Annotated in this window: 51 protein-coding genes and 1 pseudogene (1 of these 52 running past the window's edge); 32 read left to right on the forward strand and 20 right to left on the reverse strand. The window is 73.6% G+C overall.

Going from position 1 to position 56,511, the window contains the following annotated elements; translation table 11 throughout:
* Positions 1 to 141: 141 nt before the first annotated feature.
* The 6 genes from ABD671_RS14090 to ABD671_RS14115 form a co-directional block, all read right to left on the reverse strand.
* Entirely contained in the window at positions 142 to 504 is a 363-nt protein-coding gene (locus tag ABD671_RS14090; RefSeq protein ID WP_344734052.1) for a DUF485 domain-containing protein, read from the reverse strand.
* Between the two features lie 331 nt (positions 505 to 835).
* Positions 836 to 2,386, reverse strand: a complete 1,551-nt coding sequence (locus tag ABD671_RS14095; protein WP_344734053.1) for a sodium/solute symporter — start codon at positions 2,384 to 2,386, stop codon at positions 836 to 838.
* Complete coding sequence (locus ABD671_RS14100) at positions 2,383 to 2,760, reverse strand: hypothetical protein (protein WP_344734054.1); 378 nt, start codon at positions 2,758 to 2,760, stop codon at positions 2,383 to 2,385. The genes ABD671_RS14095 and ABD671_RS14100 overlap by 4 nt, the downstream gene beginning before the upstream one ends.
* Positions 2,757 to 3,530 carry a LytR/AlgR family response regulator transcription factor gene (locus tag ABD671_RS14105; RefSeq protein ID WP_344734055.1) on the reverse strand — a complete coding sequence of 258 codons (774 nt, stop codon included), beginning with the start codon at positions 3,528 to 3,530 and terminating at the stop codon, positions 2,757 to 2,759. Before ABD671_RS14105 ends, ABD671_RS14100 begins: the two co-directional genes overlap by 4 nt.
* A complete protein-coding gene (locus tag ABD671_RS14110; protein WP_344734056.1) occupies positions 3,527 to 4,669 on the reverse strand; it encodes a sensor histidine kinase in 1,143 nt (380 codons plus the stop codon). Before ABD671_RS14110 ends, ABD671_RS14105 begins: the two co-directional genes overlap by 4 nt.
* Positions 4,670 to 4,715: 46 nt before the next feature.
* Positions 4,716 to 5,615, reverse strand: coding sequence for a class I SAM-dependent methyltransferase (locus ABD671_RS14115; RefSeq protein WP_344734057.1), 900 nt, complete (start codon positions 5,613 to 5,615; stop codon positions 4,716 to 4,718).
* Between the two features lie 93 nt (positions 5,616 to 5,708).
* Between ABD671_RS14115 and ABD671_RS14120 the strand changes: the two genes are divergently transcribed.
* Positions 5,709 to 6,437: a Fic family protein gene (locus ABD671_RS14120; RefSeq protein WP_344734058.1), complete on the forward strand. Its 729-nt coding sequence runs from the start codon at positions 5,709 to 5,711 to the stop codon at positions 6,435 to 6,437.
* Between the two features lie 291 nt (positions 6,438 to 6,728).
* Here the strand turns inward: ABD671_RS14120 and ABD671_RS14125 are convergent, their stop codons facing one another.
* Entirely contained in the window at positions 6,729 to 7,517 is a 789-nt protein-coding gene (locus ABD671_RS14125) for an HAD family hydrolase (RefSeq protein WP_344734059.1), read from the reverse strand.
* 172 nt (positions 7,518 to 7,689) lie between these two features.
* On the opposite strand from ABD671_RS14125, the gene ssd reads away from it, so the two are divergent.
* The 7 genes from ssd (at position 7,690) to ABD671_RS14160 (ending at position 12,886) form a co-directional block, all read left to right on the forward strand.
* On the forward strand, positions 7,690 to 8,835 hold the full coding sequence (gene ssd, locus ABD671_RS14130; RefSeq protein ID WP_344734060.1) for a septum site-determining protein Ssd: 1,146 nt from the start codon (positions 7,690 to 7,692) through the stop codon (positions 8,833 to 8,835).
* Positions 8,832 to 10,049, forward strand: coding sequence for a TadA family conjugal transfer-associated ATPase (locus ABD671_RS14135; protein WP_344734061.1), 1,218 nt, complete (start codon positions 8,832 to 8,834; stop codon positions 10,047 to 10,049). The genes ssd and ABD671_RS14135 overlap by 4 nt, the downstream gene beginning before the upstream one ends.
* Complete coding sequence (locus ABD671_RS14140; protein ID WP_344734062.1) at positions 10,046 to 10,873, forward strand: type II secretion system F family protein; 828 nt, start codon at positions 10,046 to 10,048, stop codon at positions 10,871 to 10,873. Before ABD671_RS14135 ends, ABD671_RS14140 begins: the two co-directional genes overlap by 4 nt.
* The gene (locus ABD671_RS14145) at positions 10,870 to 11,589 is read left to right on the forward strand and encodes a type II secretion system F family protein (RefSeq protein WP_344734063.1); all 720 of its coding nucleotides are present in this window, start codon (positions 10,870 to 10,872) and stop codon (positions 11,587 to 11,589) included. The genes ABD671_RS14140 and ABD671_RS14145 overlap by 4 nt, the downstream gene beginning before the upstream one ends.
* A 69-nt stretch (positions 11,590 to 11,658) precedes the next feature.
* On the forward strand, positions 11,659 to 12,045 hold the full coding sequence (locus ABD671_RS14150) for a DUF4244 domain-containing protein (RefSeq protein ID WP_344734064.1): 387 nt from the start codon (positions 11,659 to 11,661) through the stop codon (positions 12,043 to 12,045).
* Between the two features lie 92 nt (positions 12,046 to 12,137).
* Positions 12,138 to 12,470, forward strand: a complete 333-nt coding sequence (locus ABD671_RS14155; protein WP_344734065.1) for a TadE family type IV pilus minor pilin — start codon at positions 12,138 to 12,140, stop codon at positions 12,468 to 12,470.
* Complete coding sequence (locus ABD671_RS14160; RefSeq protein ID WP_344734066.1) at positions 12,467 to 12,886, forward strand: Rv3654c family TadE-like protein; 420 nt, start codon at positions 12,467 to 12,469, stop codon at positions 12,884 to 12,886. The genes ABD671_RS14155 and ABD671_RS14160 overlap by 4 nt, the downstream gene beginning before the upstream one ends.
* Here ABD671_RS14160 and ABD671_RS14165 read toward each other — a convergent pair.
* On the reverse strand, positions 12,815 to 15,205 hold the full coding sequence (locus ABD671_RS14165; protein WP_344734067.1) for a DEAD/DEAH box helicase: 2,391 nt from the start codon (positions 15,203 to 15,205) through the stop codon (positions 12,815 to 12,817). The two genes, ABD671_RS14160 and ABD671_RS14165, sit on opposite strands and share 72 nt — an antisense overlap.
* A 195-nt stretch (positions 15,206 to 15,400) precedes the next feature.
* On the opposite strand from ABD671_RS14165, the gene ABD671_RS14170 reads away from it, so the two are divergent.
* Both ABD671_RS14170 and ABD671_RS14175 read left to right on the forward strand, forming a co-directional pair.
* The gene (locus ABD671_RS14170; protein WP_344734068.1) at positions 15,401 to 15,736 is read left to right on the forward strand and encodes an anti-sigma factor antagonist; all 336 of its coding nucleotides are present in this window, start codon (positions 15,401 to 15,403) and stop codon (positions 15,734 to 15,736) included.
* Positions 15,737 to 15,955: 219 nt separating this feature from the next.
* Positions 15,956 to 18,232, forward strand: coding sequence for a sodium-translocating pyrophosphatase (locus tag ABD671_RS14175; protein WP_344734069.1), 2,277 nt, complete (start codon positions 15,956 to 15,958; stop codon positions 18,230 to 18,232).
* Between the two features lie 103 nt (positions 18,233 to 18,335).
* Here ABD671_RS14175 and ABD671_RS14180 read toward each other — a convergent pair whose 3' ends face one another.
* Positions 18,336 to 19,901 carry an Ig-like domain repeat protein gene (locus ABD671_RS14180; protein WP_344734070.1) on the reverse strand — a complete coding sequence of 522 codons (1,566 nt, stop codon included), beginning with the start codon at positions 19,899 to 19,901 and terminating at the stop codon, positions 18,336 to 18,338.
* 239 nt (positions 19,902 to 20,140) lie between these two features.
* On the opposite strand from ABD671_RS14180, the gene ABD671_RS14185 reads away from it, so the two are divergent.
* Together ABD671_RS14185 and topA are read left to right on the forward strand one after the other, a co-directional pair.
* Positions 20,141 to 21,622 (forward strand): DUF7059 domain-containing protein, encoded by a 1,482-nt coding sequence (locus tag ABD671_RS14185; RefSeq protein WP_344734071.1) that lies wholly within the window; start codon positions 20,141 to 20,143, stop codon positions 21,620 to 21,622.
* Between the two features lie 122 nt (positions 21,623 to 21,744).
* Positions 21,745 to 24,474, forward strand: a complete 2,730-nt coding sequence (gene topA, locus ABD671_RS14190) for a type I DNA topoisomerase (protein ID WP_344734072.1) — start codon at positions 21,745 to 21,747, stop codon at positions 24,472 to 24,474.
* A 106-nt stretch (positions 24,475 to 24,580) separates the two neighbouring features.
* Here topA and ABD671_RS14195 read toward each other — a convergent pair whose 3' ends face one another.
* Positions 24,581 to 25,195 carry a hypothetical protein gene (locus tag ABD671_RS14195; protein WP_344734073.1) on the reverse strand — a complete coding sequence of 205 codons (615 nt, stop codon included), beginning with the start codon at positions 25,193 to 25,195 and terminating at the stop codon, positions 24,581 to 24,583.
* A gap of 25 nt (positions 25,196 to 25,220) precedes the next feature.
* Here ABD671_RS14195 and ABD671_RS14200 point away from each other — a divergent pair, with 25 nt between their 5' ends.
* Genes ABD671_RS14200 through ABD671_RS14220 form a run of 5 tightly spaced genes read left to right on the forward strand, consistent with a single transcriptional unit; the run spans position 25,221 to position 29,378 of the window.
* Positions 25,221 to 25,820, forward strand: a complete 600-nt coding sequence (locus ABD671_RS14200) for an antibiotic biosynthesis monooxygenase (protein WP_344734074.1) — start codon at positions 25,221 to 25,223, stop codon at positions 25,818 to 25,820.
* Positions 25,817 to 26,449, forward strand: coding sequence for a GyrI-like domain-containing protein (locus ABD671_RS14205; protein WP_344734075.1), 633 nt, complete (start codon positions 25,817 to 25,819; stop codon positions 26,447 to 26,449). The genes ABD671_RS14200 and ABD671_RS14205 overlap by 4 nt, the downstream gene beginning before the upstream one ends.
* Before the next feature lie 18 nt (positions 26,450 to 26,467).
* Positions 26,468 to 27,355 carry a phosphoribosylaminoimidazolesuccinocarboxamide synthase gene (locus tag ABD671_RS14210; RefSeq protein ID WP_425574922.1) on the forward strand — a complete coding sequence of 296 codons (888 nt, stop codon included), beginning with the start codon at positions 26,468 to 26,470 and terminating at the stop codon, positions 27,353 to 27,355.
* Positions 27,356 to 27,362: 7 nt separating this feature from the next.
* A complete protein-coding gene (locus tag ABD671_RS14215) occupies positions 27,363 to 27,776 on the forward strand; it encodes an SRPBCC family protein (protein ID WP_344734077.1) in 414 nt (137 codons plus the stop codon).
* 36 nt (positions 27,777 to 27,812) lie between these two features.
* Entirely contained in the window at positions 27,813 to 29,378 is a 1,566-nt protein-coding gene (locus ABD671_RS14220; protein WP_344734078.1) for a long-chain-fatty-acid--CoA ligase, read from the forward strand.
* A 180-nt stretch (positions 29,379 to 29,558) separates the two neighbouring features.
* On the opposite strand, the gene ABD671_RS14225 is transcribed toward ABD671_RS14220, so the two are convergent.
* Complete coding sequence (locus ABD671_RS14225) at positions 29,559 to 30,065, reverse strand: YflT domain-containing protein (RefSeq protein WP_425574923.1); 507 nt, start codon at positions 30,063 to 30,065, stop codon at positions 29,559 to 29,561.
* 128 nt (positions 30,066 to 30,193) lie between these two features.
* On the opposite strand from ABD671_RS14225, the gene ABD671_RS14230 reads away from it, so the two are divergent.
* The 4 genes from ABD671_RS14230 (at position 30,194) to ABD671_RS14245 (ending at position 31,877) form a co-directional block, all read left to right on the forward strand.
* On the forward strand, positions 30,194 to 30,421 hold the full coding sequence (locus ABD671_RS14230; protein WP_344734080.1) for a hypothetical protein: 228 nt from the start codon (positions 30,194 to 30,196) through the stop codon (positions 30,419 to 30,421).
* A gap of 72 nt (positions 30,422 to 30,493) precedes the next feature.
* Entirely contained in the window at positions 30,494 to 30,739 is a 246-nt protein-coding gene (gene purS, locus ABD671_RS14235; protein WP_344734081.1) for a phosphoribosylformylglycinamidine synthase subunit PurS, read from the forward strand.
* Entirely contained in the window at positions 30,736 to 31,404 is a 669-nt protein-coding gene (gene purQ, locus ABD671_RS14240; RefSeq protein ID WP_344734082.1) for a phosphoribosylformylglycinamidine synthase subunit PurQ, read from the forward strand. The genes purS and purQ overlap by 4 nt, the downstream gene beginning before the upstream one ends.
* On the forward strand, positions 31,401 to 31,877 hold the full coding sequence (locus ABD671_RS14245) for a DUF3817 domain-containing protein (RefSeq protein ID WP_344734083.1): 477 nt from the start codon (positions 31,401 to 31,403) through the stop codon (positions 31,875 to 31,877). Before purQ ends, ABD671_RS14245 begins: the two co-directional genes overlap by 4 nt.
* Before the next feature lie 86 nt (positions 31,878 to 31,963).
* Here ABD671_RS14245 and ABD671_RS14250 read toward each other — a convergent pair whose 3' ends face one another.
* Positions 31,964 to 33,385, reverse strand: coding sequence for a glycoside hydrolase domain-containing protein (locus ABD671_RS14250; protein ID WP_344734084.1), 1,422 nt, complete (start codon positions 33,383 to 33,385; stop codon positions 31,964 to 31,966).
* A gap of 114 nt (positions 33,386 to 33,499) precedes the next feature.
* Positions 33,500 to 34,963, reverse strand: coding sequence for an MFS transporter (locus tag ABD671_RS14255; RefSeq protein ID WP_344734085.1), 1,464 nt, complete (start codon positions 34,961 to 34,963; stop codon positions 33,500 to 33,502).
* Between the two features lie 139 nt (positions 34,964 to 35,102).
* Here ABD671_RS14255 and ABD671_RS14260 point away from each other — a divergent pair, with 139 nt between their 5' ends.
* The 3 genes from ABD671_RS14260 to ABD671_RS14270 all read left to right on the forward strand — a co-directional run bounded on the left by ABD671_RS14260 (position 35,103) and on the right by ABD671_RS14270 (position 39,051).
* Positions 35,103 to 35,654 (forward strand): TetR/AcrR family transcriptional regulator, encoded by a 552-nt coding sequence (locus ABD671_RS14260; protein WP_344734086.1) that lies wholly within the window; start codon positions 35,103 to 35,105, stop codon positions 35,652 to 35,654.
* A gap of 59 nt (positions 35,655 to 35,713) precedes the next feature.
* Positions 35,714 to 37,981: a phosphoribosylformylglycinamidine synthase subunit PurL gene (gene purL, locus ABD671_RS14265; protein ID WP_344734087.1), complete on the forward strand. Its 2,268-nt coding sequence runs from the start codon at positions 35,714 to 35,716 to the stop codon at positions 37,979 to 37,981.
* Positions 37,982 to 38,241: 260 nt separating this feature from the next.
* Positions 38,242 to 39,051, forward strand: a complete 810-nt coding sequence (locus ABD671_RS14270) for an alpha/beta hydrolase family protein (protein WP_344734088.1) — start codon at positions 38,242 to 38,244, stop codon at positions 39,049 to 39,051.
* A 183-nt stretch (positions 39,052 to 39,234) separates the two neighbouring features.
* Here ABD671_RS14270 and ABD671_RS14275 read toward each other — a convergent pair.
* Positions 39,235 to 40,251, reverse strand: a pseudogene (locus ABD671_RS14275) (MFS transporter); the annotation flags it as partial.
* Between the two features lie 82 nt (positions 40,252 to 40,333).
* Between ABD671_RS14275 and ABD671_RS14280 the strand changes: the two are divergent.
* A complete protein-coding gene (locus ABD671_RS14280) occupies positions 40,334 to 40,966 on the forward strand; it encodes a helix-turn-helix domain-containing protein (protein WP_344734089.1) in 633 nt (210 codons plus the stop codon).
* Complete coding sequence (locus tag ABD671_RS14285) at positions 40,966 to 41,325, forward strand: sterol carrier family protein (protein WP_344734090.1); 360 nt, start codon at positions 40,966 to 40,968, stop codon at positions 41,323 to 41,325. The genes ABD671_RS14280 and ABD671_RS14285 overlap by 1 nt, the downstream gene beginning before the upstream one ends.
* A gap of 12 nt (positions 41,326 to 41,337) precedes the next feature.
* Here the strand turns inward: ABD671_RS14285 and ABD671_RS14290 are convergent, their stop codons facing one another.
* Entirely contained in the window at positions 41,338 to 42,405 is a 1,068-nt protein-coding gene (locus tag ABD671_RS14290; RefSeq protein WP_344734091.1) for a hypothetical protein, read from the reverse strand.
* A gap of 56 nt (positions 42,406 to 42,461) precedes the next feature.
* Here ABD671_RS14290 and soxR point away from each other — a divergent pair, with 56 nt between their 5' ends.
* Both soxR and ABD671_RS14300 read left to right on the forward strand, forming a co-directional pair.
* Positions 42,462 to 42,926, forward strand: a complete 465-nt coding sequence (soxR, locus tag ABD671_RS14295) for a redox-sensitive transcriptional activator SoxR (protein WP_344734092.1) — start codon at positions 42,462 to 42,464, stop codon at positions 42,924 to 42,926.
* Positions 42,923 to 44,272 (forward strand): dipeptidase, encoded by a 1,350-nt coding sequence (locus ABD671_RS14300; protein ID WP_344734093.1) that lies wholly within the window; start codon positions 42,923 to 42,925, stop codon positions 44,270 to 44,272. Before soxR ends, ABD671_RS14300 begins: the two co-directional genes overlap by 4 nt.
* Here ABD671_RS14300 and ABD671_RS14305 read toward each other — a convergent pair.
* The gene (locus ABD671_RS14305) at positions 44,250 to 46,058 is read right to left on the reverse strand and encodes an ATP-binding protein (RefSeq protein ID WP_344734094.1); all 1,809 of its coding nucleotides are present in this window, start codon (positions 46,056 to 46,058) and stop codon (positions 44,250 to 44,252) included. The genes ABD671_RS14300 and ABD671_RS14305 overlap by 23 nt on opposite strands.
* The gene (locus ABD671_RS14310) at positions 46,055 to 47,911 is read right to left on the reverse strand and encodes a sensor histidine kinase (RefSeq protein WP_344734095.1); all 1,857 of its coding nucleotides are present in this window, start codon (positions 47,909 to 47,911) and stop codon (positions 46,055 to 46,057) included. The genes ABD671_RS14305 and ABD671_RS14310 overlap by 4 nt, the downstream gene beginning before the upstream one ends.
* A 153-nt stretch (positions 47,912 to 48,064) precedes the next feature.
* On the opposite strand from ABD671_RS14310, the gene purF reads away from it, so the two are divergent.
* The 3 genes from purF to ABD671_RS14325 all read left to right on the forward strand — a co-directional run bounded on the left by purF (position 48,065) and on the right by ABD671_RS14325 (position 51,011).
* Positions 48,065 to 49,609, forward strand: a complete 1,545-nt coding sequence (gene purF, locus ABD671_RS14315) for an amidophosphoribosyltransferase (protein WP_344734096.1) — start codon at positions 48,065 to 48,067, stop codon at positions 49,607 to 49,609.
* 8 nt (positions 49,610 to 49,617) lie between these two features.
* Positions 49,618 to 50,679, forward strand: coding sequence for a phosphoribosylformylglycinamidine cyclo-ligase (gene purM / locus ABD671_RS14320; RefSeq protein ID WP_344734097.1), 1,062 nt, complete (start codon positions 49,618 to 49,620; stop codon positions 50,677 to 50,679).
* A 155-nt stretch (positions 50,680 to 50,834) separates the two neighbouring features.
* Positions 50,835 to 51,011 (forward strand): DUF3073 domain-containing protein, encoded by a 177-nt coding sequence (locus ABD671_RS14325; protein WP_344734098.1) that lies wholly within the window; start codon positions 50,835 to 50,837, stop codon positions 51,009 to 51,011.
* A 4-nt stretch (positions 51,012 to 51,015) separates the two neighbouring features.
* On the opposite strand, the gene ABD671_RS14330 is transcribed toward ABD671_RS14325, so the two are convergent.
* From ABD671_RS14330 to ABD671_RS14340, 3 genes are all read right to left on the reverse strand, one after another.
* Positions 51,016 to 52,446, reverse strand: a complete 1,431-nt coding sequence (locus ABD671_RS14330; protein ID WP_344734099.1) for a hypothetical protein — start codon at positions 52,444 to 52,446, stop codon at positions 51,016 to 51,018.
* 52 nt (positions 52,447 to 52,498) lie between these two features.
* A complete protein-coding gene (locus ABD671_RS14335; protein ID WP_344734100.1) occupies positions 52,499 to 53,722 on the reverse strand; it encodes an SGNH/GDSL hydrolase family protein in 1,224 nt (407 codons plus the stop codon).
* A gap of 125 nt (positions 53,723 to 53,847) precedes the next feature.
* Positions 53,848 to 54,198: a hypothetical protein gene (locus ABD671_RS14340; RefSeq protein WP_344734101.1), complete on the reverse strand. Its 351-nt coding sequence runs from the start codon at positions 54,196 to 54,198 to the stop codon at positions 53,848 to 53,850.
* Positions 54,199 to 54,299: 101 nt separating this feature from the next.
* On the opposite strand from ABD671_RS14340, the gene ABD671_RS14345 reads away from it, so the two are divergent.
* Positions 54,300 to 56,511 carry the 5' portion of a DUF6351 family protein gene (locus tag ABD671_RS14345; RefSeq protein ID WP_344734102.1) on the forward strand. 128 nt of this gene lie beyond the right edge of the window, so the window shows 2,212 of its 2,340 coding nt (coding positions 1-2,212); its start codon is at positions 54,300 to 54,302; the stop codon falls past the right edge of the window.

Raw genomic sequence — 56,511 nt, forward strand, 5'->3', positions numbered from 1 at the left:
TTCTGGAAGCCGGAGAAGGAGCGTCCGCCCGCGTAGAAGTCGGCCGCCCCGGAGGTGTTGCGGCTGGCCCGGACCGTGATCGCGACCGTCAGGCTGACGACGGCGAGGAACAGGACGGTGGTGAGCACCTGGTGGTCCATGTCAGTGCCCCCCCGCCTGACCGCCGCGCGCGGTGAACTGCGCGTCGAGCTCGCGCGCCAACGGATCGAGCCGGGCGGTGGAGTAGCGGCTGTAGAGCCAGGCGATGACGAACGTCGTCACGAACTGGAGCAGGCCGAAGAGGAGCGCCACGTTGATGTTCCCGAGCACCCGGTGGGTCATGAAGGTGCCGCCCCAGTTGGAGAGGACGACGTAGAGCAGGTACCAGGACAGGAAGCCGACGGTGGCCGGGAGGACGAAGCTGCGGTAGCGCCGCTTCAGCTCGGCGAACTCGGGACTGTCGTGCAGGTCGTCGTAGACGTCGCGGCCGGTGTCGGCCGCTCGGGTTCCGGTGGGTGGGGTCACGGGGGTCCTCCTTGCAGGATGTGAGCCCCGTCACCGTAGGAGTGACCCAGGTCACTGCGGCAGCACCTGGGAACCCCCCTTCGGCCAGCGTGGGCGGCCCGTCGCCGAACGGTCGTCGGCGTGCGACGAACGGTCGGACGGCGACCCGCACCCGAGGGCGTGCAGGTGCCCGGCCCTTCGAGGCTCGCTTCGCTCGCACCTCAGGGACCGGGAGGGCTCGCTTCGCTCGCACCTCAGGGACCGGGAGCTGCCGGTGGTCGAGGTGCGAGCGCCAGCGAGCCGCGAGACCCCCGCACCCGAGAGCGGACGGCGACGCGTCGCGGCCCGAGCCTCACCCCCGGTCGAGCTCGACGGCCTCCGGGGCGTGGAGTCGCACGAGGAACCGCGTGGTGTGGCGCGGCACGCGCCGCGGAGTCGCCCGGCTGATGCCCACCATCGTGGCCATCGCGAGCGGCACCGACCACGCGGCGGGCTGTTCGAGCAGCAGCCGCGCCCAGCCGCCCCAGGCGTCGTCGAGCCGGTCGCCGAGGTCGGTGGCGAGGGTGAGTCCCGCGGCGCCGGCCGAGCCGAGCCCGCCGACGACGAGCCCGGCCAGCGCGCCGACGTCCGTCAGCCGCGGCCACCAGATGCCGAGCAGCAGCAGCGGGCAGAACGTCGAGGCCGCCACCGCGAAGGCGAGGCCGACGGTGCGGGCCACGCCGACGTCGGCACCGGCCAACGCCGTCAGGCACGGGACGCCGACCGCGACGATCGCCGACAGCCGGAACGCCAGGACGCCGTCCAGGCGCCCTCGTTCGCGGTCGCGACCGACGAGGTCCTGGCTGAGCACGCCGGCCACCGCGACCGAGAGCCCGGAGGAGGTGGAGAGGAAGGCGGCGAACGCGCCGGCGACCACGAGCCCGGTGAGCAGGTCGGCGCCGAGGCCGTCGAGCATGAGGTGGGGGAGTTGCAGCACCAGGCCGTCGCTGCCGCCGGCGGCGAGGTCGGGGGCGTAGATGCGTCCGAGCGCGCCGTAGACCGGCGGCACGAGGTAGAACGCCGAGAGCAGACCGAGCACGGCGAGCGTCGTGCGCCGGGCGGCGCGGCCGTCGGGGTTGGTGTAGAAGCGCACGACCACGTGCGGCAGCCCCATCGTGCCGAGGAAGGTCGCCACGATCACCGAGTAGGTGACGTAGAGCCCCTGCCCGCCGCCCTCGGCCACGGGCCGCGACCACGACACGAGATCGGGGAAGGGGCCGCTGGTCTCCTGGGCGCCGGGGCGTCCGTCGCCCAGCCACACCAGGGCGAGGACGACGGCCGGCAGCAGCAGCGCGGTGAGCTTGAGCCAGTACTGGAAGGCCTGCACGAAGGTCACGCTGCGCATGCCGCCGGAGGTCACGTTGGCCAGCACGACGCCGCCGACGACGAGCGGCCCGACCCAGTACGGCGCCCCGACGGCGGCGCCGAGGGTGAGCCCCGCGCCCTGGAACTGCGGCAGCAGGTAGAGCCAGCCGATGACGACGACCAGCAGCGAGCACGCCGTCCGCACCGATCGCGAGCCGAGCCGGGCCTCGGCGAAGTCGGGCAGCGTGTAGGCGCCCGAGCGGCGCAGGGGCGCCGCGACCAACGCCAGGACGACGAGGAAGCCCGCCGTCCACCCGACGGGGTACCAGAGCATGTCGGCGCCGGAGACGAGCAGCAGCCCGGCGACGCCGAGGAAGGACGCCGCCGAGAGGTACTCCCCGCCGATCGCGGAGGCGTTGAGCCGCGGGTCGACGGTGCGGGAGGCGACGAAGAAGTCGCTGGTGGTGCGCGAGAGCCGCAGCCCCCATGTGCCGATGGCCAGGGTGGCGGCGGTGACGAGCACGATCGCCACCACGCCCGGCACGGGGCTTGCCGTCACCTCCCGACCTCGTCCATGAGTTCGGTGAAGGCGTCCTCGGTGCGTTCGGCGCGGCGCAGGTGCCGCCACCCGACGAGCAGGAGGTAGGGGTAGGCCAGGACGCCGAGCAGCCACCACGCCACCGGGACGCCGAGCACCACGTGGTCGGCGAGCGCGGGCCAGGCGAAGAACACCAGCGGCAGCAGGCCGAGGCCGCCGACGATCCACGCCAGCGTGCGCACGGCGATGGCGAGCTGGTCGCGCAGCAGCGATCCGAGGTAGAGCTCGCCCAGCGGCGTCTCCTGGTCGACCTCGCGGGCCCGGGCCAGCGGCGGACGACGGCGCGGCGGCCCGGTCACCCGGACCCGCTGGGGCGGCGTGCCGGCGCCGCTCACGTGCGCACCTTGAGCAGCAGGTCGCGCAGCTCGCGGGCGTGGCGCCGGCTGACGGCGAGCTCGACACCGGAGCCGGGCCCGCGCACCAGCACGCTGCACCGCCCGGCGTCGGTGCGCAGCTCCTCGACGTGGCCGAGCGAGACCAGGGTCGAGCGGTGGATGCGCACGAACCCGGCGGCCGCCCAGTCCTCGGCGAGCTGGGCGAGCGGGATGCGCACCAGGTAGGAGTCGCCGCCCACGTGCAGGCGCGCGTAGTCGCCCTGGGCCTCGACGTGGCTGATCGCCGAGCGGTCGACGAAGCGCATCACCCCGCCGCGTTCGACCGCGATCTGCGTGTCGCCGGCCAGTTCCGTGGCGGTGGCGGCCTCGGCAGGACGGCGGTCGGCGCCGCCCGCGGCGAGCGCACGGCGTACGGCTTGGGCCAGGCGCTCCTCGCGCACCGGCTTGAGCACGTAGTCGACGGCCTCGAGCTCGAAGGCCTCCACGGCATGCTGCTCGTGGGCGGTCACGAAGACGATCGGCGGCGGCTCCTTGAACCGTCCGAGCACGGCGGCGAGCTCCATGCCGTCCAGGCCGGGCATGGAGATGTCGAGGAACACCGCCGCGAACCGGCGGTCGTGCAGCAGGCGCAGCGCCTCGGTGGCCGAGTCGGCCGCGGTGGCCGAGGTGATGAGCTCGTCGCGCTCGAGCAGCCACACCATCTCGTCGCGGGCCGGTGCCTCGTCGTCGACGACGAGCACGTGGTGGCCCTCGGGCATCTGATCGGTCATGACACCCGCACCCCCGGAGCGAACTTCGGCACCCGCACGATCACCTTCGTGCCCGCGCCCGGTGCCGTCTCGACGACGAGCCCGTAGTCGTCGCCGTAGACCGCGCGCAGCCGGCCGTCGACGTTGGCCAGTCCGACGGATCGATGCGGCTCGGCGCCCTCGGCGTCCGTCGGATCGCCGGTCTCCCCGGCCAGCGCGCGGCGCACCCGGGCGGGGTCCTCGCCCGCGCCGTCGTCCTCGACCTCGATGAGGCAGTCGCGGCCCTGGTCGAGGGCGACGATGCGCACGTGGCCGCCGTCCTCGGCGGACTCCAGGCCGTGCCGGACGGCGTTCTCGACCAGCGGTTGCAGGCACAGGAACGGGACGGCGACCGGCAGCACCTCGGGCGCGACGTTGAGGGTGACGCGCAGCCGGTCGCCGAAGCGGGCCTGCTCGAGCAGCAGGTAGCGCTCCACCGAGCGCAGCTCCTCGGCCAGCGTCGTGAACTCGCCGTGCCGGCGGAAGGAGTAGCGGGTGAAGTCGGCGAACTCCAGCAGCAGCTCGCGCGCCCGGTCGGGGTCGGTGCGCACGAAGCTGGCGATCGCGCCGAGGGAGTTGTAGATGAAGTGCGGACTGATCTGCGCGCGCAACGCCCGCACCTCGGCCTCCATCAGGCGTGTGCGGCTGGCGTCGAGCTCGGCGAGGTCGAGCTGGCCCGACACCCAGCGCGCGACCTCCTCGGCGGCGCGCGCCTGCCCGGCGGTCGGGGAGGGCGCGAAGAGCTGGAGGGTGCCGACGATGCGCTCCTCGACCGTCAGCGGGACGGCGATCGCCGTGCGGACCGGGCAGCCCGCGACGTCGCAGTGCAGCAGGTCGCGGTCGGCGATGCGGGTGGTGCCGCGCTCGACGGTCTCCCGGGCCAGCCGTGCCGCCTGGTCGGCGTGATGGTGCCCGGCGCCGTCCCAGGCCAGCACCTCGGCGGTGTCGGTGAGCGCGAGTGCGGGGCCGGCGAGCAGCGCCCGCAGATGCCGGACGGCGCGCTCGGCGCTCTCGTGGCTGAGCCCGGCCCGCAGAGCCGGACTGGCGAGCGAGGCGGTGTGCAGCGTGCGGAAGGTGGCGCGGTCGGCCTCCGAGCCGAGCCGTGTGCGCCGCCATCCCATGACGCCCATCACACCAGAGACCGGGCGGTCGCCGCGGGAGATGCGGTCAGCGGAAGTCGATGAGCAGCATGCCGGTGTCGTCGTCGAGGGCGCGCGGAGCCTTGAAGAGCTCGTCGGCGATCGGCGGGTGCGAGCCGGTGTCGACGATCGGGTTCGCGCCGGCGTCGGGTGCGTGGTCGCCGACGGCGAGGGTCTCGGCCGGCTGGTCGACGACCTCGGCGCGGAAGCAGCGGGCGATGTAGGGCAGTTCCATGCCGTACATGCCGCGGCCGTAGTCGTCGTAGAACGCGACGACCTGCGCGAGCAGCGCGGCCCGGGTGTCGGGGTCGGCCAGGGCGACGTGCGAGCGGGAGACGACGAGGTCCTGCACGCTCTCGCGGTCGATGGTCTGCCAGAACCGGTGGGCGGAGGTCTCGACCTCGCCGTAGCGGCCGTTGGCCGTCAGCGGTGCCGACGGGTCGCGCAGCTGCTCGACCCGACCCAGCAGCCGGCCCAGCCGCTTGACCCACGGGATCCGCTCGTCGCGCTCGTACCAGACGACGGCGAGCCGTCCGCCCGGGCGCAGCACGCGGGCGATCTCCTCCAGCGCCGTCGGGTGGTCGAACCAGTGGAAGCTCTGCCCGCAGACGACGACGTCGACCGAGCGGTCGGCCACCGGCAGCCGCTCGGCGGCCGCGACGGTGGTGCGGACGCCGGGCAGCTCGGTCTCGAGCACCGCCAGCATGGCGGGATCGGGGTCGGTGGCGTGCACCTCGTGGCCCAGCTCGACCAGGCGAGCGGTCAGCTTGCCCGTGCCCGCGCCGAGCTCGAGGACCTGGGCCGGTCGATCGCCCACCAGCCACCGCACGGCGTCCTCGGGGTAGCCCGGGCGGCCGCGGTGGTACACCTCGGCGACCCGGCCGAAGGCGCGGGCGGGCTCGGGGTGGGAGGCGGCCTGAGGATCCATCGGGGTCACGCTAGTGGCTGCGCGGCGCTCAACCCGTGAGCGACGCCGGGACGCGCGGGAGGTGTCGCCGGCGCTCGCGTAGCCTTGCGCCGCGTGAGCGACGATCCGCTGTCCTGGCTGCTCCAGCTCGAGGGCGTGCCGAGCGCCTTCGCTGCCGCCCGCGACGGCATCGACGCCGTCCTGCGCGATCGGGGCCTGCGGCGCACCTCGCCGGAGACGACGGCCGAGTCGCTGCTGCGCGGCGCGCACGCCAGCGCCGTCCTGGAGGGGTCGGGGTCGACGCTGGCGCAGGTGCGCGAGGGTGAGGCGGACGCCGTCGCCGCCGACGCCGTCCGGCTCTCCACCGAACTGCTCGGCCTCGCGCCGCTGCTGGGGCGCGCGCCCCTGCAGGCGTTCGCGCGGCTGCACGCGGTGGCGGCCGCCGGCACCCTGCCCGCCGAGGAGCTCGGGCGTCCGCGCTCGGCCGATGCCGCCACCCGGCTGCGCGACCTCGCCGGTCTGCTGACCCGGCCCACCGCGGTGCCCGCGATGATGGTGGCCGCGGTGGTGCACGCCGAGCTGATGATCGTGGCTCCCTTCCCCTCCCACAACGGCGTCATCGCGCGCGCGGCCGAGCGCCTGGTGCTGGTGCAGCGCGGCGTCGACGAGAAGTCGCTGACCGTGCCCGAGGCCGGGCACCTGGCGCTGCGCGCGCAGTACGAGTCGAACCTGCGCGGCTTCCGCGAGGGCGGCGACGCCGGCGTGCACTCCTGGCTGCTCTACGCGGCCGAGGCGTTCGCGGCGGGCGCCGAGGCCTCGCCGCTGCGACGCGACGCGGTCTGACCTCCGGCGGTGCCGCTCCTGGGGCGGCCCCGGACATGCAGGTGGCGCCCCGATCGGACCGACCCGGGCGCCACCGCTGACACGTGACCGCCGGCTACCAGGCGTGCAACTCTCAACTGCTGCCCCGGGAGTGTCCCGGCTTCGATCAGCGCCCAGACATTGGGTGGAATGCCGCGTGGGTACCCCGGTCGCGTGTACGTCTGTGGAGTTGTGTGACCACCGTTGTACGCCTGTCGGAGGCCGGCGCACAAGGGGTCGTCGGCGTGTCGTCGCCGTCCTGTTCGCGGCGCGTCAGGACGCCGCGGAGCGCCGTCGGGCGTTGGCCCACACGATGCCGCCGACCGCCACGACCCCGCCGACCGCGAGCACCGCGAGGGTGGGGCGGGTGGCCGGCATGATGCGGCCGCGCAGCTCGACCGGCTTGTCGAAGACCAGCACCGGCCAGCCCTTCGCCGCCGCGACCCGACGCAGCTCGCGGTCGGGGTTGACGGCGTGCGGATGGCCGACGGCCTCGAGCAGCGGCACGTCGGTGATGGAGTCGGAGTAGGCGTAGCTGGCGGCGAGGTCGTAGCCGCGTTCGGCCGCCAGGCGCCGGGCCGCGTTGGCCTTCTCCTCGGCGTAGGCGTAGTAGGCGATGCCGCCGGTGTAGCGGCCGTCCTCCTCCTCCAGCCGGGTCGCCACCACCAGGTCGGCGCCGAGCAGGCGGCCGATCGGCTCGACCACCTCGGTGCCCGAGGTGGAGACGATGACGACGTCGCGACCTGCGGCGTGGTGCTCCTCGATGAGGCTCACCGCCTCGTCGTAGACGAGCGGATCGACCACGGTGTGGAGGGTCTCGGCCACGATCTCGCGCACGGTCGCGACGTCCCATCCGGCGACCAACTGCGACATGAAGTGCCGCATCTTCTCCATCTGGTCGTGGTCGGCGCCGCCCACGAGATAGACGAACTGGGCGTACGCCGAGCGCAGCACCGCACGACGCGAGATGAGGCCGCCGGCCTGGAAGGGCTTGCTGAACGCCAGGGCGCTGGACTTCGCGATGATCGTCTTGTCCAGATCGAAGAAGGCCGCGGCGGGCATGCCTCCATCGTAGGGGGACGACGGCGTCCGGGGGTTCGGCCCAGGGGTCGGCAGGGGTCGGCAGGGGTTGGCAGGGGCCGCGAATCGTCCACAGGCGGCCCGGTCGGCGTGGTCGTCCCCAGATCCGCCGGAGCCCCTGCCGCTGCCGGCTCCGCGGGGCGAGCGTGGGGGCATGACCGATCTCCTCCCTGCCAGCGCCCGCACCGCCGCCGACACCGCTGCCGGATCCGCTGCCGGCTCCGCCGCCGGGTCCGCCGCCTCGCTGCTCGTCATCACCCGGGAGCCCGCCCTCGTCGAGGAGGTCGCGCGTCGGGCGGCGGCGGCCGACGTCGACCCCGTCGTCACCGGCGACCTCGCGGTCGCGATGCGGTTGTGGAACGGCGCCGGGGCCGTCGTGGTCGGCGCCGATCTCGCCGCCGAACTGGTGCCGCTCGGGCTGCGGCGGCGCGCCGGTGTCCACCTGCTCGCCTGGGGCGGCGTCGCCGACCACCTCTTCCGCACCGCGGTCGCCCTCGGTGCCGAGGACGTCTCCGACCTCCCGCGCGCCGGCGGCTGGCTGGCCGACCTGCTCGCCGACCTGCACGATCTCGACGACCCCGAGGGCGGCCGCCGCGAGCTGGCCCGCACGATCGGCGTCGTCGGCGGCTCCGGTGGTGCCGGGGCGACGGTCTTCGCGTGCGCCCTGGCCCAACGCGCCGCCCGCAGCGGGCCGGCGCTCGTCGTCGACGCCGATCCGCTCGGCCCCGGCCTCGACCGCATCCTCGGCCTCGAGCGCCGCGAGGGGGTGCGCTGGCCCGAGATCGGACGCACCAGCGGCCGGCTCTCCGCGCGGGCGCTGCGCGACGCCGTCCCGCGGCGGGCCGACCTCGGCGTCCTCACGTGGTCGGCGGGTGCCGCCGAACCGCTCCAGGCCTTCGCCGTCCGGGAGGTGCTGGCGGCCGCCGTGCGCGGCCATCGCACCGTCGTCCTCGACCTGCCGCGCGCCGGCGGCCCCGTCGTCGACGAGGCGATCGCACGCTGCGACTGCGTCGTCCTGGTCGTCGTGCCGTCCGTGGCGGGGCTGGCCTCGGCCGCCCGATGGGCGGCGGGCCGCGACGACCGCGACCGGCTGCGGGTCGTCGTCCGCGGGGGCGGCGTGCCCGCCTCCGACGTCTCCCGCGCGCTGCGGTTGCCGGTGCTGGCCACGATGGCCGACCAACGCGGGCTCGCCGAGACCGTCGATCTCGGGGCCGGGCCGGTGCGCTCCTGGCGTGGACCCCTGGGGCGCGCTGCCCGCGAGGTGCTCGCCCGTGTGACGGTGCTGGGAGACCGGGCGTGAGCACCGAGACCCTCGAGCCCGGTTCGCTCGAGGCCGGGATCCTCGACGCCGTCCGTCTCGCGCTCTCGCGTTCTGGTGCGCCGCTCAGCCCGCAGGCGGTCGCCGAGGCGCTGCGTGCGACCGGTCGTCCGGTGGGGGATGCCACGGTGCTCGCCGTCCACGAGCGGCTGGTGCGCGACGCCGTCGGGGCCGGCCCCCTCGAACCGCTGCTGCGCCTGCCCGGCGTCACCGACGTGCTCGTCAACGGTGCCGGCGCGGTGCACATCGACCGGGGTGCGGGACTCGAACGCGTCGCGCTCGACCTCGGCGGCGAGCCCGAGGTGCGGCGCTTGGCGCAGCGGCTCGCGGCCGCCGGCGGTCGTCGTCTCGACGACGCCGTCCCGCACGTCGACGTCCGGCTGGCCGACGGCACCCGGCTGCACGCCGTCCTGGCTCCCGTGGCCCGGCCGGGCACCCTCATCTCGCTGCGCGTGCCGAGTGCGCGGCCGCTGGCCCTCGACGACCTCGTCGCCGCCGGCACGCTGACACCGGGGTTGGCCCGCGTCGTCCGCGCGCTGATCCGCGCACGCGTGGCGTTCCTGGTGACCGGTGGCACCGGCACGGGCAAGACCACCCTGCTCGGCTCCCTGCTCGGTCTCGTGCCACCCGCCGAGCGCATCGTCGTCGTCGAGGACGCCGCCGAGCTGCGGCCCGACCACCCCCATGTCGTCGGCCTGGAGGGTCGGGTCGCCAACGTCGAGGGTGCCGGTGCCCTCGATCTGCGGCTGCTCGTGCGTCAGGCGCTGCGCATGCGCCCCGATCGGCTCGTCGTCGGCGAGGTGCGAGGCGCGGAGGTGGTCGACCTGCTCGCCGCCCTCAACACCGGACACGACGGCGGATGCGGCACCGTCCACGCCAACTCGGCCGCCGACGTCCCGGCCCGGCTGGAGGCCCTCGCCCTCGCCGCCGGCCTCGACCGGGCCGCGGTCCACAGCCAACTCGCCTCCGGTGTCGGAGCCATCCTCCACCTCGCGCGCGACGCACGGGGCCATCGGCGCCTCGCCGAGATCGCCCTGCCCCACCGCGGTCGCGACGGATGGGTCGAGATGCGCACCGCCCTGCGGCACCGCCGGGTCGACGGTCGCGGTCGTATCGATCCCGGACCGGCCGCCGACGAGCTCGCCGCCCTCGTCGGCGCCACCGCGGAGGCCGACGACGCTGCGGGGGCGCCGTGAGCGCGCTCGCGTGGGGCGCGGCTCTCGGCGGCGCCGCGACGGCGTGGTTCCTGTTCCCCTCGCCGGGCGGATCCGCGGAGCTGTCCGTGGAGCGGGGCGGACGTCGTCGACCGGGTGCGCTCGGCTCGGGGTCCGCGTCGAGCGTCGTCGCCGCGATGGGCGTGGCGGTCGTCCTGGTCGGGCTCGTCGGCGCCCGGATGCCGCGCGCCGTCCCCCTCGCGGCCATCGTGGCCGGCTCGGCCCTCGGCGTCGCCCACCTGGTCCGGCGCCGGCGGGCCAGGGTCGCCGCGGCGCGCGCCGCCGAGCATGTGCTGGCCGCGTGCGAGCAGATCGGTGCCGACCTGGCGGCGGGGCAGAGTCCCGCCGCGGCGCTGCGATCCGCCGCCGCCACCTGGCCCGAGCTCGCGGAGGCCGCGGGCACCGTCGATCTGGGCGGCGACCCCGTCCGTGCGCTGCGCACAGCGGCCGAGGTGCCGGGGCAGGAGGGTCTCCGCGCCGTCGCGGCCGGGTTCGCGCTGGCCGAGCAGGTCGGCGCACCGCTCGTGCCGGTGCTCGACCGCATCGTCCACGGGCTGCGCGCCGCCCGCGAGACCGCGCAGCTGGTCGAGGGGGAGCTGGCCTCCGCCCGCGCCACCGCTCGCCTGGTCGCCGCACTGCCCTTCGGTCTGCTCCTGCTCGGTCGCGGTACCGGCGGCGACCCGCTGGCCTTCCTGCTCACGACACCGCCGGGTCTCGCGTGTCTGGCCGGCGGCCTGATCCTCGCGGGGGTCGGCGTCGGGTGGATCGACGCCCTGGCCGACCGCGCGAGTCGGAGCGCCCGATGATCACCGCGCCCCTGCTCGCCGTGCTCGGTGCCGCCGGCGCGACCGGCCTCCTGCTCGGCCCGCCACGGCGTCCTGTCGCGGCCGGTGCCGCGTCCCCGGAGCCCGGGGACGACCATCCTGACGCCTCCCCAGCTCTCCCGCCCGTCCCGGGTCTCGCCGGTGGCGCATGCGGCGCCGTGCTGGTCTGGCTGGTCGTGGGCGGACCGCTCGGTGCCGCGCTCGGCGTCGCCGTCGGCGCCGTGCTCCTCCGGCGTGCCGCCCGGCCCCGAACCACCCCGGTCCCCGCCGGACAGCTGGCGCTGCTGGCGGGCCTGGTCCTCAGCGCCGTCGAGGCGGGCGCCCCGCCGGCCCGTGCGCTCGCCGCGGCCGCGTCGGCGCTCCCCGGCGTCGCCGCGGACGACCTGCGACGGGCCGTCGACCGGTTGGACATCGGCGACGACCCGGCCGCGGTCTGGAGCGATCTCGCGGCCACCCCCGCGCTCGCGCCGCTCGCCCGCGCCTTCGAACGGGCCCACGTGACCGGGGCCTCCGCCTCCGGAGTGCTCACCCGCCTCGCCACCGACCTCGAGCGCGGTCGCCGCACCGAGGCCGAGATCGCCGCCCGCTCGGTCGGGGTGCGCGCCGCCGTCCCGCTCGGCCTCTGCCTGCTGCCCTCGTTCCTGCTGCTCGGCGTCGTGCCCCTGGCCGTCGGGCTGCTCGCCTCGGTGACCGGTTGACGTCGCCGCCCCTCGCTTCCCCGCTCATCCATCCCACCAGCTCCCGACCGGGAGAGAACGGAGGCCCTCATGGCCCCCCGCAGCACCACCGCCCGCACCACCTCGGCCCGCCCGGCCACAGCCGCGAACGCATCCGGCACGAACGCAGCCGGCACGAACGCAGCCGGCACGGTCCCGGCGGACCGGACGACCCCCGCGGAGAAGATCGCGGTTCCCTCGACCGGGTCACCGCAGCCGTCCCGGCGGCGCCGACCGCACCTGACCCTCCTGCGGGGCGGCCTCGACCCGCAGCGCGGCGGAGGCGAGCAGGGCATCACCACTGCCGAGTACGCCGTCGGCACGGCCGCGGGCGCGGGCCTGGCCGGACTGCTCTACACGATGCTCACCGGCGGGCTCGGCGAGAAGCTGATCGGCACCCTGTTCGACCACGCGCTCTCGATGCTCGGCATCGGCTGACCGTGCACCCGACCACCGCCGCCGGAGATCAGCGGGTCGACGCCTCCCGTGACGACCGGGCTGCTCGGGTTGCTCGGGACGATCGCGGTGCCGTGACCGCGGAGACGGCGCTCATGCTCCCGCTGCTCGTCGCGCTGGCCGCCGGGCTGGTCTGGTTGCTCGCCGTCGGTCTCGCGCAGGTGCGGGTGACCGACGCGGCCCGCGAGGCCGCCCGCGCCACCGCCCGCGGCGACACCTGGCCGCAGGCGCAGGAACTCGCGCTGCGGGTGGCGCCTGCGGGTGCGAGCGTGGAGCGCTCGACGGAGTCCGGGGCGGTGGTCGTGCGGGTCGAGGCCGACGCCGGCGGACCGGGCGGCCTCCTCGGCCGTCTGGTCCCCGACGTCCGCGTCGGCGCCACCGCCGTCGCCGCGGCGGAGGAGCCGTGACCCCCCGGTGCGACCGGCGGCGGGAGGAGCGCGGAGCGGCCACCGTGCTCGCCACCGGCCTCGCCGTCGTCCTGCTCCTCCTCGGCTGCGCGTGCACCGAGGCCGTCGGTCTGGTCCGCTCGCATCGGATCGCCCAGTCGGCCGCCGACCTCGCGGCCCTCGCGGCCGCCGCGGCGCGCTCGTGCGCTCCGGCCTCGACGATCGCCGAGCGCAACGGTGCCCGGTTGACCTCGTGCACCTTCGACGGCGCTGGGCTCGCGGCCTCGGTGACCGTGGAGGTCGACGCCGATCACTGGCTGGGGCCGCCGGCGACGCTCACCGGCCGGGCGCGGGCCGGTCCGTCGTCACTCGTGCCCGGTGGGCCCGTCCGACCCGGTGGGCCCGGCCCGATCAGCGGGCTCGGGAGTGTCGGGTGAGGCGGCGGCGAGCACGAGGTCGAGCAGCGCGAGGGCGCCGGCCTTGTCGAGGGGGTTGTTCTGGTTGCCGCACTTGGGCGACTGCACGCAGGAGGGACACCCCTCGGTGCAGCCGCAGGCCTCGATCGCCTCGCGGGTGGCGGTGAGCCAGGCGTGGGCGGCGGTGAAGCCGCGCTCGGCGAACCCCGCCCCGCCCGGGTGACCGTCGTGCACGAAGACCGTCAGGTGTCCGGTGTCGGGGTGCAGCACGGTGGAGACCCCGCCGATGTCCCACCGGTCGCAGGTGGCGATGAGCGGCAGCAGACCGATCGAGCAGTGCTCGGCGGCATGGGCTGCCCCGGCGAGGTCGATCTGGGCCAGGCCCGCCTGCTCGAGGGTCTCCTCGGGCACGGTCCACCACACGGCTGCGGTGCGCAGGGTGCGCACCGGCAGGTCGAGCGGCTCCTCGGCGATCACCTCGGCGCTGCGCTGGTCGCGCACGAGGTAGCTGACCACCTGGGTGGAGACGTCGACCTCGCCGAAGGCGAGCCGCACCGGCCCCCAGTCGCGGGAGCGGTGCTCGGCCACGATGCGGATGTCGGTGACCGAGCGGGCGGAGGTGGAGTGGTCGACCTCGGCGCTGCGCATGACCGCCACGTGCTCGGTCAGGTCGAGCTCCTCGACCACCCACGTCTCGCCGCGGTGCACGTAGACCGCGCCCTCGTGCACCGTCGCGTCGGCACTGCCGCCGTCGACGGTGCCGACGACCCGCCCCGTGCCCGCCTCGAGCAGTTGCACGGTGCTGCCCGAGGCCGAGCGCAGGTCGGCGAGATCGGCCGCGCGACCCGGATGGGTCCAGAACCAGCCGCGCGGCCGCTTGCGTAGCAGACCCAGCTCGACGAGCCGCTCGACGACCTCGCCGGCGGTCGGGCCGAAGAGCGGGAGGTCGGCGCGGGTCAGCGGCGCCTCCTGGGCGGCGGCGCACAGATGCGGCCCGAGCACGTGCGGGTTGGCGGGGTCGAAGACCGTGGCCTCGACCGGTCGGTCGAGCAGGGCCTCGGGGTGCCGTACGAGATAGGTGTCGAGAGGGTCGTCGCGGGCCACCAGCACCGCGGTGGCCGACGCGCCGTCGCGGCCCGCACGCCCGATGCGCTGCCACAGCGCCGCGCGGGTGCCGGGGAAGCCGGCCAGCACGACCGTGTCGAGGCCGTGCACGTCGATGCCCAGCTCGAGCGCGCTCGTGGTGGCGAGGGCCCGCAGACGCCCGCTGCGCAACGCGGCCTCGATCTCGCGCCGCTCCTCGGGCAGGTAGCCGCCACGGTAGGCCGCGATCCGACCGGCGAGCGCCGGGTCGACCTCGGCGAGGATGTCGGCGGTGGTGGCCGCGACCTGCTCGGCCGCGCGGCGCGAGCGCACGAAGGCCAGCGCCCGCGCGCCGTCGAGCACGGCGTCGGTGAGCAGGTCGGCGGCCTCGGCGTTGGCCGAACGGCGCACGGGTGCGCCGTTCTCGCCGTGATGCTCGGTGAAGGGCGGCTCCCACAGGCCGAGGGTCAGCGGACCGCGCGGCGAACCGTCGTCGACCACCGCCCGCGCCGGCATCCCGAGCAGCCGCTCGGCGGTGCGGTCGGGGTCGGCCATCGTGGCCGAGGCGAGCACGAAGACCGGGTCGGCGCCGTACAGCGCGGCCACCCGCCGCAGTCGCCGCAGCACCTGCGCCACGTGGGCGCCGAACACGCCGCGGTAGTGGTGCGCCTCGTCGATCACGACCACGCGCAGGGTGCGCAGGAACCCCGCCCAGCGGTCGTGGCGCGGCAGGATCGAGCGGTGCAGCATGTCGGGGTTGGTGAGCACGTACTCGCCGTGCTCGCGCGCCCAGTCGCGTTGCTCGCGGCTGCTGTCGCCGTCGCAGGTCGTGATGCGGACGTCGAGCCCCAGCGCCTCGAGCGCGCCGGCCTGGTCGTGGGCCAGCGCCTTGGTCGGCGCCAGGTAGAGGACGCCGGCGCCCCGCTGCCCGCGCGGACCGCGGCCCTCGCGGATCGCGGTGAGGGCCGGCAGCTGGTAGCCCAGCGACTTCCCGGACGCCGTGCCGGTGGCCAGGACGACGTGCTCGCCCCGGCGGGCGTGGTCGGCGGCCGCGGCCTGGTGCACCCACAGCTCGGTGATGCCCCGCGCGGCGAAGGCCGCGGTGACGTCGGGCGCGACCCAGGTCGGCCACGGCGCGGTGCGCGCCTCGCGGGCATCGAGCCGTTCGACGTGGGTGAGTCGCTCGGCGCGCCCGGGCCGGGCGGCGAGCCGCTCGAGCAGCTCGCCCGGCGGTGCGGCGGGGCTCCGGGTCGTCACAGGGGGAGTCTGCCAACCACCGCCGACAACCACGGCGCGGAACGGTCGCGGGGCGCCGGGCGGGTGTGTTGCATTTTGCCCGCGGTGCACGCCTGCGTGGTTTCATACACCTGGACCCGTTCGGGGCGTCCGTCGCAAGAGCACGCGTCCCCGGAGCGGTTCCGGACCTGCTGACGGTAATCCGAGGAGTACCCCGTGGACCTCACCCTGACGACGCGCGAGACCGATGGCAGGACCATCGTGTCCGTCGGCGGCGAGATCGACGTCTACACGGCTCCCAAGCTGCGCGACAAGATCACCGAGCTCGTCGGTGCCGGCGTCTACGACCTCATCATCGACATGGAGGCGGTCGAGTTCCTCGACTCCACCGGCCTGGGCGTGCTGGTCGGCGGCCTGAAGAAGGTCCGCGCGAACCAGGGCTCGCTCCAGCTGGTCTGCACCCAGGACCGCCTGCTGAAGATCTTCCGCATCACCGGCCTGGCCAAGGTCTTCGTCATCCACGACTCGGTCGAGGCGGCGCTCGCGGGCTGACCGCGCCCTCATCGATGCCTCCCTCCGGCGCTCCGGGGGAGGTCGCCGACCCCTGCCCACGGGGGTGAGGACGCCGTCGCGCCGCGTCCGCAGCCCGCCGCGCCGTGTGGTCCAGGTCACACTTACGTGCGGTCCTGCCCGTCGGCGTGCGTAGACTCCGGCCATCCGTGAGACCTAGGTCACATCTGGGTCCCCCCTTCGGTTCGCAGGAGGAAACACATGCCGGGGATCGTTCCCGCGGTCGTGGAAGTCTCCGGCGGCAACCTCGTGCTGGTCATCGTGGTCGGTCTCATCGCGCTCGGTGCGCTGGTGATGGCGGCGATGTTCCGTTCCGAGGTCCTGGCCGCCGGTGAGGGCACGCCGAACATGAAGACCATCGCCCAGGCTGTCCAGGAAGGCGCCGACGCCTACCTGCAGCGCCAGTTCCGCACGTTGGCGATCTTCGCCGCCGTGGCCTTCTTCGCCCTGCTAGCCCTCCCCGCCGACGACGCGACCGTCCGGATCTTCCGGTCGGTCTTCTTCCTCGTCGGTGCGGGCTTCTCCGCCGCCGTCGGCTACTTCGGCATGTCGCTGGCGGTCCGCGCGAACCTCCGGGTCGCGGCCGCCGCCAACACCGAGGGCCGCGAACCGGCCATGCGCATCGGTCTGCGCACCGGCGCGACCGTCGGCATGCTCACCGTCGGTCTGGGCCTGCTCGGCGCGAGCCTGGTGGTGATCCTCTTCCAGGACAAGGCGCCCAAGGTGCTCGAGGGCTTCGGCTTCGGCGCCGCCCTGCTGGCCATGTTCATGCGGGTCGGCGGCGGCATCTTCACCAAGGCCGCCGACGTCGGCGCCGACCTGGTCGGCAAGGTCGAGCAGAACATCCCCGAGGACGACCCCCGCAACGCCGCCACGATCGCCGACAACGTCGGCGACAACGTGGGCGACTGCGCCGGCATGGCCGCCGACCTCTTCGAGTCCTACGCCGTCACCCTGGTGGCCGCGCTGATCCTCGGCTCGCAGGCCTTCGGCGACAAGGGCCTGGTCTACCCGCTCCTCATCCCGGCCATCGGCGCGCTCACCGCGGTCGCGGGCGTCTACTTCACCACCCCGAAGGCCGGCGAGAACGGCCTGGTGACCATCAACCGGGCGTTCTACCTCTCGGCCGGCATCGCGGCGATCGCCAGCGTGGCGCTCTCCTTCGTCTACCTGCCGACGAGCTTCAACGACTTCACGGGCCTGTCCAGCTCGGCCCTGGACGCCATCTCCACCAGCACGCCGGACGGCAATCCCGCCCTCATCGCCTCCATCGCGGTGGTCATCGGCATCGTGCTCGCGGCCGCGATCCTGGCGCTGACCGGCTACTACACCGGCACGGAGTACCGCCCGGTCAAGGACGTCGGCCAGACCAGCCTCACCGGACCGGCCACCGTGATCCTCTCCGGCCTCTCCGTCGGCCTGGAGTCGGCGGTCTACACCGCGATCGTTCTCGGTGGCGCCGTGTTCGGCGCCTTCCTGCTCGGCACCGGCTCGCTGTCGATCTCGCTGTTCGCGGTGGCGCTCGCCGGCTGCGGTCTGCTCACCACCGTCGGGTCGATCGTCGCGATGGACACCTTCGGTCCGGTCTCCGACAACGCCCAAGGCGTGGCGGAGATGTCGGGCGACGTCAGCGGCGAGGGCGCGCAGATCCTCACCGAGCTCGACGCCGTCGGCAACACCACCAAGGCGATCACCAAGGGCATCGCGATCGCCACCGCCGTCCTCGCCGCGACCGCGCTCTTCGGCTCCTACGCCACCTCGGTCCTCGAGGAGCTCGGGCCCGACGATTCCGGTGAACTGCTGCACGCCTTCGTCTTCGACCCCTCGGTGCTCGTGGGCATCCTGCTGGGCTCCGCGGTGGTGTTCCTGTTCTCGGGCCTGGCGATCAACGCGGTCGGACGCGCGGCCGGCGCCGTCGTCATGGAGGTGCGCCGCCAGTTCCGGGAGATCCCCGGGATCATGGAGGGCACCGGGCGTCCCGAGTACGGCAAGGTCGTCGACATCGTCACCCGCGACTCGCTGCGTGAGCTGATCACCCCCGGCGTGCTGGCGGTCTTCGCGCCCATCGCGGTCGGCTTCGGTCTCGGCTTCACCGCCCTGGCCGGGTTCCTGGCCGGCGCGATCGGCACCGGCACCCTGATGGCCGTCTTCCTGGCCAACGCCGGTGGCGCGTGGGACAACGCCAAGAAGCTCGTCGAGGACGGTCTGCACGGCGGCAAGGGGTCCGACGCCCACGCGGCCACCGTCATCGGCGACACCGTCGGCGACCCGTTCAAGGACACCGCCGGTCCGGCGATCAACCCGCTCATCAAGGTCATGAACCTGGTCTCGCTGCTGATCGCGAGCGCCGTGGTCTCGATGAGCGTCGGGGAGGACCAGAACGACGCCCTGCGCATCGTCATCTCCCTGGTCGCCGTGGCGATCATCGCCGCGGTGGTGGTGATGTCCAAGCGCCGCGCGGTCGCCATCGAGGCCTGACCTCCGGCGCCGTCCGGTCAGGTCCGGACCCCGGACACGCAGAGAGGCCCCGACCGATCCGGTCGGGGCCTCTCGCTCCGTGGCGGGGTCCGGGTGGTGCGGGTCAGCGACCCTTGACGACCGTCAGCTTGAGGACCTTCGAGCGCGAGCTCTGGGTCACCTGCGAGCCGGCGAAGACGACGCGGATGCGGTGCACGCCGGCCTTGAGCTTCGGCAGCGTGAGGGTCTTCGAGCCGCTGACGGTGTAGCGCTTCAGCAGCTTCTTGCCGTCGTAGACCGCGACCTTGCCGGCCGGCTTGACGCCGGTGCTGCCGGTGCCGAGTCGGACGACGAGCGCGGCCCGCTTCGAGGCCGGGATCTTGGCCTTCTTCAGCTTCGCCGAGGTCGTCGAGCCGACCTTGCCGACCGGCACGTTCGAGGTGGTGAACGTGGCGGTGTGGTAGCCGGTGCGGACAGCGGTGACGGTCACGGCGAGGGTGTGGCCGAGGTCGGCGCTGGTGATGGAGTAGGTCGCGGCGGTGGCGCCGGCGACGTCCTGGCCGTCACGCTTCCACTGGAAGCTGTAGGTCGGCGTGGTGCCGCTGCCCCACGAGCCGGGGTTCGCGGTGAGCACCTGGCCGGCGGCGTAGCGGCCGGTCACGGTCGGCTGCGAGCTGTAGCTCGGGGCGTCACCGAGCTGCACGGTCTGGCTGTTGCTGCTGACGGTGGCGTTGGTGTAGCCGGTCTTGGTGCCGGTGACCTTGGCGCTGATGGCGTGGCCGAGGTCGTTCGCGGTCAGGGTGTAGGTGCGGGCGGTGGCACCGGCGATGGCCGTGCTGTCGCGCATCCACTGGTAGGTGTTGGTGACGCCGCTCTGGCTCCACGTGGGGTCGGTGACCTGGAGGTTGCGGCCGACCTTGGCGTCGCCGTTGACGGTGGGTGCCTGCGAGGCGCTCATCGGCTCGGAGCTGGTGAGCGGGATCGAGAGGCGACCGGTGACGGTGCTGACGACGGGAAGGCCGAGCAGGGTGCCGGTGATGGTCGCCCAGATCTCCTTGCCGGCGTCGCCGAGCACGGGGATGTAGGTGCTGCCGGTGGCGCCGTCGATCGGGGTGCCGTCGGCGACCCACTGGTAGGCCATGGAGACGCCCGGCAGGCTCCACACCGGGTCGAGGATGCTCAGCAGCGAGCCGACCTCGCCGAGGCCGTCGAGGCTCGGCAACTGGAGCACGCTGAGGATGTCGGTGATGCCGCCACCACCGCCGCCGCCGCCGAGCAGCGGGATCGGCAGCGCGTTGCTGATGGCCTGCACGGGCAGGAGACCGAGCAGCGAGCCGGTGACGACGGCCTGCAGGGTGCTGCCGGCGTCGTCCAGGCTCGGGGTGTAGTTCCAGCTGGTGGCGCCGGGGATGGCCACGCCGTTGCGCAGCCACTGCACGTTGTTGGTGACGCCGAGGAGGTTCCAGACCGGGGCGGCGAGGTTGAGCACGTTGCCGACGCCGGCAGTGCCGGAGAGCACCGGCAGCTGGGTCGGGATCAGCAGGAGCGCGTCGAGCAGCCCCTCGTCGACGGTGCTCACGTGGGACCGCGGCGCGTGGTCGGCCGCCTGGGCGGCCGGTGCGGCGGCGACGCCCGCGCCGACGACGGCGACGGCGACCGCGGCACCGAGTGCGCGCTGGTACTTCTTCATTGGGTTTCCCTCCCCGATGTCATTGGTCGCGACGAGCCCGTGGGGGAGTCGTCGGGGACGCGCGGTGCGGCGGGGCTCCCGACCCGCCGCGACCGCGGTCCATCCCACAACGTAGGGACGCCGTCGGGGCGCCGCCCCCGGCTTGGAACCGAGATGCCCGAACGCCGGGACAGATGACCCGATCGGGCCATGGCGGGCCGGAACGGACGACGGCTGCGGGCCGCACTACCCTCGGGCCCATGAGTGTGCTCCCGTCCCGTCTCCGGGAGGCCCTGACCGCCGCCGACTTCACCTACGACGCCGTGGCCGAGCTGCTCGGCCCCGAGGCGCACGCGGCGCTGGCCCGCAACGAGACCACGCCGGGGTTGCGCCGCACGCGCGGCGGCACCCCGCTGGAGACCCTCGTCCGGCTCTTCCTGCTCCAGATGCCCGTCCCGATCGCCGCAGCCGAGCAGGCGCTGCCCGGCCTGATCGACCGGCTCGCCGTCGAGGGCTTCATCGAGCAGTCGGTGGGCGAGGTCGCAGCCCGCCTCGACGTGCGGCCCTACGGCACCGACGACGGTCACCTGTGGGTCGTCAGCGACCTCACCCCCGGCCTGGACGGCGCCCCCACCCGGGTGGTCGGCGACCACGTGCTCGGCATCTCGCCGGCCTCGACCTCGCTGGCCCAGCTGACGCTGCGCGACCCGGTCGGCGCCGCCCTCGACCTCGGCACCGGTTGCGGGGTGCAGGCGCTGCACCTGGCGCTGCACAGCGAGCGGGTCGTCGCCACCGACGTCAACGCCCGCGCCCTGCGGCTGGCCCGCTTCAACGCCGAGCTCAACGGCCTCGCCGACCGCATCGAGGTGCGCGACGGCTCGTTCTTCGCCCCCGTCGCGGGCGAACGGTTCGACCTCATCGCCACCAACCCGCCGTTCGTGATCTCCCCGGCCACCGGCGAGCGTCTCGTCTACCGCGACTCCGGCCTGCCCGGCGACCGCGTGGTCGAGGACATCGTGCGGACGGCGCCGTCCCACCTCACCGAGGGCGGCTGGTGCCAGGTGCTCGGCAACTGGGTCATCAGCCGCGACCAGGCGTGGGACGAGCGGCTGGCCTCCTGGCTGGCGCCCGACTGCGACGCGCTGGTCGTGCAGCGCGAGGTGGTCGACCCCTCGGCCTACGTCGAGCTGTGGCTCAAGGACGCCGGCCAGCACCCGGCCACCGGCGCGGTCGACCTCGGGGAGTACCAGCGCCGGTACGACACCTGGCTCTCGTGGTTCGAGGAGCAGGGCGTCGCGGCCATCGGCTTCGGCTGGATCAACCTGCGCACCGGTGCCGCGCCCGGCACGGCCGCCCGCGAGTTCCTCGACTGGCCCTACGACGTCGAGCAGCCGATCGCCCCGGCCATCGGGTCGTGGGGTGCGGCCCAGCGCCGCGAGGTCGGCCTCGACGACCGGCTGGTCGCGCGCGTCGACGTCCAGCAGGAGACCCAGGGGGCGCCCGGCGCCGAGGATCCCGCCACCATCGTGCTGCGCCAGCAGCGCGGTCTGCGGCGCGCCCGCCAGGCCGACACCGTGGAGGCCGCGCTGCTCGGTGCGAGCGACGGCGACCTCACCGTAGGGCAGATCCTCGACGCGCTCGCCGACCTCCTCGACCTCGAGCCGGACGCCGTCCGCGAGGACCACCTGCCGACCGCGCAGGCGCTGGTGCGGGAGGGTTTCGCCGACGTCGCCGGGGCGTGACCGGCGCCCCCTCGGCGTCCTGATCCGCGGCCCGCGGGAATGGACGCGTCGGGTGCACGCGCTACCGTGAGCGGCCGTGGGCCCCGCACGGGGTCCCGACGCAACGCGAGGAAGACAGGCCTGTGGCACACAAGTTGGTGATCGTCGAGTCCCCGGCGAAGGCCCGCACGATCGGCGGGTACCTCGGCCAGGGCTACGTCGTCGAGTCCTCCATCGGCCACATCCGCGATCTGCCGCAGAGCGCCGCCGACACCCCGGCGAAGATCAAGGACAAGCCGTGGGGCCGCCTCGCCGTCGACGTCGACAACGGCTTCGAGCCCTACTACGTCGTCCCGCGCGACAAGAAGAGCCACATCGCCAAGCTCAAGAGCCTGCTCAAGGACGCCGACGAGCTCTACCTCGCCACCGATGAGGACCGCGAGGGCGAGGCCATCGCCTGGCACCTGCTCGACGAGCTGAAGCCCAAGAACATCCCCGTGCACCGCATGGTGTTCCACGAGATCACCAAGCCGGCGATCCTGGCCGCGGTCGAGAACCCGCGCTCGATCAACGACGACCTCGTCGAGGCCCAGGAGGCGCGGCGCATCCTCGACCGCCTCTACGGCTACGAGGTCTCCCCGGTGCTGTGGAAGAAGGTCATGTCCGGCCTGTCCGCCGGGCGCGTGCAGTCGGTGGCGACCCGCCTGGTGGTCGACCGCGAGAAGGAGCGGATGGCCTTCACCCAGGCCTCCTACTGGGACCTCGAGGGCACCTTCGACGCCGGCGCGAAGCACGACCAGCGGATGTTCCCCGCCAAGCTGCACTCGGTCGACGGCACCCGCGTGGCCCGGGGTTCGGACTTCGGCACCGACGGCCTGCTGAAGCCGGGTGCCGACGTCGTGCACCTCGACCGCTCCCGCGCGGAGGCGATGGTCGAGGCGCTGCGCGACACCACCTTCGACGTCCGCTCGGTGGAGTCCAAGCCGTACCGCCGTTCGCCGTACGCGCCGTTCCGCACCACCACGCTGCAGCAGGAGGCCAGCCGCAAGCTCGGCATGAGCGCCAGCGTGACGATGTCGGTGGCGCAGCGGCTGTACGAGAACGGCTACATCACCTACATGCGTACCGACTCCACCACGCTCTCGGACGCCGCCGTCGGCGCCGCCCGCGCGCAGGTGCAGGAGCTCTACGGCAGCGAGTACCTGCCCGACGCGCCGCGCGTGTACGCCAGCAAGGTGAAGAACGCGCAGGAGGCGCACGAAGCGATCCGCCCCGCCGGCGACTCCTTCCGCACCCCGGCGCAGACCGGCCTCACCGGCGACCAGTTCCGTCTCTACGAGCTCATCTGGATGCGCACCGTCGCCTCGCAGATGAAGGACGCCGTCGGTCAGACCGTCTCGATCCGCCTCGGCGGCCGCAGCGCCGAGGGCCAGGACGTCGTGTTCGGCGCCAGCGGCCGCGTCATCACCTTCCACGGCTTCCTCAAGGCCTACGTCGAGGGCACCGACGAGGCCGGCGCCGACAAGGACGACTCCGAGGCGCGCCTGCCCGCGCTGGCCGAGGGCGACCCGCTCAACGCGGCGTCCCTCGCGGCGTCCGGTCACGAGACCAAGCCGCCGTCGCGCTACACCGAGGCCACGCTCATCAAGGAGCTCGAGGACCGCGAGATCGGCCGACCCTCGACCTACGCCTCGATCATCGGCACGATCCTCAACCGCGGCTACGTCTACAAGAAGGGCACCGCGCTGGTGCCGGCATGGCTGGCGTTCTCGGTGATCCGGCTGCTCGTCGAGCACTTCCCGCGGCAGATCTCCTACGAGTTCACCGCGCAGATGGAGGACGTCCTCGACGAGATCGCGGCGGGCCGCAAGGACCGCAACACCGAGCTCGCGGAGTTCTACTTCGGCTCCGGCGACGTCGAGGGCCTCAAGAAGCTGGTCGACGAGCTCGGCGACATCGACGCCCGGGAGCTGGCCACCTTCCCGATCGCGGGCGAGGACAGCGGCATCCACCTGCGCGTCGGACGCTACGGCCCCTACATCGAGGGCCCGGACGACGACGGCACGCCGTTCGCGCGGCGCGCCAACGTGCCCGACGACCTGCCGCCCGACGAGCTGACGCTGGAGAAGGCCCGCGAGCTGCTCGCCAACCCCGCGGGCGAGGAGATCCAGCTGGGTCGGCACCCCGAGAGCGGCCTGGAGGTCGTGGCCAAGAACGGCCGCTACGGCCCCTACGTCACCGAGGTGCTGCCCGAGGACGCGCCGAAGAGCGCCAAGCCGCGCACCGGTTCGCTGTTCAAGTCGATGTCGCTCGACACCGTCACCCTCGACGACGCCGTCAAGCTGCTCTCCCTGCCGCGCGTCGTCGGCGCCGGCGAGGACGGCGAGGAGATCACCGCGCAGAACGGCCGCTACGGCCCCTATCTCAAGCGCGGCACCGACTCGCGGTCGCTGACCTCCGAGGACCAGATCTTCACGGTCACCCTCGAGGAGGCGCTGCGCATCTACGCCCAGCCCAAGCAGCGCGGCCGGGCCGCGGCCGCGCCGCCGCTCAAGGAGCTCGGCAACGACCCGGTCTCGGGTCAGCCGGTCGTGGTGAAGTCGGGCCGCTTCGGCGAGTACGTCACCGACGGCGAGTACAACGCCACCCTGCGCAAGGACGACAGCGTCGAGTCGATCACCCTCGAGCGCGCCGCCGAACTCCTCGCCGAGCGGCGCGAGCGCGGCCCGGCGAAGAAGGCGGCCAAGAAGGGCGCGGCGAAGAAGACGGCCGCCGCGAGTAAGACGGCCGCCAAGAAGACGACGACCAAGAAGACCGCTGCCAAGAAGACGGCCGCGAAGAAGACCACGAAGGCTGCTGCGAAGAAGTCCTGAGGCCGGTCGGAACCGTCCGACTTGTCAGGGGAAGCTCCCACCTGTCAGGCAATGCAAGCTGGGCCAAGAAGGAGTTTCCCCGGCTGACCGGGGAAACTCCCGCGCCTCAGTACCGCGCGTCCCCACCCCAGTTCGCGAGCTTGGTGGCGATCGTGTGGAGGTCGTCGCGCCAGAGGTCCTCGGGCACGGGCGGCAGCACCTCGTCCCATTCGACGGCGTAGGAGCCGAGGATGGTCGCCAGGCCCTTCGTGCGGCCGAAGAACCACAGGTGGAAGTGCCGACCGCCGTCGCCCCAGCGGTTGACGTGGCAGCGACCCACGCCGTCGAGGCCCTCGATGATGCGCACGAGCCGGTTGGTGATGCGGCCCAGCTCGGAGGCCAGGTCGTCGGAGAGCTCGCCGGCGTCGAGGTGCTCGCGCGTGTTGAGCATCAGCACGACCGGGAGGCCGCTGGGGCCGCCGAGGTGGATGAGCTGCCAGTGCTCGTCCTCCCACACCACCCGCTCGTCGGGGACGGCGCACGCGTGGCAGCCGACGGTGCCGGCCTCGCCGTTGCGCGGCTTCTCCGGTGCGGGCGGCGCCAGCACCTTCGGCCGCAGGACGCCGTCGACGACCTCCCATGGGAAGACGTCCCAGCCGGCGATCTCCGGCAGCGGCAACCGCCCCTCGGCGTCCGCGACGGACATCACGCGCTCGTACACCTGCTCAGCCGACTCCGCCATGCCCTCACTGTGCCAGCCTGGGCGCATGTCCACACCCGTCACCGTCTCGATCACCCGCCATCTCGACCCGGGGCACGAGCCGGAGATGATCGCGTGGCTGGAGGCCGGCACCTCGCTGGTGCACCGGTTCCCCGGCTTCCTGGGGTCGGGCTGGCTGCGCCCCGAGCCGGGATCGGACACCTGGCACATGCTGTTCCGGTTCGCCGACGCCGAGTCGCTGGCCGCGTGGGAGCAGTCCAGCGAGCGGCGCTGGTGGAAGGCCTCGGCCGCGACCCTCGGCCTGGAGGAGTCCCGCTTCGAGCGGCTCACCGGCATCGAGGGCTGGTTCGACGAGCCCGCCTCGCGTGAGGTGGACGGCGTCCCGGCCGCAGCACCGCCGCGCTGGAAGCAGGCGGCCGTGATCTTCCTGGTCTTCTATCCGCTCAGCGTGCTGTCCAACCTGCTCGCGAGGCACACGATCGCCGGCTGGGTGCTGCCGCTGCGGGTGCTGGCCACTGTGCTGGTGATGACGCCGATCATGACCTACCTGGCGCTGCCGTGGATCACGCGCCGCATGGAGTGGTTCCTCCAGGGGCGGCCGGCACCGTGGCGGCGCGCAGCCGGCCGGCCCGGTCGAGTCGGGTGAACCACGACGTCAAGGCGATCTGGCCGCAGCTCTATCGAGAGCGGCGTCCGGACTGGGCGCACGTCGAGGTCCCCGATCTCCGGTTCCTCGCGATCGACGGCGCCGGCGACCCCAACACCTCGAGCGCGTACTCCGAGGCCGTCGCCGCGCTCTACACGCTCGGCTACGCCGTCCGCGCGGCGCTGAAGGCACGCACGGGCGACACCTTCGTCGTCGGACCGCTCGAGGGGCTGTGGACCAGCGACGACCCCGGATCGTTCGTGCGGCGCGAGAAGGACGAGTGGCGCTGGACGATGCTCATCGCGCTCCCTCCGGTGGTCGAGGAGGCCGACGTCACGGCGGGGCAGGCGGCCGCGCTCGCCCGGCGTCCCGCGTCGCGGATCGGCGACGTGCGGCTCGAGATCCGAGCCGAGGGCCGCTGCCTCCAGGTGCTCCACGTCGGCCCGTACGACGACGAGGGCCCGATCCTCGCCCGCTTGCACGACGAGCTGATGCCGGCCTCGGGTCTGACCTGGAACGGCCCCCATCACGAGATCTACCTCGGCGATCCGCGACGTGTCGCGCCCGCGCGGTTGCGCACCGTCCTGCGGCAGCCGGTCCGCCCGGTCGGGCCTCCGGCGACGCCCTAGGCTGGGCCCGTGGCCGACATCGTCCTCCCGCCCGCGCCGGCGATCCCCGGCACCCGCCACCTGCACTCGGGCAAGGTGCGCGACCTCTACGAGATCGAGGACGGCGAGCACGCCGGCCGCCTGCTCATGGTGGCCAGCGACCGCATCTCGATCTTCGACTTCGTGCTCGACACGACCATCCCCGACAAGGGCGAGATCCTCACGCGCATGTCGCTGTGGTGGTTCGAGCAGGTCGCCGACCTCGTGCCCAACCACGTCGTCTCCACCGACGTCCCGGACGCCGTGCGCGGCCGCGCCGTCATCTGCGACAAGCTCGCGATGTTCCCCGTCGAGTGCGTCGCCCGCGGCTACCTCACCGGGTCGGGTCTGCTCGACTACGCCGCCACCGGGGAGGTCTGCGGCATCCCGCTGCCCGGCGGGCTGGTCGACGGCAGCCGGTTGCCCGAGCCGATCTTCACCCCGGCCACGAAGGCCGACCTGGGCGACCACGACGAGAACGTCTCCTATGCCGCGGTCGAGGCGACGGTCGGTGCCGCCACGGCGTCCGCCCTGCGCGAGCTGACCCTGGCCGTCTACGGTCGCGCGGAGTCGCTGGCCCGCGAGCGCGGCATCATCCTGGCCGACACCAAGTTCGAGTTCGGTGCGCGGCCCGACGGCACGATCGTGCTGGCCGACGAGGTGCTCACCCCCGACTCCTCCCGGTTCTGGCCGGCCGACGACTGGCGTCCGGGGCAGGCGCAGCCGTCCTACGACAAGCAGATCGTGCGCAACTGGGCGCTCTCGCCCGCATCGGGCTGGGACAAGGCGTCGGGAGAGGCGCCGCCGCCGCTGCCTGCCGAGGTCGTCGAGCGCACCCGCGCCCGCTACCTCGAGGCCTACGAACTCCTCACCGGTCAGACGTGGTGACGCGGCGATGAGCGGCGTCCACTTCCCGGTGCCCACCGACGTCGCGTGCGCCTACCTGGCCGACCCGCGCAACCGGGCGTCCTGGCAGTCGAGCCTGCGCCGTGTCGAGGACGTCGTCGGCGAGGTCGGCGTGGGCCAGACCTGGGTCGACGTCACCACGCCCGGGCTCAAGCCCCGCATGGAGACCACCCACCTCGACGCTCCCGTCGACGGCGGGCCCGGCAGCTGGAGCGAGCGCGGCACCTGGCGGATGTTCTCCGCCGAGCTCACCCTCACCTTCGAGCCGGCGCCCGGTGGCTGCCTGGTGACCCCGCGGTTCGTCATCCGCGGCCCCGGCGCGTTCCTGCTGAACCGCATCTCGCCCGGTGCCGTGCGATCCGACCTGAGACGAGCCTCCCGCCTCGTAGGGACCGCCCGGTAGGTTGACCGCATTCCCCCCGAGAGTGACGGAGGCCACGTGACCAGCTACAACCTCGCCAGCCTGTTGGAGGACACCGCCCGGGCCTACCCCGAGCGCACGGCGATCGTCTTCGGCGACACCCGCCTCAGCTACGCGCAGGTCGACGCGCTCTCGAGCCAGGTGGCGAACCTGCTCGCCTCGCGCGGTGTCGGGCACGGCGACAAGGTGGGTCTGTCGTGCGTGAACATCCCGTGGTTCACGGTGGTCTACCACGGCATCCTCAAGGTGGGCGGCACCGTGGTGCCGCTGAACGTGCTGCTGAAGGGCCGCGAGGTGGCCTACCACCTCGACGACTCCGACGCGAAGGCGTACTTCTGCTTCCAGGGCACCGCCGACCTCCCGATCGGCGCCGAGGGCTTCGCCGGCTTCAACGAGGCCGAGAAGTGCGAGCACTTCTTCCTCATCACCGCCGATCCGGCGGCGCCGTCCCCGATCGAGGGCGCCGAGACGCTGGGTGCGGCGCTGGCCGGTCAGGCGCCGACGTTCGAGAGCGTCGCCACCGACGAGGACGACACCGCGGTCATCCTCTACACCTCCGGCACCACCGGCCGCCCCAAGGGTGCGGAGCTGCGGCACCGCAACATGCGCGACAACGCGCTCATCAGCCGCGAGCTGTTCGGTGCCGACGTCGATCGCCCCGACACGTTCCTGTGCGTGCTGCCGCTGTTCCACTCCTTCGGCCAGACCTGCATCCAGAACGCCGGCTTCGCCTTCGGCGGCACGGTCGTGATGCTGCCGCGCTTCGAGGCGGGTCCGGCGCTCCAGCTGATGCTCAAGGAGTCGGTCACGTTCTTCGCCGGCGTCCCCACCATGTACTGGGGCCTGCTCAACGCCCTCGACGACACCATCGACGTCGCGGCCATCAAGGCGAACCTGCGGGTCGCGGTGGCCGGCGGCTCGGCGCTGCCGGTCGAGGTGCACAAGAACTTCGAGAAGCGCTTCGGCGTGACGATCCTCGAGGGCTACGGCCTCTCGGAGACCTCGCCGGTCGCCTCGTTCTCGCCGTGGGGCGAGCCGGTGCGGGTCGGCTCGATCGGCCGCCCGATCCCCGGGGTGGAGATGGAGCTGCTCCAGGCCGACTCCTGGACGCCGGTGGAGTGGACCCCCGACGCGGTCGGCGAGATCGCGATCAAGGGCCACAACGTCATGAAGGGCTACTACGGCCGGCCCGAGGCCACCGCCGAGTCGATCAGCCCCGACGGCTGGTTCCGCTCCGGCGACCTCGGTCGTCGCGACGAGGACGGCTACTACTACATCGTCGACCGCTCCAAGGACATGATCATCCGCGGTGGCTTCAACGTGTACCCGCGCGAGATCGAGGAGCTGCTCATCACCCACCCGGCGGTCTCGCTGGCCGCGGTGATCGGCGTCCCGCACGAGAGCCACGGCGAGGAGGTCAAGGCGTTCGTCATCCTCGAGCCCGGCGCCGAGGCCACCCCCGAGGAGCTCGTGGCCTGGGGCAAGGAGCAGATGGCGGCCTACAAGTACCCGCGCATCGTCGAGATCGTGCCCAGCCTGCCGATGACGGCCACCGGCAAGATCCTCAAGCGCGAGCTGAGCTGACGCCGTCCGCGTGACGAAGGGCCCCGCCTCCGTGTGGAGGCGGGGCCCTTCGTCATCCCGGTCGGTCATCCCGGTCGGACGCCGGGGGCACTGGAGGGGCGAAACCTGATGTTGTGGGGCGAAACTTCGCCCATCAACATCAGGTTTCCCCGGCTGACCGGGGAAACCTGCCGCCGGTCCTCAGGCGAACGGGTTCGCCATCGCCCCCGGCAGCTGGCTGAGCAGCTGGCGGGCCTGGGCTGCGACCTTGTGCTCGACGAGCACCTCGTAGCGGGTGGCGACGACCTGGGTGACGGAGGAGAAGTCGCGCTGCCCGCGGGTCATCGCGTAGCCGACGAGGGTGAAGATGACGCCGAACAGGGCGCCGAGCACCATCGTGGAGAGGATCGTGGCCAGCGCGCTCTCGCTGTCGGTGAAGACGCTGAACAGCACGCCGAGCAGCAGGCCGAACCACAGGCCGGAGAGCACGCCGCTCATCGCGACCCGGCCGGTCGTGAGGCGACCGGTGATGCGCTCGATGCGCTTGAGGTCGGTGCCGACGATCATGCAGTGCTGCACGGGGAAGCGCTGGTCGCTGAGGTAGTCGACCGCGCGCTGGGCGGCGGCGTAGTCCTCGTAGACCGCGAGCGACTGCGGGAACTCCAGTCGCAGCGGCGAGGCGGCGTTGAGGCGTCCGGTGCTCGACATGCTCATGTGCTCCAGTGTGCCCGACCTTCCTGAACCCGTCCGGGCCTCGTCTGGGAGCCACCTGAGCATCGCCTGAGGATCCGGACGCCGCCCTGGGGTGCGCGCCGTCGACCCGGCACCGTGGAGGCATGGACGACGCTCCCGCCGCCGACCCCGTCCCGCCCCGCCGACCCCGGCGCCGGGTGTTCATGACCGCCGGCCTGACCGCCTCCGCTGCGGTCATCGCCCTCCAGATCGGCGCCGACCAGGCCGCCGCCCGCGACCAGGCCACGGCCTCGCCCCGCCCGGACGTCGCCGCGGGCGCAGCCTGGGCCGCGACCGAGGACGATCGCGAGCCCGACGCCCCGGAATCCTGACCCGGGTCGGTTCGCCCCTAGAATCGGCCCCAGCACCGGCCCCGCAGGCCATCCCTCACCCAGGAGCGCTCCGTGCCCCGAGTCGTCGTCGACGTCATGCCCAAGCCCGAGATCCTCGACCCCCAGGGCAAGGCGGTGCTCGGAGCACTGCCCCGCCTCGGCTTCAGCGGGGTCACCGACGTCCGTCAGGGCAAGCGGTTCGAGCTCGAGGTCGCCCACCTCGACGACGCCGTGCTGGCCGAGGTCGAGAAGATGGCCGAGACCCTGCTCTCCAACCCGGTGATCGAGAACTTCACCGTGCGGGTGGAGGAGCAGTGAAGGTCGGCGTCGTCACCTTCCCGGGCTCCCTCGACGACGTCGACGCCGCCCGCGCGGTGCGCATCGGCGGCAACGAGGCCGTCGCGCTGTGGCACGGCGACCACGACCTCAAGGGCGTCGACGCCGTCGTCCTGCCGGGAGGCTTCTCCTACGGCGACTACCTGCGCTGCGGCGCGATCTCGCGCTTCTCGCCGGTCATGACCGAGGTCGTCGAGGCGGCCGGCAAGGGCATGCCCGTGCTCGGCATCTGCAACGGCTTCCAGATCCTCTGCGAGAGCCACCTGCTGCCGGGTGCGCTCATCCGCAACGACCACCGCAAGTTCGTGTGCCGCGACCAGCGCCTGCGCATCGAGAACACCTCGACGCCGTGGACCAGCGCGTACGCCCCGAACGCCGAGGTCACCATCGTGCTGAAGAACGGCGAGGGCGGCTTCGTCGCCGACGAGGAGACCCTCGACCGCCTCGAGGGCGAGGGTCGGGTCGTGGCCCGCTACCTCGACCTCAACCCCAACGGCTCGATGCGCGACATCGCCGGCATCACCAACGAGCGCGGCAACGTGGTCGGCCTCATGCCCCACCCCGAGCACGCGGTCGAGGAGCTCACCGGCGCCGGCACCGACGGCCTCGGGTTCTTCACCAGCCTCGCCTCCGCGGTGTTCGTGTGAGCGCTCCGGCCCCGGCCGTCACCCGGCTGCCCTCGCCGACCGTCTGGTTCCGGCGCATCGCCGACACCGAGGCCGTCACCTGGGCGCTGCTGCTCACCGGCATGGTGCTGAAGTACTCCGGCGTCACCGAGTGGGGTGTGCGGGTGTTCGGCATGGTGCACGGCGTCGTGTTCATCGCCTACTGCCTCACCACCGTGCTGATCGGCGTCGACCAGCGCTGGCCCGCCAAGCGGGTGCTGCTCGGGCTGGTCTCCTCGATCCCGCCGTTCCTCACGATCTGGTTCGACCGGCGCTCCGAGCGTCTCGGTCACCTCGCCGACGCCTGGCGCCTCCTGGACGCCGCACCGGCCACCCGCGCCGAGCGGGCGACCGCATGGCTGCTGCGCAACCCGGCCCGCGGCGTCGCGGTCGGCGTCGTCGCCGTCCTCGTGCTCACGGTCGTCGCGCTGCTCGTCGGTCCGCCCGCCGGCTGACCCACGATCTGGAAAGTGGAACCGCCGGCGGGTGATCCCGCCGGCGGCTCCCTGCACCCTTCCCCGGGTTGGCTTCGGTGACTGCGCTAGTTCCGCAGGCCCTGCTGCAGTGCGGCCCACGTGGCGGCGTCCAGGACGCCGCCCGCCGGCAGGTCGAGTCGCGCCTGGTAGGCCTTCACCGCGGTCTCGGTGGCGAGGCCGAACACGCCGCTGACCGGCACCTGGGACTCGGTGCTCGCGGCGTTGAGGGCGCGCTGCACGCGGCGCACGTCTTCCCCGACCGAACCGAACTTGAGCACCCGCACGCGCCCCGCGCCGAGCAGGGTCATCCAGTCGCGGCGGTCGAACTTCGGCTTCGCGGTGCGGCCGACCTTCTGCTGCCAGGCGTTGGCCGCGGTCTGGGTCGTGGCGCCGTAGACGCCGTCGATGCGTCCCTTGTACAGGCCGGCCTCGGTGAGCCGGCACTGCAGGGCGCTGACCACGGCGGGGTCGCTGGAGGTCGTGGTGCCGTCGGCGGCGGTGCGGGTGGGGCGGACGGCGGTGAAGTCGCGCAGGTCGAGATCGGTGCCGCCGCAGTGCTCGGGCGCCTTCGGTGCGCGCGATCCGCGACCGAGCTGGAGGAAGTTGCGGTCGATGTTGATCGTGACCCCGCCCCAGGTCTCGTCGTGGCCGCCCTGGTACTGCTTCACCCGGCCGCCGGGACGCCAGCCGTCGTTGCGGATGTAGGACGTGGAGGTGTTGGCGGCGCCGTCCCAGCGTGCGATCCAGATCGCGTCGGGCAGGGTGAAGGCGTCGGGCCGCTCGACCCGTGCGTCGTCGAGCATCTTGATGCCCGAGCCGGCGCTGGAGTAGACGCCGGAGACGTAGCCGAGGGCGTGCAGCTGCTCGGTCCAGGAGCTGAGGAACCGCAGGGCCGACTCGCGGCAGGCGGTCTTGGTGGCGTCGAAGCCCTCGAGGTCGTACCAGAGGGTGGAGCCGGCGACGATGCCGACGGCCTGCGCCGCCGCCACGGCCGACTTGGCCTCCGCGACGCCCTGGGCGGCCGCCTTCGGGTAGAGCCCGGTCGAGCCCGGCTTGGGGTTGATCTTCGGGTCGTCGTCGTAGCGCGGGAACCGCGGCTGGCAGGAGGCCTGGGGCCCCAGCGTGATCGGCAGGATGCGCCAGCCGCGCTGGAGCTGCGTGCTCACCCACGTCGAGGTGAGGTTCGGCTGGTCGCGGCAGGCGCGGGAGTTGCCGGAGAGGTAGACGCCGACCGCGGTGAACGGCGAGGTGGTCCACCAGGTGTCCATCGCCTTCTGGCTCGGCGTGTGGCACTGGTCGAACCCGTAGCCGGTGAAGTCGCCGGGCGTCACCCGGTTCTGGGTGGACGCCGTGAGGGCGATCCTGGGCGTGGACGGCGCCGCGTGGGAGACCAGGACGGAGGCCCCGAGCGCGAGTGCGGCGAGACCGGCGAGCAGCCGCGGGCGCGGTGTCGTCCGGGGTCGGCGGCGGGTCGTCGGGGCGTCCATGGCGGTCACCCTAACCTCACGAGTCACACCTGCAACATGCGTTCGCCCGAACTACAACCATGTAGTTCGGGCGAACGTTTCCGCAGGTCAGAGCGGGGTTCCGGGTGGAGAGGGTCAGGCCGCCTCGGCCTCCACCGCGAGCGCGGCGGGCTCGCCGCCGGCCGCGGCCGGACGCCGTCCGGCCCGCCCCCGCAGCACCAGCGTCGCCGCGGTCGCGACCGCGAGGGCGCCGAGCAGGCCGGCGGTGAGGAACGCCGCCTCGAGGCCCGGGACGACCTCGCCCGGGACGGCGCCGGCGGCGTAGACCGACACGATGACGGCCACGCCGATCGCCCCGCCGAGCTGCTGCATGGTCTGGAGCAGGCCGGACGCCGCGCCGGCGTGCTCCGGCTCGACGCCGGTGAGCACGGTGCTCGTGAGCGGCATGAACATCAGCCCGGCCCCGACGCCGTTGAGCACCATCGGCAGCAGCACGGAGCCCGCGAAGGTCGACCCGGTGCCGAGCTGGCTGAGCAGCACGTAGCTCGTGGTCACCGAGGTCGCACCGGCCAGCAGGAGCGGCGGCGCGCCGAAGCGGGCCACCAGGCGCGGGGTGATGCGCGAGACGGTGAAGATGCCGAGGCTGAGCGGCAGGAACGCGAACCCGGTGGCCACCGGGCCGAGGCCGAGCACGTTCTCGTCGAACTGCACGACGAGGAAGAACACGGCGAGCTGGCCGGCCATGAGCAGCGCCATCATCGCCAGCGCCGCCACGCGACGTCCGTCGCGCAGGAGTGCGGGCTGGATGATCGGGTGGGCGATGCGGGTCTCGGTGCGGGCGAGCACCGCGAGCAGGACGACGCCGAGCGCGAAGCCGCCCAGGGTGCGGGCCGAGGTCCACCCGTGCTCGGGGGCGCCGATGAGCGCCCACACGATCGCGACCGCACCGAGGGTGGAGGTCGCGGCGCCGACGACGTCGAAGCGGCCCGGACGACGCGGCGTCTCGCTGACCGTCGCGCCGACGAGGGCCAGCACCGCGAGCCCGATGGGGACGTTGATGAACATCGTCCAGCGCCACGAGCCGAGGTCGGTGACGATGCCGCCGAGCAGCAGGCCGACCGAGGCGCCGCCGGAGGAGACGGCCGCGAACAGGGCGAAGGCGCGCGAGCGGGCGGCGTCGTCCGGGGCGCTGGTGGTGAGCAGGGCGAGCACGCTGGGTGCGGCGAGGGCCGCGCCGACGCCCTGGGCGGCGCGGGCGGCGACGAGCTCGCCGGGGCTCTGGGCGAGCCCGCCGAGCAGCGAGGAGAGGGTGAACAGCGCCAGGCCGACGACGAAGAGCCGGCGGCGGCCGAGCACGTCGCCGAGGCGTCCGCCGAGCAGCAGCAGGCCACCGAAGGCGAGGGTGTAGGCGTTGAGGACCCAGCTGAGCGAGGCGGCGCCGAAGCCGAGGTCGGTGCCGATGTGCGGCAGGGCGACGTTCACGACGGTGGCGTCGAGCACCAGCATCAGCTGGGCGACGAGGACGACGGCGATGCCGGCGGCGGCGCGGGTGGCGCCGTCCGGCAGATCGACCGGGAGATCACGGGTGCGTGAGGACATGGAGGGGAGTCCTGTTCTGGCAGGGTGTGCCGACGTAGACTGATCCGGAGAAGTTCTCCGCTTCATCTGGAACGATACGGAGACAGTCTCCGTTTAGCAAGTGCGTATTTCCCCTGCCCTCCGGAAGGTGTGACCAGCCATGCGTGCCGACGCGCTGCGCAACCGCGAGCGGATCATCGACACCGCCCGCACGGTGTTCCGCGAGCAGGGCTACGACGCCTCGCTCGACGAGATCGCCAAGCGGGCCGGCGTCGGCGCGGGCACCCTCTACCGGCACTTCCCGAACCGCGACGCGCTGCTCGACGCGATCCTGCAGAACTGGGTCGAGCGGGTCGAGGCGGCCACCGAGAAGACGCTGGCCCACGAGGGTCCGCCGCGCGAGCTGCTGCTGGAGTGGTTCCGCACCTATGTCGAGCTGATCAGCCTGCACAAGGGCGGCCCCGCGAAGATCACCTCCGCCCTCGGCGACCCCGAGTCGCCCATCCGCACCAAGTGCCAGGTGCTCACCGGTGCCGCCGAGCGCGTGATGGAGCGCCTGCGCGAGGAGCACGCGATCCGCGACGACGTCGACGCCGTCCGCGTGTGCCAGCTCGTCGGCGGCGTCGCCACGGTGGCCGACAACGGCGATCTCGACGCCGACGCGGTCGCTCCGCTGCTCGAGGTCGTCGCCGACGGACTGCTGCGCGCCTGATCCCCTCCCGGAGCAGGCGGATTCCGGGCCCGGGTGCTCGCGCCGGTAGATTGCGGCCCGTGCTGGACACCGTCTCCGTCGCCACCGCCGACCCTGACCGCGAGCAGCCGTGGGCCGACCTCGGCCTCAAGGCCGACGAGTACGCCCGGATCCGCGAGATCCTGGGCCGTCGTCCCACCAGCTCGGAGCTGGCGATGTACTCGGTGATGTGGAGCGAGCACTGCTCCTACAAGTCCTCCAAGGTGCACCTCAAGCAGTTCTCCGAGATCCCCCAGGAGACCGCCGCCGGCAAGATGCTGGCCGGCATCGGTGAGAACGCCGGCGTCCTCGACATCGGCCAGGGCTACGCGGTCACCTTCAAGGTCGAGTCGCACAACCACCCCAGCTACGTCGAGCCCTACCAGGGCGCGGCCACCGGCGTCGGCGGCATCGTCCGCGACATCCTCGCGATGGGCGCCCGCCCGGTCGCGGTCATGGACCCGCTGCGCTTCGGCCCCCTCGACGCCCCCGACACCCACCGCGTGCTGCCCGGGATCGTCGCCGGCGTCGGCGGCTACGGCAACTGCCTGGGCCTGCCCAACATCGGCGGCGAGGCCGTCTTCGACGAGACCTACCTCGGCAACCCGCTCGTCAACGCCCTGTGCGTCGGCGTCCTGCGGCACGAGGACCTCCACCTCGCCAAGGCCAGCGGCGTCGGCAACCAGGTGATCCTCTACGGCGCCAAGACCGGCGGCGACGGCATCGGCGGCGTCTCGGTGCTCGCCTCGGAGACCTTCTCCGAGGACGGCCCGGCCAAGCGCCCCAGCGTCCAGGTCGGCGACCCGTTCATGGAGAAGCTCCTCATCGAGTGCACCCTGGAGATCTTCGCGGCCGGCCTGGTCAGCGGCATCCAGGACCTCGGCGGCGCCGGCCTCTCCTGCGCCACCTCCGAGCTCGCCTCCGCCGGCGACGGCGGCATGCACGTCGATCTCGACAGGGTGCCGCTGCGCGACTCCACGCTCGCGCCCGAGGAGATCCTCATGAGCGAGAGCCAGGAGCGGATGATGGCCGTCGTCGAGCCCGACGACGTCGCCGCCTTCCTCGCCATCTGCGCCAAATGGGACGTCGACGCCGTCGTCATCGGCGAGGTCACCGACTCCGGCCGCCTCCAGATCGACTGGCACGGCGAGCGCGTCGTCGACGTGCCGCCGCGCTCGGTCGCCCACGACGGCCCCACCTACCACCGCCCCTTTGCCCGCCCCGACTGGCAGGACGCCCTCCAGGCCGACGCCGCCGAGGCGCTGGCCCGGCCCGCCACCGGCGCGGAGCTCGAGGAGACCCTGCTGCGGCTCGTCGCCTCGCCCAACCTGTGCGACAAGTCCTGGATCACCGACCAGTACGACCGCTACGTGCAGGGCAACACCGTGCTCGCCCAGCCCAGCGACAGCGGCATGATCCGCGTCGACGAGGACACCAACCTCGGCGTCTCGGTGGCCACCGACTGCAACGGCCGCTTCGCCAAGCTCGACCCCTACGCCGGCGCCCAGCTCGCGCTCGCCGAGGCCTACCGCAACGTCGCCACCGGCGGAGCCACCCCGCTGGCCGTCTCCGACTGCCTCAACTTCGGCTCGCCCGAGGACCCGAGCGTCATGTGGCAGTTCGCCGAGGCATGCCGCGGCCTCAAGGACGCCTGCCTCGAGCTCGGCGTCCCGGTCACCGGCGGCAACGTCTCGCTCTACAACCAGACCGGCGAGACCGCCATCCTCCCCACTCCGGTGGTCGCCGTCCTCGGCGTCATCGACGACGTCACGAAGCGGACGCCGTCGGCCTGGGCCGCCGAGGGCCTCGCCGTCGTCCTGCTCGGCGAGACCCGCGAGGAGCTCTCGGGCTCGGAGTGGGCCCACGTCGTCCACGGGCACCTCGGCGGCCTGCCGCCGCGGGTCGACCTGGCCGGGGAGAAGGCGCTGGCCGAGCTGCTGCGCGCCGCCGGCCCCGGCGCCGGGCTGCTCGCCTCGGCCCACGACCTCTCCGACGGCGGCCTGGCCCAGGCGCTCGTCGAGTGCTCGCTGCGCCACATGGTGGGTGCGGCGGTCGAGGTCGACGACGACCCCTTCGTCGCGCTGTTCTCCGAGTCCACCGGCCGCGTGCTGGTCACCGTCGACCCCGACGACGTCGAGGCGCTGCTCGACCTCGCCGAGCAGCACGGTGTCGCTGCCGCAGTGCTCGGCGCGACCGGCGGCGACTCGGTGATCGTCAGCGCCGCCGAGGCGCCCGAGCCGCTCTTCGCCACCCCGCTGCTCGAGATCCGGTCGCGCTGGATGGCGACCATCCCGGCTGCGATGGCCTGAGGTCGGCCCTCCCTGGTGGTCGAGGTGCGAGGAGCGCCAGCGACGAGCCCCGAGACCCGGTGGGACGGCGTGCGGTGCCGGTGGTGCCTCGGGTGCGGGGGTTTCGAGGCTCGCTTCGCTCGCACCTCAACCACCGGAGCTTGCCGGTGGTCGAGGTGCGAGGAGCGCCAGCGACGAGCCGCGAGACCCGGTGGGACGGACGGCGTCCGGTACGGCACTCCTCGGGCATCCGATCGACGCCCCGTGTCGAACGACCTGACGTGCGTCGCCGTAGCCTGCTGCTGACACCCGTCGTGGCCGCACTCGCCGCTGCCTGCGGCCGGGGCGAGGAGGAGGACGCAGACCGCATGCCCGACGCCCAGGGAGTCCGCCGCGTGCGCTACGGCTCCGACCCCAGCCAGTTCGGCGACCTCCACCTCCCCGACGGCGAGCCGCTCGGGCTCGCGGTGATCGTGCACGGCGGTTTCTGGCGTGCGCAGTACGGGCTCGACCTCGGCACGCCCCTGGCCGAGTCGCTGCGCGACCGCGGCTGGGCGGCCTGGAACATCGAGTACCGCCGGGTCGGGAACGGCGGCGGCGTGCCCGCCACGCTGGACGACGTCCGCGCGGCGATCGCGAAGACCGCCGACTTCGACCTGGGCGTGGAGACCGTGGTCGGCATCGGCCACTCCGCCGGCGGTCACCTGGTCACCTGGGCCGGGGGCGACCCGCAGGGCGGTGTCCTGACCCACGTCATCTCCCAGGCCGGGGTGGTCGACCTCGCCACGGCGGCCGCGGGGAACCTGGGCTCAGGGGCGGTCGCGGCGTTCCTGGGGCACCCGTACGGCCCCGACGACCGCGACGTCGACCCGATCGCGATGCTGCCGATCGACGTCCCCGTCTGGTGCGTGCACGGCACCGACGACACGATCGTCCCGATCAGCCAGTCCGAGGCCTATGTCGCAGCTGCGACCGACGCCGGCGGCACCGCAGAGCTCGTGCGGGTCGACGGCGACCACTTCGTCGTCATCGACCCCGACTCCGCCGCCTGGGCGCGCACCCTGGAGATCCTCGACGGCATCCTCGCCTGATGCGGGCCCGGTGACCCATCGGTCCGGGCGCGGCACCGCCCGCACCAGCCGGCTCGCCGTCGGCACGAGGGCCGAGAGTCCGCACGCCGCGGCGGCCAGCAGGACGCCGTCCCGTCCGCCCCAGGTGTGCAGCAGCACTCCGGCGAGCACCGGGGCCAGCGGCAGCGGGAGCATCGAGACGAACTGGCTCGCCGCATGGAGGCGGCCGACCAGCTCCGGCGGGGTGATGCGCAGCCGGTAGCTGGCCATGCCCGCGTTGCCGGCCGGGTTGAGCAGCAGCACGCCGACCAGGGCGGCCGCCACGACGGCCGGGTGCGGCCAGAACGCCATCGGGATCGCCAGCGGCAGCGGGCTCCAGGCCACGCCGATCGTCAGCCAGCCGGTGGGCAGGCGCCGGATCATGCGGGGTGCGAGCAGGGCGCCGAGGATGCCGGCCGCGGCCGAGGCCGTCTCGACCAGGCCGATGTGCAGGGGCGGGACGCCGTCCTCGACCAGTCGCAGCACCGCCAGCAGGAACAGGGTGTTCATGGTCAGGTTGGTGAGCGACGCCCACCCGCTCAACAGCCGGAACAGCGGGTGCCGCAGCAGGTAGGCGAGTCCCTCGCGCAGCTCGGCGCGGGCCGAGCGGCCGCTGCGCGGCGGTGCGGAGAGGTCGCTGCGCAGGCCGCGCAGCAGGATCGCCGCCGCGAGGTAGGTCGCCGCGTCGGCGAGCAGCGGCAGCCAGCGGGCGAGGCCGTAGGCCAGGCCGCCGAGCGGTCCGCCGACGAGACCGGCGACGTGCTGGCGGCCCTGGTTGAGGCTGAGGGCCTCGGGAAGCCGTTCGGGCGGGACGACGGTGCGCACGGCCGCCGTCTCCGCCGGCCCCAGCAGCCCGGCGGCGACGCCCGAGGCCAGCGCGGTGACCAGCAGGTGGGGGAGGCCGAGCACGCCGAGGATCGCGGCGGCCGCGGCGGAGCCGTACGCGATCGCGCCGAGCAGTGCCGCGCCGCGCATGATCCGCCCGCGGTCGACCCGGTCGGCGAGGACGCCGGCGGGCAGCAGGGTCGCCACGAGGCCGAGCAGGTGGGCGGCCTCGACGAGTGCCGCGAGCGCGACCGAGCCGGTGAGCGCGTAGCCCAGGAGCGGGAAGACGAAGGTGCTCATGCGGGAGCCGAGCTCGTTGAGGGTCTGGCTGATCCAGAGGAGGCGGAAGTCGCGCATATCCGCACCGTATGATGCGCACGTTATATTGCGCAATAGAACGTGCGCACTGAGTGGTGCGGGATTCCGCTAGGGTGACCGCGTGGGCACTCCCGTCGACGACGTCCGCGTGCTGCGGGCCATCGCGCACCCCGTGCGCAACCAGATCCTCGGCGAGCTCGACGCCGTCGGCTCCCTGCGTGCCGCCGACATCGCGGCCCGCCTGGGCATCCCCGCCAACCAGGCCTCCTTCCACCTGCGCCAGCTCGCGAAGTACGGCCTGGTCGAGGAGGACCCCGACGCCGCCCGTGACCGTCGCGACCGCGTCTGGCGGGTCGTCGACAGCGGGGGTCTCGAGGTCGACACCGGCCGGGTCGGAGCGGCGCCGGGAGGCGCCGCCGCCGCGCGCGTCTACCTGGGTGCGGCCGCGACCGAGGCCCACCGGCTGGTCGACCTCTGCTACGCCCCGCCCTCCGCTGCGCCGCAGGGCATCCACCGCTCCAGCAGCGACGACCGGCTGCTGCTCTCCTCCCAGGAGGCGCGTGAACTGCGCGAGGAGCTCACCGCCCTCGTCGACCGCTGGCGCGAGCGCGGCCGCAGCGGCCCCAGCGGCCCCGGTGGCCCCAGTGACGAGCGGGACGAGCGTCGCACCTACATCCTCCACTCCATGCTCGTGCCCCGCCCGCCCGTCGAGGCGGCGGAGGCGGCGGAGACCGCCGAGACGGACGACGCCTGATGCCCGCCCGTCTGCGCCCCGCCGATCCCGCCGACGTCGCCGCCGCCTTGGCGCGGCATCGTGCGGGCACCGCCGAACGGGCCGACCTCAAGCTGCTGGTCAAGCACGTGCTCGCCGTCCTGGAGACCCGTGCGCCGGGCCGCTCGGTGGAGGTGCGGGTGCCGCCGTTCGCGGCGATCCAGATGATCGAGGGGGTGCGCCACACCCGCGGCACGCCTCCCGCGGTCGTCGAGACCGACGCCGCCACGCTCATCGCGCTGGCGACCGGCGACCTCGCGTGGGCCGATGCCGAGGCGAGCAGTGCGGTCCGGGCCAGCGGCGAGCGCGCGGATCTCGCTCCCTACCTGCCCGTGCTGTGATCGGTCGCGTCCTCATCGCTCGAGGGGGTCGATGAGGCGGACGGCCGTGGTGATGCTGTCGGTGATCGCCGGGTCGCCCGTCCAGGCCGCGACGTCGAGCGCCGTGTCGGCGAACTTGATGACGTGCTCGTCGCCGTGGCGGGCCGCGAGGGCGAAGGCGTCGCGGACGTCGTCCGGCCGCTCGACCGGTGGCGGGGTCCATCCGGCTCGCACGGGGTACACCGCGTGGAGGGTGGCGCTGGCGGCCCACGCGGCCGACGCGCTGAGGGGCCACCACTCGCGGGGCACCGAGGGGAGCGTGCGCAGCACTGCGTTGGACGCCGTCGAGGCGTGCACGACCATCACCGCGTTGCCGCCGGCGGCTTGCGGGTAGCGGTGCACGTTGGCCTCGACGAGGCGACGCAGCAGGTCCGGCACCTCCTCCGGCTCGGGCGTCCACGCGGCGTGAGGTGCCGGGCGCTCCTCGGCGGCGAGGGCGGCGAAGCGCTCGCCGAGCCCGCCCCGGTCGCGCGCGATCGGCGCGACGGCGTCCAGCGCCGCCCGCGGTTCGGGCCCGAGGGGGACGCCGGCCGTCGGCGCCGGCATCCAGGCCGCGGCCCAGTAGCCCAGGGCATGGGCGAGTTCGCGCTCGCCGACCGCGAGGTCGACACGGTGGTCGCGCAGGGCGCGGGTCACGTGACCGACACGGATGATCGGGTGGGTCGCCGCCCCGGCCAGGCCCGGCAGCAGGCGCGGCCACCAGACGCCGAGCACCTCCTGCCAGCCACGCTCGGCGACCTCGCGTTCGAAGGTGGCGATCCAGGAGGGCAGACGCCCGCGATCGCCCAGCGCCTCGTCGCGTTCGGCGAGGGGGAGCGGGTCGGCCGTGGGCAGCGGCTGGTGGAGGCGCGAGCCGTAGGTGGTGAGCCAGGGCTCGATCTCCTCGGCGAGGCCGTGCCGTTGGAGGGCCTCGACGACCATCGGAGCGTGGTTGCTCAGGTAGCCGTCGTACTCGGGGCCGCGGGCCTGCGCGTGCAGCCACGCGTCGGAGAGCGTGGCGAGGTCGGTGTCGGTGGGAGTGGTCTCGAAGGTGGAGGTCATGCGACCATCGAAGAACCTCAACAATGGTTGAGGTCAAGAGGGAGGATCCCGGGGAGATGGCCGCTCGCTCGTTGCTCACGCCGTCCGAGGTCGTCGCCCGCAGCGGCGTGCCGGTCTCCGCGTTGCACTTCTACGAGCGTGAGGGACTGATCGAGGCCGAGCGCACGACCGGCAACCAGCGGCGCTACCACCGCGACGTCCTGCGGCGCCTGGCGTTCATCCGGGTCTCGCAGTCGGTGGGTGTGCCGCTGCGGGAGATCGCGGCCGCCCTCGACTCCCTGCCGAGCGGACGCACGCCGACGAAGGCCGACTGGGCCCGGCTCTCCCGCGGGTGGCGACGCGACCTCGAGAACCGCATCGCCGCGTTGGAGGACCTGCGCGACCGGCTCGAGGGCTGCATCGGCTGCGGCTGCCTCTCGCTGCGCTCCTGCTCGCTCTACAACCCCGCCGACACCCTCGCCGCCGAGGGCCCCGGGGCGCGGCGGCTGCCCTCGGTCGCCGAGGGTAGGTTGCGACCATGACGCTCACCCGCGACGAGATCGCGGCCCGGATCACCACCCTGCTCCCCGGGCTGCGCCACGACCTGGACGACCTCATCCGCATCGAGTCGGTCAGTGCCGACCCCGCCCGCGCCGGGGAGGTGGAGCGCAGCGCCCAGAAGGTGAAGGAACTGCTCGAGGCCGAGGGCTGCACGGCCGAGATCGTGAGGGACGGCGAGCACGGCGCGCCGGCGGTCATCGCGCACAAGCCCGGGCCCGAGGGTGCGCCGCAGGTGCTGCTCTACGCCCACCACGACGTCCAGCCCGAGAACGACCACGCCGACTGGGACTCCGCGCCGTTCGAGCCGACCGAGCGCGGCGAGCGGCTCTACGGCCGCGGCGCGGCCGACGACAAGGCCGGCATCATCACCCACCTGGCCGCCCTGCGGGTCTTCGGCGACGACCTGCCGGTCGGGCTCACGTTCTTCATCGAGGGCGAGGAGGAGGTCGGCTCGGAGACCCTGCCGGCGCTGCTCGCGGCCCACCGCGACCGGCTGCGCGCCGACGTCATCGTCATCGCCGACTCCGGCAACTGGGACATCGGCGTCCCGGCGCTCACCACCAGCCTGCGCGGCCTCGTGCGCCTCGACGTCGAGGTGCGCACGCTGAGCCACGCCGTCCACTCGGGCATGTGGGGCGGGCTCGTGCCCGACGCCGTCATGACCCTGGCGCGCCTGCTCGCCACCCTCCACGACGACGCCGGCAACGTCGCCGTCGCCGGGCTGCACGCCGGCCCGGCCGCCGATGTCGAGTACCCCGAGGAGCGGCTGCGTGCCGAGTCGGGCGCGGCCCCGGGCATCGAGTGGATCGGCTCGGGTTCCACCGTCGAGCGGCTGTGGACCAAGCCCGCGATCTCGATCACCGGCTTCGACGCCCCCAAGGTCGAGGGCGCCTCCAACACCCTCGTGCCGGCGGCCCGTGCCCGCATCTCGATGCGCATCGCCCCCGGCGACACCGCGGCCAGTGCGCTGGCCGCGCTCGAGGAGCACCTGCGCGCACACGTGCCGTGGGGCGCCACCCTCACCACCACCGTCGTCGACACCGGCGAGGCCACCAGCATCGACGCCACCGGCCCCGCCTACGACGCCGCGCGCGAGGCCTTCACGGAGGCCTGGGACGGCGTCGCGCCGGTCGACATGGGGGTCGGCGGATCGATCCCGTTCATCGCCGAGTTCCTCGAGACCTTCCCCGAGGCCAGCGTGCTCGTCACCGGCGTCGAGGACCCCGACACCCGTGCCCACGGCGCCAACGAGGGCCTCCACCTCGCCGAGTTCGAGCGGGTGCTGGTGGCCGAGTCGCTGCTGCTCACGAAGCTGGCGCAGCGCTAGGCGGCGTCAGCGGCAACCGCACGCGGAAGGTGGAGCCCGAGCCCAGCTCGGACTCCACCTCCACGCGGCCGCCGTGCCGGGCGATGATCCGGGCGGCGATGACCAGGCCGAGGCCGGTCCCCTCGCGGCTGCGGGCCTGGGGGTTGTCGGTGCGGAAGAACTCCGTGAACAGCCGGTCGCGGTCCTCGGGCGAGATGCCGATGCCGTCGTCGACGATCTCGACGACGGCTTCCGTGGTGGCGGTCTCGGCGCGGGCGGCGACCCGCACGGTGCCGCCCGCCTCGGAGTACTTCACGGCGTTGCCGACGAGGTTGATCATGACCCGCTCGATCTCCGCGGCGTCCCCGGTGGTCCACAGGTCGCCCCGGTACTCCTCGACCAGGGCGATCCCCGCGCGCGCCGCCCGGATCGAGAGCAGTTCGACGGCGGCGTGACAGGCCTCGCGCAGGTCGACCAGCCGGTCGGGCAGCGCCCGGTCGGCGTCGTCGACGAGGGCGAGGCTGATCAGGTCGGTGACCACCCCGGAGAGCCGCTGCGTCGCCCGCGCCACCCGCGCGACGGCACCGGTCAGGTGGGGATCGACCACCTCGCCGTCCCCGCTGCCGTCCCCGTCGCCGACCCCACCGGAGCCGCCCGGGCGGCCCATCGCGGCCTCCTGGAGGTCGCCGAGGTGCCCGAGCATCGAGCCGATCGGCTGTCGCAGCTCACGGCCGACCGCGGCCACCAGGCGGCCGCGGTACGCCGAGGCCTCCTGCTCGCGGGCGTAGGCGCGGGCGGTCAGGACGACGCGCCCGAGCTCCTCGCCCATGTCGCGCAGGGCGGCGACCTCCTCGTCGGTCCAGTCGCGATCGGAGGTCGTGCGGCGCACCACGATGCGTCCGAAGCAGTCGGGGCCGGCGCCGATGGGGGCCAACATGCCGGTCGCGGGCCCGGCCGGCGCGAAGGCCGCCCGGACGATCGCGAACTCGCGAGGGTCGATGATGTCGTTGCTCTGCGTGCGCGGGCCGATGGCCGAGGCGACGCCCCGCTGCCAGCACCGTTCTGCGGCCCGGTCGACGATCTCGGGCAGCCGCGGGTCCAATCCAACGAGGGGATCGGGGCCGCGCGGGTGGCCGGCCACCCGCACGTCGACCTCGTCGACCCGCAGGAGGCGGCGCAGGGTCGAGGTCACCTCGTCGAGGGCGCGGTCGAGGTCGAGCTGCTCGTTGGCGCGACGCACCAGTTGAGCCGCGCCCTGCGCGAGTCGGGCGCGTTCGAGCAGGCGCTGGTTGCGGATCGCGCGGGCCAACGGCCGTGCCGCGAGCAGCGCCGAGGCCGCCATCCGCGACCGCGCCTCGCCCTCGGGACGGCGTCCGTCGATCGGGAGGTCGAACCACACCAGACCGAGGTTCACGCCGTCGTCCTCGACGGGCAGGACGAGCAGGTCGTAGGGATGCCAGGCGCCTGGGTCGTCCGCGAGGTCGCGGGTCGGCTCGTCGGCGGTCCAGATGTCGGCGACCACCTCGACGGCCTCGTCCTCGGGGAGGAACAGCAGCCGGTCCCACGGCCGGCCGCGGCGCAGGATCTCCTCGACCTCGCCGAGCGGGGTCACCCGACCGACCAGCTCCGGTGGGGCCTGCGGGCCGCCGACGGCGACGATGGTGATCTCGCCGACCGCTCGGGGCACGCTCAGGCTGGCGATCCCGAATCCGGTGGCGGCGGCCAGGGCGTCGAGGTGCGCGGTGAGCTCGCCGACGTCCTCGCCCCGGGCCTCGATCGAGCCGCCCGCCCACTCGCCCCCGGTCACGACGCGTCCTCGGCCGTGAGGAGCGGCAACCGGATGCGGGCGACCGTGCCCTCGCCGGCCACCGACTCCAGTCGGAGGTCGCCGCCGGCGCCGTCGACGACGCGGGCGGCGACGGCCAGCCCGAGCCCGGCGCCGGGCCGGCTGCGCACCCGCGGATCGGCGGAGCGGAAGAACTCCGTGCCGACCTGCGGGAGCTCGGTGGCGGAGATGCCCCAGCCCTCGTCGACGACGGCGAGCGAGACGCGTGCGCCGTCGTCCTCGACCCGCACCACCACCGTGGTCGTGGAGCCCGGATCGGAGTACCGCACCGCGTTGACGAGCAGGTTGGCGACGACGCGGGTCAGCAGGTCGGACTCGAGGGGGACGAGGATCCGTGCGGGATGCTCGGGAGCGTCGAGCATGACGGTGATGCCCGCGGTGCGGGCGCTCGCCGCCGTGCGGGCGACCGCGACACGGGCGGCGGCCACGAGGTCGCCGACACCCTCCCCGATCGGTGCGGCGGTCCAGGTGCGCGAGAGCAGCAGCAGGTCGTCGACGATGGCCTGCACCCGGTCGCCGGACTCCCGGATGCCCTGGGCGGCGGCCAGCAGGCCGGGGCGGTCGCCCGCGGCGTCCTCGACGAGCTCGAGGAACCCCTGAGCGGCGGTCAGCGGGGCCTTCAGCTCGTGGGCCATCGTGCTGACGACCTGCGCTCGTTCCGCGGCCTGACGCTGCTCGCGTTCGAACAGCTCGGCGACGTGGAGAGCGCTGCCGATGTCGCGGCCGAGCTCGACGGCGGCCCGCAGCTCGAGATCGGTCCAGTCGGGTCGACCCGCCCCGCGGAGCAGGATCAGCGCTCCGAAGGCCTGCTCGCGCCACCCGACCGGTACGAGCATCACGCTGTCCAGGTCGCGCTCCTCCAGCCCGGCCAGCACGAGGGCGCGGACCTCCTCGGGCACGTCGTCGGGCACCGTCCGGCTCGGGGAGATCACCGAGACGACGCCGCGCTGCCAGTACCCCCGGGCGCTGGCGAGCGCGCCCTCCGAGAGCGTCGAGAGCAGGCGGTGGGGCTGCGCCTGGGCGGGATCGAGGGCGTTGACGACCGGGCCGTGGCCGGTGCCGAGGTCGGCGTAGACGACGTCGACGCCGAGGTGGTCGAGGAGCGTCGCCGCTGCCGCCTCGGCCACCGCGGCGCGGGTGCGCTGGGCGAGGTGCCGACGGACCCGCACGCGACTGTCCTCGGCGAGCTGGACCGCGCGGCGCAGTCGCACCTCCTGGTCGATGCGCTGCACGAGCGCGCCGACCGGTCCGGTGATGTGGTCGAGGGTCGTCAGGACGGCCTCGTCGGGACGGCGTCCGTCGAGGGGGTCGTCGACCTGGAACCAGACCAGGGGGCGCCCGTCCTCGTCGCGATGCACCGAGCCCCAGTAGTCGGTGACGCCCCACCGGGCGGGGTCGCCGGACGCGCCCGTGTCACCGCCGGCACCGCTGCCACCGCCGGCACCGATGGCACCGGTGCCGTCGGGGAGCCCCTGCGTGGGCGTGGGCACGTGGAACGCCCACAGGGCGTGGGCCCGGTCCTCCTCGCGCGCGAAGTACGCGCTGCCGCGCTGCAGGTGCGGCTCGCCGACGGTGTCGGCGAAGACCGCGTCGGGGATGTGGGTGCCCAGCAACGGGTGGTGACGCCCGTCGGTCGATGCGCCCGCCACGATCTGGAACTCGCCGGTGACCCGGTGCACCGCGGCGATCGCCAGCCGGCAGCCGGTGACCCGGCGGACGACGTCGGCCAGCCGCTCGAGTTCCCGGTCGTGGTCGAGCACGCCGCCCAGCGCGTCCTCGATGTCGGCGAGGAGGGCGGCGGCGCGCTCCGGCATCCGCGAACCTCCGCTTCTCAGGCTGACCCTGCTCGGGCCGACCCGGGATCGGCGCCTCGGGTCGAACGGGCGAGGTTCCCCAACGTAGGGCAGGTCACGTCCGGGTGCGGGCGATATTGGGAGGTCGGCGACCCCGGCCCGTAGGATGACGCCGTGCCCGCCGCTGAACGCAGACGCAAGGGCGGCGACGGTCGTCTGACCGCCGCTCTGGACCCCCAGGACCAGGGACCCCAGGACGCCTGCGGCGTCTTCGGCGTCTGGGCTCCTGGCGAGGACGTCGCCAAACTGACCTACTTCGGTCTCTACGCCCTGCAGCACCGGGGCCAGGAGTCTGCCGGCATCGCCGTGAGCAACGGCCGCCAGATCCTGGTCTACAAGGACATGGGCCTCGTCTCCCAGGTCTTCGACGAGACCACCCTCGACTCCCTCCAGGGCCACCTCGCGATCGGCCACTCGCGCTACTCCACCACGGGTGCGAGCACCTGGCAGAACGCCCAGCCGACCTTCCGGCCGACCGTCGACGGCTCGATCGCCCTGGGCCACAACGGCAACCTGATCAACACCCACGAGCTGCGCGAACTCGTCGACGCCCTGCCCGGCCCCGACGACGAGCTCGACCTGCACACGCGGCCGCAGGAGAACTCCACCAACGACACCGGTCTGGTCACGGCGCTGCTGGCCCACCACCCCGACACCACGCTGGAGGAGCGGGCCCTCGAGGTGCTGCCGATCCTGCGCGGGGCGTTCTGCTTCGTGTGGATGAACGAGGGCACGCTCTACGCCGCCCGCGACCCGCAGGGCATCCGCCCGCTCGTGCTCGGCCGCCTCGACTCCGGCTGGGTGGTGGCCTCCGAGGACGCCGCCCTGGCCACCGTCGGCGCCAGCGTCGTCCGCGAGGTCGAGCCGGGCGAGATGATCGTCATCGACGAGAACGGCCTGCGCTCCCACCGCTTCGCCGAGCCCGCGCCCAAGGGCTGCGTCTTCGAGTACGTCTACCTGGCCCGGCCCGACGCCACGATCAGCGGCCGCAGCGTGCACCAGGCCCGCGTCGAGATGGGCCGCGAGCTGGCCCGCCAGTACCCCGTCGACGCCGACCTCGTCATGCCGGTGCCCGAGTCCGGTACCCCGGCCGCCGCCGGCTACGCCGAGCAGTCCGGCATCCCCTTCGGCCAGGGCTTCGTGAAGAACGCCTACGTCGGCCGCACCTTCATCCAGCCCAGCCAGACCCTGCGCCAGCTCGGCATCCGGCTCAAGCTCAACGCGCTCGAGCACATGGTGCGCGGCAAGCGCGTCGTCGTCGTCGACGACTCCATCGTGCGCGGCAACACCCAGCGCGCCCAGGTGCGCATGCTGCGCGAGGCCGGCGCGCTCGAGGTGCACGTGCGCATCTCCTCGCCGCCGGTGAAGTGGCCCTGCTTCTACGGCATCGACTTCGCCACCCGCGCCGAGCTCATCGCCAACGGCCTCGACGTCGACGAGATCGCCGCGAGCGTCGGTGCCGACAGCCTCGGCTACATCTCGCTGGAGGGCATGATCGAGGCCACCGGCCAGACCGCCGACCGCCTGTGCCAGGCCTGCTTCACCGGCGAGTACCCGGTGGCCCTCCCCGACGAGTCGCTGCTCGGCAAGCACCTCCTCGAGGTGTCGCTGAAGTCCCCCACCGCCGGCAAGGCGCTGCCCGTCCTGAACAACCCCTAGGAGGGGCCGTGACCGACTCCCAGAACGCCTACGCCCGGGCCGGCGTCGACATCGACGCCGCCGACAAGGCGATCGAGCTGATGAAGGGCTGGGTCGAGAAGGCCCGCCGGCCCGAGATGATCGGCGGCCTCGGCGGCTTCGCCGGCCTCTTCGACGCCTCGGTGCTCACCCGCTACCAGCGCCCGCTGCTGGCCACCTCGACCGACGGCGTCGGCACCAAGGTCGCCATCGCCCAGGCGATGGACGTGCACGACACCATCGGTTTCGACCTCGTCGGCATGGTCGTCGACGACCTCGTCGTGTGCGGCGCCGAGCCGCTGTTCATGACCGACTACATCGCCACCGGCCGCGTCGTCCCCGAGCGGATCGCCGCGATCGTCAAGGGCATCGCGGAGGCGTGCGTCCAGGCCGGCTGCGCGCTCATCGGCGGCGAGACCGCCGAGCACCCTGGCCTGCTCGCCCCCGACGAGTACGACGTCGCGGGCGCCACCACCGGCGTCGTCGAGGCCGACCACCTGCTGGGCCCCGGCCGGGTGCGTCCGGGCGACGTCGTCCTGGCCATGGAGGCCAGCGGTCTGCACTCCAACGGCTACTCCCTGGTGCGCCACGTCTTCCTCACCGAGGCGCAGTGGGCGCTCGACCGGCAGGTCGAGGAGCTGGGCCGCACCCTCGGCGAGGAGCTGCTGGTGCCGACCCGCATCTACGCCAAGGCGTGCCTCGACCTGGCCCGCACCACCGGCGTCCACGCGATGGCCCACATCACCGGCGGCGGCCTGGCGGCCAACCTGGCGCGGGTGATGCCCGTCGAGCTCTCGGCCCGCCTCGACCGCGCCACCTGGACCCCGCAGCCGATCTTCGACCTCGTGCGCCGCGTCGGCGAGGTCTCCCAGCCCGACCTCGAGGCCACCCTCAACTGCGGTGTCGGCATGGTCGCGCTGCTGCCCGAGGCCGACGTCGACGCCGCGATCGCGCTGCTCGGCGGGCACGGCATCCGGGCCTGGGCGGCGGGCGAGGTGGTCGCCGGCGGCGAGGGTCGGGTCGAGCTGGCCGGTCAGCACCCGGGCTGGTGAGCCGGGCCGCTGCGGCGGCGCCGTCCCCGTGACGGATTTCTCGGACGTGAGTGTGCGGGAACACCGGGTGACCGGGTACCGTTGCGCACACGAGAGACTCAAGTTGAGCCCGGGAGCCCTGGTGCCCCGGCCGAGCGTGCGAGGGGGCTGACCCTATGGGGCGCGGCCGTGCAAAGGCCAAGCAGACGAAGGTCGCCCGCGACCTGAAGTACCGTACCCACGAGACGGACTTCAGCGCGCTGGCGCAGGAGCTGCATGGCGAATCTGGCAGCAGTGACGACCACGACGATCAGGACGAGTGGTCGGACTACGCGAACCGCTCGCGCGACTGACCTCCTACCTCCTCCGCGCGATCACCACGTCACCGTGTGATCCGTAGCCGACGACGCGTCCGCCCCGGCGGGTGCCGTCGAAGGTCACGAGGAGTTCGGGCTCGCCGTCGTCCCCCGGGACGAGCGTGGGCCACGGGATGTTCGTCGGGTACGGCGCCGTCAGGGTGCCGCGCTCGACGAGGTCGAGATCGAGGACGGCGTAGCGACGGCGCCCGCGCCGTGAGTCGGGTCCGTCGCTGACGAGCACCCACCGGTGCCCTGCGGCGTCCTGGTGCAGCGTCGTGCCCTCCGTGGCGCGGCGCCCGGTGTCGGCGGCGCGCAGTCGCAGCCGATCGAGGTCGGGCCCTTCGGCGACCCCCGGACCGAACACGAACCACCGGCGGGCGCTCACGAAGCCGACCAGCCACCCCTCGCCCTGGCGCACCAGGTGCGGGTCCCAGACGCCCACCGACCCGGCGGGGGCGGGGATGGCGAGCGGTCGGGTGGTCAGGAGGTGGCGCCCTCGCGTCAGCGGCGTCCAGGCGGGCACGTCGGCCAGCACCGCGTCGACGCGCGCGCCGGGGCGGGCCTCGTCGAAGTCGCCCCAGGTGCTGGTGGCGACCAGCCAGCGGCGGGCCGGCCGGTCGAGGACGACGTGGGTCGCGTGGTCGCCGAAGGCACCTCGCCGGTCGGGACGCCGGAAGAACAGGTCGGCGCGGTGGGTGAGCTCGAGGGTGTCGGTGGCCAGGTGCCACAGCGAGGTGTGCGCGGTGTCGAAGAACCCGGGGCCGGCGCTGGTGGCGCTCAGCAGCACCCCGCCCTCCTCCGGGCCGTCCTCTGAGCCGTCCTCCGGGCGCACCGGCGTGCCGTCCTCGTGGGTGACCAGACGCAGGTCGCGCAGCCCCAGTTGGCCGAAGCCGCCGGCGCGCAGAGAGGTCACCGGACCGTCGTGCTCGACGACGAGACCCGCCAGCCACGCCTCGTCGCGGGTGTCGGCGACGACCGGGTCGCGGGCCAGGTCGACCCGGGCCCGCGCCGTCCAGTCCTCGCCGTCCTCGCCCTTCTCGCCGGCACCGTCGGCGGTCAGCACGGTGGCGTGGGTGCCGGTGAGGGTGAGCGCGATGCGGGTGGCCTGCGGCGAACGCGCGCTGCGTCGGCTGCGGTGCTCGGTGACGAGGTCGCCGTGGGTCAGGCGCAGCCAGGCCGTCGCGCCGTCGTGGACCGCCTCGATCACCACGTCGGCCGAGCGCAGGCGCAGCACGACGTCGGCCCGGTCGACGCCGGGCGGCCCGAGGGTCGCCTCGACGGCGGCGTAGGGGGCCGGCTGGGGCAGCGCGTGCGCCGAGGCCGGGCCCGGATCGGTCAGCTCGACGGCGGTCGAGGTGGGGCTGACCAGGCGCACCGGACGACGTCGGACCGCCTCGACGAACTCCGGGAAACGCGGGGTGGCGGCCACGCCCCGATCGTAGCTAGACCGGGGCGGGCCGCCAGCGCGCCAGGAGGAGCGCTCAGTTGAGCGCCATGCGCGGTTCGCCGTTGGTCAGACCGGTGCCGCTGATGGTGCAGGTGCCGCTTCGCGGGGCGCCGGCGTTCCAGGCCTGGCGCACGCAGCTGCGCAGCGCCAGCTGCGCCCAGTAGTTCGGGTGCAGCGACTCCTGGATGTAGTACGGGCTGGAGCCGGCGGTGGTGACGGTGCGGATCTGGTTGATCCATTCGGTCTTGTCGACCGCGCCCGCCTGGGTCCAGCTCGTCAGGCCCTTCTCCTCATAGAGGCCCACCGTGTTCTCGCACAGGCGCCGGCCGTTGAAGGCCGAGGCCAGGTTGAGGGTGCGCACGTTCGTGAGGCCCGAGGCCGTGATCGCGCCGCTGACGGTGCTGTTGATCGTGGGCAGGGCGGTGGCGTTGGCCCAGTTCGCGTCGGCGTCCCAGAAGCCGCAGCCGCCGGTGCTCTGGCGGGTGTAGCCGCTCTGGGAGTAGCGGAAGCCGGAGGCGTTGGGGATCGGCGAGGGGTAGTTCTGCACCAGCAGGGTCCAGGCGGTGTCGGCGTACCCGGCGTTGCGCATCGCGGTGCGCAGGTTCTGCAGGCCGGTGGCGATGCGGGCCTTGACCGCGGCGATGTTGGCGCTGGTGAAGTTGGCCGTCACCGAGCTGTCGTCGTTGCAGTAGTCCTTGGCCCAGCTGGGGGAGTAGAGGAAGTCGACGACGCAGCTCTGCACGATCGAGCCGAAGTTGAAGTCGTTGCCGCCGATGGAGACCACCACGAGCTTCACGTTGTGGGTGGTGGCGAACTGCTGGAGCGCCTTGGCCTGGCCGATGTGGCCGGCGCCGTCGTCGGCGAAGTCCAGGCCCGGCTTGAAGTTGCCGTCGGAGTCGGTGAACGTCGAGGTCTTCGCGCCCGAGCAGGCCAGGTTGGCGCCCAGCGTGCCCGAGCCGATGAACGCCTCGGCCGCCTTGCTGCGGTGGCAGCGGGGGATCGCCTCGCCCGAGGCGGTGTCGTTGTAGGCCGCCGCGCCCAGGGCGTCGGCGTAGGCCGAGGAGCTGTTGGAGTTGCCGGCCCATCGACCGGCCTCCCCGGAGATGTAGGAGTCGCCGACGGTGACGACGTACGGCGTCCCGACACCGGGGCCGTCCGCGCCCGCGGGCGCGGCGGTCAGGGTGAGGGCGCCGAGGCCGCCGGCGAGGAGGGCGAGGGCGGTGGCCGAGGCGGCGAGGAGACGGGGTGAGCGGCGCATGAGCTGCCTTTCGTGCTGGGTTCCGAGACCCTCGGGAACCTAGTGGTGACCCAGCTCACAGCGGAAGGTGCGACGGGTGAACTCCACCCGTCCGGTCCGCGGCCCGCCGTCCCGTGGCAGCCCCGTCAGCGCAGCACGAGGACGATGCCGACCACGCCGGGCAGCACCCCGAGCAGCAGCCACGGCGTCAGCGGGGAGCGCTTGTGGATCATGAAGCCGGCCGCGATCGCGATGACGCCGAAGGCCGAGGCGATGATGTTGAGCCCGATCTGGGCGGTGCGCTGGCTGTCGTCGATGAAGAGCGTGCCGATCACCAGACCGACCGAGAGGTGCAGGATCGTGGTCACCACGAGGGCCGACATCACCCACTGCTGCACCCGCGTCGTCGAGCGCGAGGTGGGCCGCGGCGGCGGGTTGTTCGGGTCGATGAGGTGACGGCGGCGCGGTGCGGGCGCGTTGGTATCGGCGGGGGTCACGTCCCGATCCTCCCCCGTCGCCGGGCGCCGGAGCAGTGGCCATGGTCCCGAACCCCCGCGCGATCGGTGTAACCGCAGTCACACTGGATCGTTGCCACGACGTGCGTGCCCCCACCCGCGTCCTCGTGTCCACCGTGCTGGGCCTCGGCCTGCTGCCGGGCCTCGTGGCCGGCCTCGATCCCGGCGGCGTCCTCCCGTCGGCGGGTGCCGAGGCGGCACCGGGCGCCGTCGCCTCGCCGGTCGCGGCCACCGCCACCTCGGCGGTGCGCGGCCTCCACGTCGCGGTGGTCTCGACCCGGGCCGACCTGGTCTCCGGGGGCGATGCGCTGATCGAGGTGCGCTCGGCCTCGCCGCGCTTCACCGTGCGGGCCGGCGGGCGCGACGTCACGCGGGTGTTCCGGTCGGTCGGGTCCGGGCGCCACCTCGGGCTCGTCGACGGCCTGCCGCTCGGGCGCACGACGATCACGGCGACCGCGGCCGGCCGCAGCGACCGCGTGGTCGTGGTGAACCATCCGGCGGGCGGACCGGTGCTCTCCGGCCCGCAGACCCGCCACTACCGCTGCCCCGAGGGCACGCGGACGCCGCGGTGCGAGGCGCCGGCGCGCTACGACTTCCTCTACCGCTCCACCGACCCGACCAGCACCGGGCTCCAGCCCTACGACCCCGCGGACCCGCCGTCCGACATCGCCACGACGACGACCGACGCCGGCGTCGAGGTGCCCTTCGTCGTGCGCCGCGAGCAGGGCTACCTCGACCGCGACCGCTACACGATCCTCACCCTCTTCCGCCCGGGGAAGGCGTGGACGGCGGCGCAGCCGCAGCCGCAGTGGAACCACAAGGTGCTCGTGCCGCACGGCGGCGGCTGCGGGGTCTCCTACACCGCGGGCGACGCACCGCTCGAGGACTTCTCCGGCACCTTCGACGGCGTCCCGACCGGCAGCGACCCGACCTACGTCACCGCGCTGGGTCGTGGCTTCGCGGTGCTCTCGACCGCGTTGGACAACACCGGCCACGCCTGCAGCGTCACGCTCAACGCCGAGTCGGTGTTGATGGCCAAGGAGCGGCTGGTCGAGCACTACGGCACGATCCGCTACACCATCGGCACCGGCTGCTCGGGTGGCTCGATCGCCCAGCACACCGTGGCCAACGCCTACCCCGGCATCTACCAGGGCCTGGTCACCACCTGCTCCTACCCCGACGCGTTCAGCCCGGGCGCCCAGTTCGCCGACTACCACCTGCTGCGCCTCTACTTCGAGGACCCGTCGCGGTGGGGCACCGGCGTCGTCTGGTCGCCGACCCAGATGGCCGCCGTCGAGGGCCACCTGAGCCACGTCAACGCCGTCGTCGCCGACGAGGGTCTCTTCAAGGCCGCCCTCAACCCGACCCATGCCTGCCCCGGCACCCTCGACCCGGTGAAGGGCGACGAGCGCACCCGCTACGACGCGCTCCTCAACCCCGGCGGCGTGCGGTGCTCGGTGCTCGACCTCGTCGTCAACCAGCTCGGACGCCGTCCGCGCAGCGAGTGGGGCAAGGCGGAGAAGGCCGTCGGTCGCGGGTTCGGCGGCATGCCGTTCGGCAACCGCGGCATCCTCTACGGCCTCTCCGCGCTCTCCTCGGGTCTGATCACGCCCGCCCAGTTCGTCGACCTCAACGAGAAGATCGGCGGGCTCGACCTCGACGAGAACCCGATCGCCGACCGGACGACGGCCACGCCGTCCGCGATCCGGCGGGCCTACCGCACCGGCCTGGTCAACGAGATGACGCACCTGCGCGACGTCGCGATCATCAACTTCGGCGGCCCCGACCCGGGCCTGGCCCACGACTACAGCCACGCCTTCTGGACCGAGGAGCGGATGCTCGCCGCCCAGGGCCACACCGACAACCGCGTGATGTGGTTCGGGCCGGCCCCGCTCATCGGGCTCCCGTCGTGGGCGAACGAGGCGTTCGATCGGATGGACGCCTGGCTGAGCGCGGTCGAGGCCGACACCCGGCCCGGGTCGCTCGCGGCCCGCATCGTGCGCGACCGGCCCGCCGACGTCACCGACCGCTGCCTGGTCGCCGACCTGAACCCGGTGTGCTCCATCGAGGAGCTGCGGGTGCTCCAGACCGACCTCAGCACCCCGCGCCAGGAGGCCGGCGGGCCGGTCGCCAACGACGTCATGCAGTGCGCGCTGCGACCGCTGAAGCGCTCTGACGTGGCGGTGGGCCCCCTGTCGTTCCTGCTCGGCGACGCCGAGTTCGCCCGGCTCCTGCAGGTCTTCCCCGACGGCGTGTGCGACTGGTCGAAGCCGGGGCTGGGGCAGGGCCCCACGG

Origin of the sequence: Nocardioides fonticola, assembly GCF_039536805.1 — a bacterium.
In the GTDB taxonomy this organism is placed as follows: domain Bacteria; phylum Actinomycetota; class Actinomycetes; order Propionibacteriales; family Nocardioidaceae; genus Nocardioides; species Nocardioides fonticola.

What these genes read in the sequence shown, in the direction of transcription:
- ABD671_RS14105 (WP_344734055.1), bottom strand. Translation starts at nt 3,530, where the DNA reads ATGACCGATCAGATGCCCGAGGGCCACCACGTGCTCGTCGTCGACGAC.
- ABD671_RS14110 (WP_344734056.1), bottom strand. Translation starts at nt 4,669, where the DNA reads ATGGGATGGCGGCGCACACGGCTCGGCTCGGAGGCCGACCGCGCCACC.
- ABD671_RS14115 (WP_344734057.1), bottom strand. Translation starts at nt 5,615, where the DNA reads ATGGATCCTCAGGCCGCCTCCCACCCCGAGCCCGCCCGCGCCTTCGGC.
- ABD671_RS14125 (WP_344734059.1), bottom strand. Translation starts at nt 7,517, where the DNA reads ATGCCCGCCGCGGCCTTCTTCGATCTGGACAAGACGATCATCGCGAAG.
- ssd (WP_344734060.1), top strand. Translation starts at nt 7,690, where the DNA reads ATGACCGATCTCCTCCCTGCCAGCGCCCGCACCGCCGCCGACACCGCT.
- ABD671_RS14145 (WP_344734063.1), top strand. Translation starts at nt 10,870, where the DNA reads ATGATCACCGCGCCCCTGCTCGCCGTGCTCGGTGCCGCCGGCGCGACC.
- ABD671_RS14150 (WP_344734064.1), top strand. Translation starts at nt 11,659, where the DNA reads ATGGCCCCCCGCAGCACCACCGCCCGCACCACCTCGGCCCGCCCGGCC.
- ABD671_RS14175 (WP_344734069.1), top strand. Translation starts at nt 15,956, where the DNA reads ATGCCGGGGATCGTTCCCGCGGTCGTGGAAGTCTCCGGCGGCAACCTC.
- ABD671_RS14180 (WP_344734070.1), bottom strand. Translation starts at nt 19,901, where the DNA reads ATGAAGAAGTACCAGCGCGCACTCGGTGCCGCGGTCGCCGTCGCCGTC.
- ABD671_RS14185 (WP_344734071.1), top strand. Translation starts at nt 20,141, where the DNA reads ATGAGTGTGCTCCCGTCCCGTCTCCGGGAGGCCCTGACCGCCGCCGAC.
- ABD671_RS14195 (WP_344734073.1), bottom strand. Translation starts at nt 25,195, where the DNA reads ATGGCGGAGTCGGCTGAGCAGGTGTACGAGCGCGTGATGTCCGTCGCG.
- ABD671_RS14200 (WP_344734074.1), top strand. Translation starts at nt 25,221, where the DNA reads ATGTCCACACCCGTCACCGTCTCGATCACCCGCCATCTCGACCCGGGG.
- ABD671_RS14215 (WP_344734077.1), top strand. Translation starts at nt 27,363, where the DNA reads ATGAGCGGCGTCCACTTCCCGGTGCCCACCGACGTCGCGTGCGCCTAC.
- ABD671_RS14225 (WP_425574923.1), bottom strand. Translation starts at nt 30,065, where the DNA reads ATGTCGAGCACCGGACGCCTCAACGCCGCCTCGCCGCTGCGACTGGAG.
- ABD671_RS14230 (WP_344734080.1), top strand. Translation starts at nt 30,194, where the DNA reads ATGGACGACGCTCCCGCCGCCGACCCCGTCCCGCCCCGCCGACCCCGG.
- ABD671_RS14250 (WP_344734084.1), bottom strand. Translation starts at nt 33,385, where the DNA reads ATGGACGCCCCGACGACCCGCCGCCGACCCCGGACGACACCGCGCCCG.
- ABD671_RS14255 (WP_344734085.1), bottom strand. Translation starts at nt 34,963, where the DNA reads ATGTCCTCACGCACCCGTGATCTCCCGGTCGATCTGCCGGACGGCGCC.
- ABD671_RS14260 (WP_344734086.1), top strand. Translation starts at nt 35,103, where the DNA reads ATGCGTGCCGACGCGCTGCGCAACCGCGAGCGGATCATCGACACCGCC.
- ABD671_RS14285 (WP_344734090.1), top strand. Translation starts at nt 40,966, where the DNA reads ATGCCCGCCCGTCTGCGCCCCGCCGATCCCGCCGACGTCGCCGCCGCC.
- ABD671_RS14290 (WP_344734091.1), bottom strand. Translation starts at nt 42,405, where the DNA reads ATGACCTCCACCTTCGAGACCACTCCCACCGACACCGACCTCGCCACG.
- soxR (WP_344734092.1), top strand. Translation starts at nt 42,462, where the DNA reads ATGGCCGCTCGCTCGTTGCTCACGCCGTCCGAGGTCGTCGCCCGCAGC.
- ABD671_RS14300 (WP_344734093.1), top strand. Translation starts at nt 42,923, where the DNA reads ATGACGCTCACCCGCGACGAGATCGCGGCCCGGATCACCACCCTGCTC.
- ABD671_RS14310 (WP_344734095.1), bottom strand. Translation starts at nt 47,911, where the DNA reads ATGCCGGAGCGCGCCGCCGCCCTCCTCGCCGACATCGAGGACGCGCTG.
- ABD671_RS14325 (WP_344734098.1), top strand. Translation starts at nt 50,835, where the DNA reads ATGGGGCGCGGCCGTGCAAAGGCCAAGCAGACGAAGGTCGCCCGCGAC.
- ABD671_RS14335 (WP_344734100.1), bottom strand. Translation starts at nt 53,722, where the DNA reads ATGCGCCGCTCACCCCGTCTCCTCGCCGCCTCGGCCACCGCCCTCGCC.